Source organism: Paenibacillus glucanolyticus NBRC 15330, from assembly GCF_004000885.1.
GTDB classification, from domain to species: domain Bacteria; phylum Bacillota; class Bacilli; order Paenibacillales; family Paenibacillaceae; genus Paenibacillus_AQ; species Paenibacillus_AQ glucanolyticus.
On sequence record NZ_BIMC01000007.1, the window covers coordinates 115,344 to 173,014 of the forward strand.

The 57,671-nt window shown below is 50.4% G+C and carries 51 protein-coding genes (2 of these 51 cut by a window edge); 10 read left to right on the top strand and 41 right to left on the bottom strand.

Annotation, left to right across the window (positions count from 1 at the left end; genetic code table 11):
• The 5 genes from PGL02S_RS13125 to PGL02S_RS13145 form a co-directional block, all read right to left on the bottom strand.
• Window positions 1-663, bottom strand: the 5' portion of a protein-coding gene (locus PGL02S_RS13125; protein WP_036643896.1) for a glycoside hydrolase family 5 protein. Its footprint begins 714 nt before the window's first position; the window shows 663 of its 1,377 coding nt (coding positions 1-663); it begins with the start codon at window positions 661-663; its stop codon lies off the left edge, out of view.
• Window positions 664-857: 194 nt separating this feature from the next.
• Entirely contained in the window at window positions 858-2,078 is a 1,221-nt protein-coding gene (locus tag PGL02S_RS13130; RefSeq protein WP_036643899.1) for an asparaginase, read from the bottom strand.
• A 467-nt stretch (window positions 2,079-2,545) separates the two neighbouring features.
• Complete coding sequence (locus tag PGL02S_RS13135; RefSeq protein WP_036643902.1) at window positions 2,546-3,361, bottom strand: hypothetical protein; 816 nt, start codon at window positions 3,359-3,361, stop codon at window positions 2,546-2,548.
• On the bottom strand, window positions 3,351-3,893 hold the full coding sequence (locus tag PGL02S_RS13140; protein WP_006207907.1) for an RNA polymerase sigma factor: 543 nt from the start codon (window positions 3,891-3,893) through the stop codon (window positions 3,351-3,353). The genes PGL02S_RS13135 and PGL02S_RS13140 overlap by 11 nt, the downstream gene beginning before the upstream one ends.
• A 155-nt stretch (window positions 3,894-4,048) precedes the next feature.
• Complete coding sequence (locus PGL02S_RS13145) at window positions 4,049-5,443, bottom strand: MATE family efflux transporter (RefSeq protein WP_006207906.1); 1,395 nt, start codon at window positions 5,441-5,443, stop codon at window positions 4,049-4,051.
• Between the two features lie 156 nt (window positions 5,444-5,599).
• Here PGL02S_RS13145 and PGL02S_RS13150 point away from each other — a divergent pair, with 156 nt between their 5' ends.
• Together PGL02S_RS13150 and PGL02S_RS28180 are read left to right on the top strand one after the other, a co-directional pair.
• Window positions 5,600-6,469, top strand: coding sequence for an AraC family transcriptional regulator (locus PGL02S_RS13150; protein WP_036643905.1), 870 nt, complete (start codon window positions 5,600-5,602; stop codon window positions 6,467-6,469).
• A gap of 188 nt (window positions 6,470-6,657) precedes the next feature.
• Window positions 6,658-6,810, top strand: coding sequence for a hypothetical protein (locus PGL02S_RS28180; protein ID WP_006207904.1), 153 nt, complete (start codon window positions 6,658-6,660; stop codon window positions 6,808-6,810).
• A gap of 117 nt (window positions 6,811-6,927) precedes the next feature.
• Here PGL02S_RS28180 and PGL02S_RS13155 read toward each other — a convergent pair whose 3' ends face one another.
• The 12 genes from PGL02S_RS13155 to PGL02S_RS13205 all read right to left on the bottom strand — a co-directional run bounded on the left by PGL02S_RS13155 (window position 6,928) and on the right by PGL02S_RS13205 (window position 20,014).
• On the bottom strand, window positions 6,928-7,479 hold the full coding sequence (locus tag PGL02S_RS13155; RefSeq protein ID WP_036643908.1) for a hypothetical protein: 552 nt from the start codon (window positions 7,477-7,479) through the stop codon (window positions 6,928-6,930).
• Between the two features lie 143 nt (window positions 7,480-7,622).
• Complete coding sequence (locus PGL02S_RS13160; protein WP_036643910.1) at window positions 7,623-9,206, bottom strand: response regulator; 1,584 nt, start codon at window positions 9,204-9,206, stop codon at window positions 7,623-7,625.
• Window positions 9,178-11,106 (bottom strand): cache domain-containing sensor histidine kinase, encoded by a 1,929-nt coding sequence (locus PGL02S_RS13165; RefSeq protein ID WP_006207901.1) that lies wholly within the window; start codon window positions 11,104-11,106, stop codon window positions 9,178-9,180. Before PGL02S_RS13165 ends, PGL02S_RS13160 begins: the two co-directional genes overlap by 29 nt.
• A gap of 191 nt (window positions 11,107-11,297) precedes the next feature.
• Window positions 11,298-12,962 (bottom strand): extracellular solute-binding protein, encoded by a 1,665-nt coding sequence (locus PGL02S_RS13170; RefSeq protein ID WP_173937123.1) that lies wholly within the window; start codon window positions 12,960-12,962, stop codon window positions 11,298-11,300.
• 138 nt (window positions 12,963-13,100) lie between these two features.
• Window positions 13,101-13,982, bottom strand: a complete 882-nt coding sequence (locus PGL02S_RS13175; RefSeq protein ID WP_006207899.1) for a carbohydrate ABC transporter permease — start codon at window positions 13,980-13,982, stop codon at window positions 13,101-13,103.
• A gap of 22 nt (window positions 13,983-14,004) precedes the next feature.
• Entirely contained in the window at window positions 14,005-15,000 is a 996-nt protein-coding gene (locus PGL02S_RS13180) for an ABC transporter permease (protein WP_036643917.1), read from the bottom strand.
• Between the two features lie 310 nt (window positions 15,001-15,310).
• Window positions 15,311-15,478 (bottom strand): hypothetical protein, encoded by a 168-nt coding sequence (locus PGL02S_RS28185; protein ID WP_164481468.1) that lies wholly within the window; start codon window positions 15,476-15,478, stop codon window positions 15,311-15,313.
• A gap of 190 nt (window positions 15,479-15,668) precedes the next feature.
• On the bottom strand, window positions 15,669-15,905 hold the full coding sequence (locus tag PGL02S_RS13185; protein ID WP_006207897.1) for a cold-shock protein: 237 nt from the start codon (window positions 15,903-15,905) through the stop codon (window positions 15,669-15,671).
• 96 nt (window positions 15,906-16,001) lie between these two features.
• On the bottom strand, window positions 16,002-16,202 hold the full coding sequence (gene cspD, locus PGL02S_RS13190; protein WP_006207896.1) for a cold-shock protein CspD: 201 nt from the start codon (window positions 16,200-16,202) through the stop codon (window positions 16,002-16,004).
• Window positions 16,203-16,505: 303 nt separating this feature from the next.
• Window positions 16,506-16,970, bottom strand: coding sequence for a hypothetical protein (locus PGL02S_RS13195; RefSeq protein WP_006207895.1), 465 nt, complete (start codon window positions 16,968-16,970; stop codon window positions 16,506-16,508).
• Window positions 16,971-16,998: 28 nt separating this feature from the next.
• A complete protein-coding gene (locus PGL02S_RS13200; protein WP_036643919.1) occupies window positions 16,999-18,639 on the bottom strand; it encodes a cellulase family glycosylhydrolase in 1,641 nt (546 codons plus the stop codon).
• 193 nt (window positions 18,640-18,832) lie between these two features.
• The gene (locus tag PGL02S_RS13205) at window positions 18,833-20,014 is read right to left on the bottom strand and encodes an acyltransferase (RefSeq protein ID WP_036643921.1); all 1,182 of its coding nucleotides are present in this window, start codon (window positions 20,012-20,014) and stop codon (window positions 18,833-18,835) included.
• Between the two features lie 170 nt (window positions 20,015-20,184).
• Between PGL02S_RS13205 and PGL02S_RS13210 the strand changes: the two genes are divergently transcribed.
• From PGL02S_RS13210 to PGL02S_RS13235, 6 genes are all read left to right on the top strand, one after another.
• Entirely contained in the window at window positions 20,185-20,934 is a 750-nt protein-coding gene (locus PGL02S_RS13210) for an amino acid ABC transporter ATP-binding protein (RefSeq protein WP_036643923.1), read from the top strand.
• Window positions 20,935-21,034: 100 nt separating this feature from the next.
• Window positions 21,035-21,844, top strand: a complete 810-nt coding sequence (locus PGL02S_RS13215) for a glutamate ABC transporter substrate-binding protein (protein WP_006207891.1) — start codon at window positions 21,035-21,037, stop codon at window positions 21,842-21,844.
• A 128-nt stretch (window positions 21,845-21,972) separates the two neighbouring features.
• Window positions 21,973-22,632 (top strand): amino acid ABC transporter permease, encoded by a 660-nt coding sequence (locus PGL02S_RS13220; protein ID WP_006207890.1) that lies wholly within the window; start codon window positions 21,973-21,975, stop codon window positions 22,630-22,632.
• 42 nt (window positions 22,633-22,674) lie between these two features.
• The gene (locus PGL02S_RS13225; RefSeq protein WP_006207889.1) at window positions 22,675-23,325 is read left to right on the top strand and encodes an amino acid ABC transporter permease; all 651 of its coding nucleotides are present in this window, start codon (window positions 22,675-22,677) and stop codon (window positions 23,323-23,325) included.
• 211 nt (window positions 23,326-23,536) lie between these two features.
• Window positions 23,537-24,034, top strand: coding sequence for a hypothetical protein (locus PGL02S_RS13230; protein ID WP_036643927.1), 498 nt, complete (start codon window positions 23,537-23,539; stop codon window positions 24,032-24,034).
• 155 nt (window positions 24,035-24,189) lie between these two features.
• On the top strand, window positions 24,190-24,624 hold the full coding sequence (locus PGL02S_RS13235; protein WP_036643928.1) for a DUF6376 family protein: 435 nt from the start codon (window positions 24,190-24,192) through the stop codon (window positions 24,622-24,624).
• Between the two features lie 86 nt (window positions 24,625-24,710).
• Here the strand turns inward: PGL02S_RS13235 and PGL02S_RS13240 are convergent, their stop codons facing one another.
• The 20 genes from PGL02S_RS13240 to PGL02S_RS13330 form a co-directional block, all read right to left on the bottom strand.
• A complete protein-coding gene (locus PGL02S_RS13240) occupies window positions 24,711-25,823 on the bottom strand; it encodes a hypothetical protein (RefSeq protein WP_244892328.1) in 1,113 nt (370 codons plus the stop codon).
• A gap of 170 nt (window positions 25,824-25,993) precedes the next feature.
• Window positions 25,994-26,620, bottom strand: coding sequence for a nitroreductase family protein (locus PGL02S_RS13245; protein ID WP_036643930.1), 627 nt, complete (start codon window positions 26,618-26,620; stop codon window positions 25,994-25,996).
• A 523-nt stretch (window positions 26,621-27,143) separates the two neighbouring features.
• The gene (locus PGL02S_RS13250) at window positions 27,144-29,549 is read right to left on the bottom strand and encodes a LamG-like jellyroll fold domain-containing protein (RefSeq protein WP_063455978.1); all 2,406 of its coding nucleotides are present in this window, start codon (window positions 29,547-29,549) and stop codon (window positions 27,144-27,146) included.
• Between the two features lie 273 nt (window positions 29,550-29,822).
• Entirely contained in the window at window positions 29,823-31,046 is a 1,224-nt protein-coding gene (locus PGL02S_RS13255; protein ID WP_006207882.1) for a glycosyl hydrolase family 8, read from the bottom strand.
• Between the two features lie 401 nt (window positions 31,047-31,447).
• Window positions 31,448-32,470: a zinc-dependent alcohol dehydrogenase gene (locus PGL02S_RS13260; RefSeq protein ID WP_036643935.1), complete on the bottom strand. Its 1,023-nt coding sequence runs from the start codon at window positions 32,468-32,470 to the stop codon at window positions 31,448-31,450.
• A gap of 20 nt (window positions 32,471-32,490) precedes the next feature.
• Window positions 32,491-34,731 carry a helix-turn-helix domain-containing protein gene (locus PGL02S_RS13265; RefSeq protein WP_036643938.1) on the bottom strand — a complete coding sequence of 747 codons (2,241 nt, stop codon included), beginning with the start codon at window positions 34,729-34,731 and terminating at the stop codon, window positions 32,491-32,493.
• A gap of 65 nt (window positions 34,732-34,796) precedes the next feature.
• Entirely contained in the window at window positions 34,797-35,675 is an 879-nt protein-coding gene (locus PGL02S_RS13270) for a carbohydrate ABC transporter permease (protein WP_036643940.1), read from the bottom strand.
• Window positions 35,669-36,634 carry an ABC transporter permease gene (locus PGL02S_RS13275; protein ID WP_036643943.1) on the bottom strand — a complete coding sequence of 322 codons (966 nt, stop codon included), beginning with the start codon at window positions 36,632-36,634 and terminating at the stop codon, window positions 35,669-35,671. Before PGL02S_RS13275 ends, PGL02S_RS13270 begins: the two co-directional genes overlap by 7 nt.
• 80 nt (window positions 36,635-36,714) lie before the next feature.
• Entirely contained in the window at window positions 36,715-38,331 is a 1,617-nt protein-coding gene (locus PGL02S_RS13280) for an extracellular solute-binding protein (protein ID WP_036643947.1), read from the bottom strand.
• 528 nt (window positions 38,332-38,859) lie between these two features.
• Window positions 38,860-39,792 (bottom strand): L-serine ammonia-lyase, iron-sulfur-dependent, subunit alpha, encoded by a 933-nt coding sequence (sdaAA, locus tag PGL02S_RS13285; RefSeq protein ID WP_036643951.1) that lies wholly within the window; start codon window positions 39,790-39,792, stop codon window positions 38,860-38,862.
• Window positions 39,789-40,472: an L-serine ammonia-lyase, iron-sulfur-dependent subunit beta gene (sdaAB, locus tag PGL02S_RS13290; protein ID WP_036643953.1), complete on the bottom strand. Its 684-nt coding sequence runs from the start codon at window positions 40,470-40,472 to the stop codon at window positions 39,789-39,791. The genes sdaAA and sdaAB overlap by 4 nt, the downstream gene beginning before the upstream one ends.
• A gap of 39 nt (window positions 40,473-40,511) precedes the next feature.
• Window positions 40,512-41,594 (bottom strand): dihydrodipicolinate synthase family protein, encoded by a 1,083-nt coding sequence (locus PGL02S_RS13295; RefSeq protein WP_036643955.1) that lies wholly within the window; start codon window positions 41,592-41,594, stop codon window positions 40,512-40,514.
• A complete protein-coding gene (locus PGL02S_RS13300) occupies window positions 41,594-42,610 on the bottom strand; it encodes an NAD-dependent epimerase/dehydratase family protein (protein WP_036643958.1) in 1,017 nt (338 codons plus the stop codon). Before PGL02S_RS13300 ends, PGL02S_RS13295 begins: the two co-directional genes overlap by 1 nt.
• 204 nt (window positions 42,611-42,814) lie before the next feature.
• Complete coding sequence (locus tag PGL02S_RS28190) at window positions 42,815-42,955, bottom strand: hypothetical protein (RefSeq protein WP_006207870.1); 141 nt, start codon at window positions 42,953-42,955, stop codon at window positions 42,815-42,817.
• A 40-nt stretch (window positions 42,956-42,995) separates the two neighbouring features.
• Window positions 42,996-44,327 (bottom strand): hypothetical protein, encoded by a 1,332-nt coding sequence (locus tag PGL02S_RS13305; protein ID WP_036643960.1) that lies wholly within the window; start codon window positions 44,325-44,327, stop codon window positions 42,996-42,998.
• Window positions 44,328-44,579: 252 nt separating this feature from the next.
• Entirely contained in the window at window positions 44,580-46,202 is a 1,623-nt protein-coding gene (locus PGL02S_RS13310; RefSeq protein ID WP_006207868.1) for a Na/Pi cotransporter family protein, read from the bottom strand.
• A gap of 107 nt (window positions 46,203-46,309) precedes the next feature.
• A complete protein-coding gene (locus PGL02S_RS13315) occupies window positions 46,310-47,923 on the bottom strand; it encodes an ATP-binding protein (RefSeq protein WP_235187497.1) in 1,614 nt (537 codons plus the stop codon).
• 243 nt (window positions 47,924-48,166) lie between these two features.
• On the bottom strand, window positions 48,167-49,627 hold the full coding sequence (locus PGL02S_RS13320; RefSeq protein ID WP_370511106.1) for an aspartate ammonia-lyase: 1,461 nt from the start codon (window positions 49,625-49,627) through the stop codon (window positions 48,167-48,169).
• 222 nt (window positions 49,628-49,849) lie between these two features.
• Window positions 49,850-51,265, bottom strand: coding sequence for a sensor histidine kinase (locus PGL02S_RS13325; RefSeq protein WP_244892327.1), 1,416 nt, complete (start codon window positions 51,263-51,265; stop codon window positions 49,850-49,852).
• Complete coding sequence (locus PGL02S_RS13330) at window positions 51,214-51,933, bottom strand: response regulator transcription factor (RefSeq protein WP_036643968.1); 720 nt, start codon at window positions 51,931-51,933, stop codon at window positions 51,214-51,216. Before PGL02S_RS13330 ends, PGL02S_RS13325 begins: the two co-directional genes overlap by 52 nt.
• A 158-nt stretch (window positions 51,934-52,091) precedes the next feature.
• On the opposite strand from PGL02S_RS13330, the gene PGL02S_RS13335 reads away from it, so the two are divergent.
• On the top strand, window positions 52,092-52,811 hold the full coding sequence (locus PGL02S_RS13335; RefSeq protein WP_036643971.1) for a hypothetical protein: 720 nt from the start codon (window positions 52,092-52,094) through the stop codon (window positions 52,809-52,811).
• A gap of 115 nt (window positions 52,812-52,926) precedes the next feature.
• Here PGL02S_RS13335 and PGL02S_RS13340 read toward each other — a convergent pair whose 3' ends face one another.
• Both PGL02S_RS13340 and PGL02S_RS13345 read right to left on the bottom strand, forming a co-directional pair.
• On the bottom strand, window positions 52,927-53,847 hold the full coding sequence (locus PGL02S_RS13340) for a polysaccharide deacetylase family protein (protein WP_036643973.1): 921 nt from the start codon (window positions 53,845-53,847) through the stop codon (window positions 52,927-52,929).
• Window positions 53,813-55,135: an MFS transporter gene (locus PGL02S_RS13345; RefSeq protein ID WP_036643975.1), complete on the bottom strand. Its 1,323-nt coding sequence runs from the start codon at window positions 55,133-55,135 to the stop codon at window positions 53,813-53,815. Before PGL02S_RS13345 ends, PGL02S_RS13340 begins: the two co-directional genes overlap by 35 nt.
• A 215-nt stretch (window positions 55,136-55,350) precedes the next feature.
• Here PGL02S_RS13345 and PGL02S_RS13350 point away from each other — a divergent pair, with 215 nt between their 5' ends.
• The gene (locus PGL02S_RS13350; RefSeq protein WP_036643976.1) at window positions 55,351-56,067 is read left to right on the top strand and encodes a DUF421 domain-containing protein; all 717 of its coding nucleotides are present in this window, start codon (window positions 55,351-55,353) and stop codon (window positions 56,065-56,067) included.
• A gap of 49 nt (window positions 56,068-56,116) precedes the next feature.
• Here the strand turns inward: PGL02S_RS13350 and PGL02S_RS13355 are convergent, their stop codons facing one another.
• Together PGL02S_RS13355 and PGL02S_RS13360 are read right to left on the bottom strand one after the other, a co-directional pair.
• Window positions 56,117-57,151, bottom strand: coding sequence for a copper amine oxidase N-terminal domain-containing protein (locus PGL02S_RS13355; protein WP_036643979.1), 1,035 nt, complete (start codon window positions 57,149-57,151; stop codon window positions 56,117-56,119).
• Window positions 57,152-57,316: 165 nt separating this feature from the next.
• On the bottom strand, window positions 57,317-57,671 hold the 3' portion of the coding sequence (locus PGL02S_RS13360) for a TetR/AcrR family transcriptional regulator (RefSeq protein ID WP_006207860.1). Its footprint extends 245 nt past the window's final position; only the last 355 of its 600 coding nucleotides appear in the window; the start codon falls outside the window, past its right edge — the gene reads right to left on this strand; the stop codon is at window positions 57,317-57,319.

Consider the following 57,671-nt stretch of genomic DNA (forward strand, 5'->3'; position numbering starts at 1 on the left):
CACCGCCGGGTGATCCTTCAATCGGCTTGCAAGATCCCTCCAGAAAAGCGCTGCTTGTTCATGATAAGTTTCATCTTCCCATATCCGATCATCGTTCTTCTTGTTATTAAACTGCCTCCAGCGGTCTCCCGGAAGACTGAGGACAGTCAGCACTACTTTGGAGCCGCGAGCTTCAGCCGCATCCAGATCGCCCTTTAATTTAGCAAAATCCTCCTCCACCAAGCCTTCATACTGATCTGCATTCCCGATAAGGAAGTCACGGTTCGGCTTCGAGTCCGACTGGTCATTAAACAGAAAATCACGGTCCTTGGCCCATTTGTCCGAGGCAAGCCGAATAAACTCGATATAACGTTCCTTGGCGGCTTCGTAATTCTCCGGCAGCGATTCGGAGTTCATAAAGTTTGTCCCTTTGCGCTGCTGGTTCCAAAATGTAATTTTGCCCTTGGGCTCCTCTTGTATTTGCCCAGATCCATTCTCCCCATTTACCGGGGGCTTGGTGTTAGGAGCGGGTTCACCGCATCCGGCTACGAGCATTACAATGGATGCCAGGAGGAGCAGCCGGGAGGCTCTCCAGCGCCTCTTCACCCGGTGCCTTACCGCACTTTGGGAACTAACGCGTTGCGAAATACCTCCTGCGTTTCTTTTTTTGAATTGTATTTTCATATCATCACCTCAGAACCTACTCTAACCCCGGTTTGTTACACGAATGTGACAATCCATCATGCCCATTGGTCTTACTGCTGCTGTCTGCATGCACAAAAAAAGACCGCCAGGGTATCCCTGGCGGCAAAATAAATGGTGGAGGAAGGAACTTCATCGTTCAGTAGGAATAAGGAGTAGCTAAAAAATGAATGAGATTACACTTCAGGCGTTCCGTAAGTTGCGAACCAGCCTTTGATGGTATTGAAATCATCTGTAAAGGACAGGGAGAGCTGCAGCAGCACACGCGCTTGTTGAGGACTCAGGTTGTCACCTGAAATGATGCCTTCCCCGCCGCCGTATACACTACCGGAGCCTGTCCGGGTCGTTGTTACGAAAACCACCCCCTTCTCGATCGCTTCTTTACGAGCTGCACTCATCTCTCTCGAGATACCGCCTGCGCCGGTACCGGAAGTGACGATGCCTTTTGCTCCGTCGGCAACAAAGCCTTTAATCGCGCCGCCGCCAGCTTCCTGATAGGAAACCGCAATCTCAACCTTCGCCAAATCCGCTTTCGTGATTTTGCTCAGGTCAAATACCGGCTTCCCTTCTCCCTCTGCTTTCATTGCACGAAGCGGGGCACGATATATCCGGATATTCTCATCGTCGATATATCCGACTGCGCCGAGCATCGGCGTTTCGAAAGTGTCGGTACGGTAGTCATTGGTTTTGGTTACGCCGCGCGCCAGATGGATCGTATCATTCAGCATGAGCACGGTACCGAAGGATTCTGTGCGGCCGCTTCCGGCAAGCTTGATGGCATTGTACAGGTTCGCTTGGGCATCGGAACCGATAACCGTCCAAGGTCTCATGGAGCCTGTAATCACCACAGGCTTATCGCTTTGCACGGTCAGATCAAGGAAGTACGCAATCTCTTCCATCGTATCTGTTCCCGTTGTGACAACAACGCTGTCATACACCTTCAGGGCTTGGTCGACGGTCTGGGATAGATCATACAAATCCGCCATCGTATAGGCGCTGGATCCGGAGTTGCCGAACTGGAGAGTGCTGATATCCGCAATCTTGTCCGTGTTCGGGAGTTCACCCACCATGTCTTCAATCTTCAGCGTACCCGCCCGGTAAGATTGGAAGCTGGTGGCATCTGTCGATTGGCCTGCCAATGTCCCGCCTGTCGCAACTACCAGAACGTTAGGTTTCGCCGACTGCTTGGAAGCTTGCGATAATGGAGGAACCGTCGTATTTCTCCCAGGCGCTGCAGGGGTCTGTGCAGGGGCTGGCGTACTAACCGTTCCCTTGACTTCCGTCACCGCAGCAGCGTGCGCCGCATAACTTCCAATCGGGGATAAGGAAATAACAAAAGCAGTTAATGCAGCGGTACTCCAGACGGCTATGGGACGTTTTGTCTTTGGTTTCATCATTGCACTCTCCTTCGATGTAAGGTTATGTCATATTACCTGACTCAATAATATGTATTCGTTAGCGTTATTCTATTTAATGTTAGTTAATATAACAAAATTGACATGTAATAGAAAAAGCGTTTACAAATAGAGATATGAAACGATATTCTTACCTTTTTAGCCATTTTCAACAAATTGAAAATATTAAATTCCAAGATTCGGGAGGGCTTCTATTTATATATAAACCTTATTAACATAAAGTGATGTAGTTGTCATTGAATAAAAAAAGATAGCCCACACCATCCGGTTGGACTATCCTTTTGCAACTCACTCTTTATCCATGTTAATCCGACAACATCGCAGGTTTGCTTCATTCAGCGAATACGCTTCGGCCTCAATCTGCCAAAGGCGGTTTCATTGCTGCATCCCCCCATAACAAGTGCTGACACTGACGCTATCAACATCATTCTAATTTTATTCATAAATCCTTACTCTTTATCGTCCTTTGTATTTGTATTCGAGGTAATATGGAACTCTTCCATCATGTTCCGGAAACGTACGCCGAAGCCTTCCGAGGCCTCCAGGAAATACTGCTGCTTCACAACAAAGCTGCCGCCCTGCCCGTTATCAAAAACATAATACCGCACTACCGGATCGTCCCACTCTTTACCGCCGGTTCCGCCAACGGCACGCACTTCCCAGCCTTGAACCGGTTCCTCGACCAGATTCGACTCTACCTTCGGATAGTCTTGCAGCTCACCCTGGATTCGCTCCGCTGCAGCTTTAGGGTCGATGCCCTCCTGCGAGATTTCCATGAACACTTCCGGATAGCGGTCATCCGTCGGCTTCTCCTTCAATTCAATGCGGTCAACGTCCGCTCCATGAACCATCTTAAACCGGCTCTCATCTATATAAATCACGTAATCCGCACCCTCATGCAAGGAATCCACACTTGTTTCCGGCATCCCTTCAAGCTCCTGCTCCACCGTTTTCTCTGGAGCAAACCATTCCTTCACCTGATCGATAAAAGCCTGGACAGGCACCGTCTGAAAGCTGACGGCAAACACGATCGCTGCTGCGGCTGCGGTTCCCACGATCCAGCCGGCAGCTCTTCGCCGAGGCCGGCGCCTTACCTTCGATTCGCGCGGAGTGAATGGCGCTTCGGATTCGGCCTTTTGCGGCGCAGGCTCACTATGAATACGCTCTTTAATCGACGTCCATATCTCATCTTTATATTGCATCGCATCATCCGTACCCTTCTCTAAGCTGTCTTTAAGCTGTTTATCCAATGGATCACGTCCCATGCTGATTCCCTCCCCTTTTTTGCAGCATCCATTCCTTTAACTTCTTTCTTGCTCTGAACAATCTGGATTTCACCGTGTTGACGTTCAGCTCCATCATGTCGGCAATATCCTTCTCGGCAAAATCATTCAAATATTTCAGAATCACCGGGATCCGATGCTCGTCATCAAGCCGCTGTACCATCTCGTATACCTCACCATGCCGGTCGAAATCGTAGGTGTCGGTTTCCGAAGGAAGATCCCGCTCCTCCGAAATCTCGGAGGGCACCATCCTCGAATGTTTCTTCAAATACCGGTTGCACTCGTTATAGAGAATCCGGTTGAACCACGGATCGAAGGGCCTGCTCAAATCATAGGACCCCAGATTGCGGTAAACCCGGATAAAGGTTTCCTGGACCACATCGGCAGCGCTTGCCGCACTTCCGGTTACCGCCGTTGCCGTGCGAATCGCCCGATCCGCATATAACCGGTACAGCTCTTCAAAACCTTCATCGCTGTATTCTGTTTTTAGTCGTTGTATAAGGTCGTGTACCAAACCGTGTTTCCCTCCTTCCACTTGGCCAATCACTTATAATACCCTGCCATGCCGGAGAAAAGTTTTCGATATTTATTTTTTTAGTATCTCACAAAAAAAAGGATACCTCGATGCCGCACGGCCGAAGTATCCTTTATCTATATTATATCCTAAAATTACACCTGTGCCGGTATCGGCTCGATTGGGGTCGTGTGATGGTTCATCGGCTCTGCCTGCTGCTCTGCCTTGCGCAGGTACTTCTGATTGCGCCAGCGGAAGTAAGACAGCGCACCTCTCAGATATTCGTCAGCGATCATGCACGAATAGATACCGATCAGTCCCCAGCCCATATGAACGCCGAGCACGTAGGACAGCACCGTGGCGACCAGCCACATCGAACCAAGGGAAATATACATCGTGAACCTCGTATCGCCCACAGCATTGAGCGAGTTGCCTAGTGCCATGTTGAGCATTTTGCCCGGCTGAAGAATCAGGTTCATGCCCAGCAGAGAGGCCCCGATTGCGATGATGGTCTGATCATTGGTAAACATGCCAAGCAGCTGCTTGCCGAATACAAACAAGATAAAGCCGTTAACAACAACATAAATCGTGCCGAAGCCCAGCGCGCGGTAGGCGCTTCGGTAGGCCTCCTTCGTACGTCCTGCCCCGAACAGATGGGCAATTTGAATTTGGGCGGCCATCGCGATGGACGAGCCAAGCAGGAAGCAGAAGGATTCGAGTGTATTCATATACGTGCGCGCAGCGAGCTCCGCAGCGCCAAGCGTAGCAATGAAGGTGTAAATGATGAGCTGCGAGAACACCCAGCAGGACATATTCACCCCGAGCGGCCAGCCAATTTTTAATACCTCGCCAAACAGCGGACGGTCAAACACTCGGAATTCTCTCCACTTGACCCGGTATTCAAACGAACGCAGGAATATATAGAGCAGCAGCAGCACAGCAAGCAGACGGCTGACCACCGTCGAAATTGCCACACCGGTTAGCCCCCACTGCGGGAAGCCAAAGGCCCCAAAAATAAAGCCGTAGTTCATAATCACGTGGATAATGTTCATCCCAATGGCTACGTACATGGGGGCTCGGGTGTTCCCGGTATTGCGAATGACGGTGCTCATCGTCGCCATCATGGCAATCAGCACCATGCCGCCCCCAACAATCGAGATATAGGTGCCGGCAAGTGGAAGCAGGTTCTCCGGCAATTGAAGCACAGCGGCAATCTGCTCAGGCACAGCAAATAAGATCACGCTGCATACGATGCCGATTAAGGTAGTCACACTTAGTGCCATAATCGCGATCGTTCGGGCATCCCCTGATTTGCTGGAGCCGATTTTTTGCGCAATGAGGATACCGGCACCGCTGGCAACTGTCATAAACAGCGTTGTCATCGCCTGAAAGAGCTGATTGGAGAAGCCTACCACCGCAACCGCGTCATCAGATATACGGCTAACCATCAATGTATCGACTGCTCCAAGCAGAAACTGCAGGAACAGCTCAATAAATATAGGCCACGCAAGGACCCATAGTGTAAATTTGCTTGTGTTTTTATCCAACATTCCAACCTCCACCCATGATGTAAGGGTTAAACACAATTCATGATAAAACGGTCTTTAACCTTCTCAAATTATAGATGGTATACTGGAGTTATAATATCATTTTCCGAACGAAAAATATAAAAATTCAAACCTCGAGGATCACGAAAGGGCTTTCCTATGACCATCCTGAATTTCACCGTTCCGCCGCTTCCGGAATATATCAATAGCGGTCTCACCCGGGCTCCCATCCATGGTGGACATCCCAACCGCAAGAACATCGGCATTTTCGATCTGCTCGTTGTCATGAAGGGTCGGCTTGATGTTACAGAGAATGGCAATCCCTATGAGATCAAACCGGGCATGTATCTCATCCTGCGGCCCGATACGCATCATTTTGGTACAAACGGATGTACCGAAGAGACCGATTATTACTGGCTCCATTTCCAGACCTCCGGGGACTGGCATGCCGACGAGACCGTCCAGGCGCCAAGAAAAGAGGAGGTGCCGGAGCTGAAAGCGATGGCGCCGAACTATTTTACCGTCAAAATCCCCCAGTTCGGCACCCTGCCTCAACCGGAGAAAGCCATGGAGCTTCTGGCAACCATGTCCTCGCTGGTTCAGTACGGCCATCAGGCCAAATTTTTATGGCGGCAGCAGGTGGTTTTTCAAGAGCTCATTGAACAGCTGGCCGCCGCACTCGATACGCCGGTATCCTCGCCTTCGTCCGCTTGCGCCGAACGGGCCGCAGCTTATTTGCGGAAGCATTATCGTGAGGAATTCAAGGTGCAGGAGCTTGGTGACCGCATCAACTTTCACCCTGTGTATATTGCGCGCTGCATGCAGAAGGAATTCGGCTGCTCGCCTGTTGAATATTTGCAGCGCTACCGGATCGAGCAAGCCAAGATGCTGCTGATGCAGACGGATTTCAATATCAGTCGTATCGCAGAGGAGGTCGGATTCAACCATGCGGCCTACTTTACCTCCTGCTTCACGAAGCAGGAAGGCATATCTCCGCGGAAATATAGACAGCGGTTCTTTATGAATTAAAATCATTTTCGACAAATTCGAGAAAGTGACTTGCATCCCGTGCGGGAAGTCTTTATAATGAGAATTAGCCACATGATAATGATTATCATTACCGGACAAGTGAGAATGTGTTGAGAATCTATGCAACACTTGAGGTTACACCTGTTTCGCTTGGAGAGTCTATAGATAAAAGGAGAGCCGATTGACTTATGAAAACGACTTCCCGCCGCTGTTCTCTGCAAATGGATGACTATCTGGACCTGCTGAATCTCGCCATCCAGCTCGGAGACGTGAAATGGCAGAAAGAAATCACCCGCAAAATGGAAATGACGCTGTCCATGCTGGAAACAGCCGCCCAGTAAATATAGAAGACACAAGGATTACATAATCCTGTATATAGGAAAGACACCCATCGCTAATTCCAGGCATGAACCAGGAACCCCGGTAAGGTGTCTTTTTTTGCTATGTATGAATGCCTTCTACTTGAGCGAATAACCATGAAGATCTTGCCCCAAACGTTTGTTAAGCGCTACCAATCCGTCGTAATTGGATATATTCAGCGTCACCTCGGCACCCTCCTGCGACTCTGGTACATAGTATACCTCGCTCATAAGGGAGAGCAGCGCTTCCGAATCCCGCATGATGAGAGCGTACTTATCCTCGTCAGCTTCCAGGAAACGACCGTTCTCTGCGTAGCTGTCCCGAATGCTATCCGACAAGGTCAGCATCTTCTCCGCAATCGGGTTTAACAATGAAGAATGGACAGCCTTATCCGCCGTCCTGGAGTATGCTTCAATCGCCGCAAGCTTCAATCGAACCTCCGCCAGGCGCGCTTCATGAAGCGGCATCGACTTCAGCTCCAGGATGTCGGTATAGTGGCTCCATATTTGAGCAAGAGACGTCCCCAATACGCTTTGCAGGGTCATTCTCGCCCCCTGCTCCATCCTCTTCTGATGCTCAAGCACAACAACGGTACATACAACAATTAAGGCTACAATCCATACCCAGACCCATTTGGCCGATTTCGACATGACACACCTCCAACTCTATTTATTTTACCATAAAAAGGATAAAGCAAGAGGTTGGATATCTCCTCTCACTTAAAACATCCCGCCATTTTCCAAGCGCAGAAAACGGCAGGATGATAGGGGATGCACAGGAAATGGCAGCCAGGCTATCCCTGCTGCAGCCCGGCATCCGTCTGAACCTTAATCCGGAATTCATGCGGCGAGATCCCTTCAAGCTCCTTGAACACACGTGAGAATTGCTTGATGTTCTCAAACCCGACGGCTTTGCCTATGTCTGTAAGCTTCAGTGTCCCATCCTGGATTAGATCTTTGGCCTTGGCAATCCGCAGCTTCTTGAGAAAGACCACAAAGTTCTCGCCCGTATGAGCCTTGAACGCTTCACTGAAATAGGAATAATTCAAAGAAACATGATTGCTGACCATCGCCATATTAAGCGGTCTATGGAAATTCTCCTCCATGTAACTCACAGCCGCTTTGATCTCGGAATGCTCGCTGTGGGCGGAGCGGATGCCCTTGATGTATTCATTCACGTTAAGCAGCAGATGCTCCAGATTTCTGAAATACGCGTGAAAATGACGGTAATTGTCCATCGTGCCTACCTTGCGGTACAGCTTCAATACCTCCACCATAGACTCCCCGTAAATTCGAAACACTTCATCCAGTACCTGTTCATTAATCCGCTTGCTGACCTGCTCCAAATAATCAATGGCTACATGCGGCATATCCTCGATATGAAAAATATCCAGCAGCAGCGCCTTGATCTCACGCTCGCGTTCTGTACCCAGCATATTGCCCAGCTTGCGGATATCCTCCTCCGGCACCGGATAGGTATGCAGCGCTCCCTGAATATCGTCATGACTCATCAACTTAACGTTAGGATGTATGAACGTATAATTCATCGCGGTCAGGGCTTGCTTGTAGCAAGCCCGGATATCTTCCACTCGGAAACCCTCGCAGCTGATCCCTACGAAGAGCCCGTCCATCTCTCGCTCGGTAAACTGCCGTGCAAGCTCCTCGAATAAACCGTCCGGGCTCCCGATCAGCACAACCTTTCCTGTGCCGTCCAGGAAGCAAGCACTGATTCGCCCTTCGACAGAAGCCATTATATGATCAATCAGTTGCTTGAGCTCATTCTTGTTCATGGCATTGCCGTCTTCATACTTATACTTCATCACTGCAAGTCGGAACGGCTTCATAAACGTATCAAAGCCGATCTCTTTCGCCGCAGCTTCCATATCCTTGAGGGAACCTTCCGGCTGCTCTAACAGCTCCTTCAGGCGATGGGCCTGCAGCTGCTGAAAATACACCTCGCTGGCCGCCATTCGTTTATGCACATCCGCCTGCCAGAGCAACGCTTCTTCCGTCTTTCTCAGCGCGGCGAACAGTTCATCCCGGCGGATCGGCTTAAGCAAATACTCCTTCACCTGATACCGGATCGCTGCCTTCGCATATTCAAAATCATCATAACCACTTAAGATTAGCACGATGGGCTTAACCCCCAGTGTGCTCTCCAGCTCAGTAAATGCCTCAATCAGGCGAATCCCGTCCATGACCGGCATCCGGATGTCTGTAATTACGATATCGGCCGGCTGCTCATGAAAGGAATCCAGCGCTTCCTGTCCCTGTGCAGCTATCCGGATATCGTATTGATCCGGGAACTCCCGTTCAATCATCATTTTCAGTCCATGCCGGATATTCTTCTCATCGTCTACGATCATCAGACTTCTCATGTCCACTGCCTCCTCCTGTTAAAAGAACCTTAGGGAACGTCATGGTCACCTGCGTGAATATTCCTTCTTCGCTCTTCACTTCGAGTCCATAATCGTTTCCGTAGAACAACCGGATTCGCTGGTGCACATTCCGAAGTCCGATTCCTCCAGCCTGTGCCCCTCCCCTTCCGTAGTCCCCGGATGGAAGGTCTTCATTGTCAACCGTGCGCAGACTCTCACCCAGCCTGCCCAGTCGATACGGCTCAATACCGATCCCGTTATCCGTTACGTTAATCGTAATTCGGTCCTCTTCCCATGCAATCACGTTGATCTTAACCCGTTTCTCCTGATCCAGCGCCTCTGGCCAGGCATGCTTGACGGCATTCTCCACAATCGGCTGCAGTGACATCTTTAGCACCTCAAGCTCCATAAACTCAGACGGTATGTTAAGCTCAAGCCATATCGGTTCATCAAAACGGATATTCATCACATCAATATAATTGCGGATATGACGGATCTCATCCCTCAGCTTCACGTACTCTCCCGACCACTTAAAGTTGTAGCGCATCATCCCGCCGAGCGAGGTCAGCGCGTCCGAGATCGTCCGCTGCCCTTCAATTTCCGCCAGCATCTTAATATTTTCAAGTGTATTGTACAGAAAGTGGGAGTCAATCTGACTATGCAGCGTCCGAAGCTCTGCCTCCTTGGTCACCGCTTGCTTCCTTACCCCTTGGGCAATCAGTTCGTTAATGGTTCGGATTAATTTGTTAAAATGATGCGCCAGCTCTCCAACCTCGCCGCCGCCCTGTATGGTCAGGCCCGCAGTGACTTCCCCTTTGCGGACTCTTTTCATTGCCTCCGTTAAACGCCTCAAACTCTTCAGGATGATGGAATTCATGTAGTACGTAATGATCGACAGCAGAATGATCAGCAGGATATTGGCTGCTATAATCTGCCCCTGGGCTTTGGATACGTTATTCAGAGCCCCTTCCAGCGACACGACATTCAGCACGTAAGCATGAAGCCGCTCCACCGGCGTTGCAATCAGCAAGAACGAGGAACCATTCACGCTGAATTGCGCATGCACCGTTTTTTCCAGATCATCGGCCTGCTGCCTCAGGTTAGCGAATTGGACCTCGACCTCTTCCCGCAAGCCCTCATGGCCGGTCATGAACGATTGGCTTCTGTCCATGAACAGCTGCCCCTCCTGATCTACGATCATCATCTGTGAGCTTTCATCCAGGATACCGGCAAAGGTCTTCGGAGCAAAGTACTTGAGCAGCATATCAACCTGGACCACTCCGCTGTAACTCCCGAGATGGACCTGACGGATCAAGGATACCTTTGGCAATTCCTCGGACACATCCGCTGCGTAACGCTGTAAAATATCAGGGTCACGGTGGTTGAACACCCATAGTTCCCCACCGTTTAATTCCTTGATTTTAGAAAACCAGGGCTCACCGACAATCCGATTCTCCTGAAATATAATAGGCCACATCTCCGTAACGTTCGGATTATCCGTAAATAAACGAAGGTGGGTGATGTTAGGGTTGTTCGTCTGAATTCGCTGCATGTCCTTAAATGGCCCCCAAGCCAACTCAATCAGCCATGCCGGTTCGGGTTCTTCACTCAACCGCAGATACTCCTTGATTCCATCATCCGAAATCGACAGCTGTGCAGCCATTTCGATCGCCTCAATCTGGTTAAGCATGTTCATCTTCTCGATCTCCAGCAGGAATGAGTTCTGGTTCAGCGCATCGCTAATATAGGTCTCCCGAATCTGCTTGAAAAAATAGTTCGACACGATGATGCTCGGAATGAGCAGAATCAATATATAGGCAGCAACCAGACGGCTCTGCATGGACCTGCGGCCAAACCAATAAGTAAACGATTGAATAAGCGATGCCATTCGTTTCACCATGACTGTCACATCCCGTTTTATGTAATGAACATACCCTAATCCAGAATGGACAAGGACAACAGCATCAGCCGATCGGATACAAATCCTATATTATCTCGTGATGCGACAAAAGGCACCCTATTTCGACAAAATCGAGGATAGGGTACCTTAAGCCTTCATTCTGTTCATCTACCAGATCGTAAACGAAATCCTTATTGCAGGAATTCCTCAAGCTTCTTCACGTTCTCTTCGTATTCTTTCTGTCTGTATTCATGTACTTTGGCAAATCCGAGCGATTCGCGTTTTTCCAAATAACCGTTCCAAATCTGATCAAACTCGGCATCGGTTTTGGCAAAGATCAGCTTCGGCAGTATTTTACCCCACTCGTTCATGACCTTGTCATTTATAATGCCTTCCTCAGAACTTGCATCCGGGTCCAATTGGTCAAATTGCGAGAAGCTTTCCGTTTTGCCGCGCGTCCAGTCTTCCAGCTGCTTGAACGGCTCTACAGCCGGAGGTGCCCAAGCAGGCGTAATATTGGTATCCATCAGCATCCAGAAGGTATGGGATGCTCCGTACTTCTTGTCGAACGCTCCGCGGTCGCTGTTCAGCAGCTGCGCAACTTCAGGCAGGAACTGGTCTTTGCCGTCAATCGTATCCCATGTTACGCCTTTTTCGCCAAGGTAGGTGTCACGCTGTCCTTCTTCGGAGATCAGGTAATCCAGGAAGCGGATGGCACGTGCTTTGTCCTTTACGTTCTTGGAGATCAATGTAACCGTCCAGCCGGAAATCGATGGACCGGACAGGGTCGGCTGATCCAGATTGGAGTTGGCCGGTCCGTCAACCGCGATGTACACGGAGTTCGGATCATTAGCAAACAGCGCGTTCTGCTGGTTCGCCATATCACTGCGCTGGTAGAGCATCGCGAAGTAACGGCCCTGTGCCATCTTTTCTTCCATTTGCGGACGTTTATCCACAAAGATATCTTTGGACATCAGTCCCTTTTCATTAGCAAGACGCAGGGTCTTGAGCCATTTTACATATTCCGGATCTGTCGTGCGGTCATTCAGCTTTCCGTCCTTATCCTGTGGAATGGCCAGAAAGTTCTGCAGGTAGCCTTCCAACGAGCTGTTGCCTTTTTCATGGAAATCATGCAGACCAAACGGAATGAGCGGCTGCCCGTTCACATCCGGGAACATTTTCTTGGCGTCCTCAAGCGCTTTCAGGAAACCTTCCGGTGTGCGCATCTCCGGGCTTCCAAGCGCCTCATACATGTCTTTACGTACCAGGAACGTTTGGTTCGACGTGATGTTGTCGCCAAACTTCTCATAGTCCTTCGGTGATGAGGAAGCATTCGGATAACCGTAGATGTTGCCGTCATCCTTCGTGTACCATGACACTTTTGCAGGGTCGGATACTTTATAGAAATACGGATCATACTGATCGGCCAATTCGTTCAGCGGCAGGACCAGATCGCCTTCAATCATTTTTTTGACAGCGTCTTCATACCATCCCAGCGTAATAAAATCGGGCAAGGTACCGGATGCAATCATCGTATTCATCTTCTCGGCTTCGTTCCCCGCCGGTACGATCAGGTTAAGATTCACCCCGGTCTTCTTGGTTACGTATTGGGAAGTAATATCCTCGCCCCATTTGTTCGGGAACCAGGCAAAGTTGATGTACCAGTCAAACGTAATCGGTGAAGTGTCAACTTGCCACCCCGGCTGATCCTGAGTCAGTTTCACTTCTTCTGCCGGTTTTTTCTCCTCTTTTTCCGACGCGCTATTATCACCGCCGGACGAGCATGCTGTTGTAAAGGCCATGACCAGTGCGAACATCAACAACAGAAGGCTCTTTGGCTTAAGCATCTTGCTCATGTGTTTTCCCCTTTTCTTATTTAAAAATATGATTATATAGAACTCCCGCCGGATGTGGCAAGAGAAGCTACCGCCTGTATTATATCTCTCTCCTTCCGGATTTCTCCGGAAGATGGGAGAGGAAAGCTTAACACCGACTTATCCCTTAATGGAACCAATCATCATCCCTTTGACGAAGTACCGCTGCAGGAACGGATATACGAATACAATAGGCGCAGTGGTCACCACCATGGTCGCCATTTTGATTGATTGCGATGTGACCGTCTTGGCGACACCGCCCGGAACCTGGGCCATCATCTGGTTGGAACTGGATTGAGCCACAACCTTATACAAATACGTCTGGATCGGCTGCAAATCCGTATTGTTAATGTAGATAACCCCGGTGAAATAATCGTTCCACTGGAACACCCCATGAAAAAGCGCGATCGTCGCGATAACCGGCATAGACACTGGCAGCACCACCCGGAGGAAGATCGACCAGTCGTTGGCTCCGTCAATTTTTGCTGCCTCCTCCAGGCCATCCGGGATTTCCCGGAAGAAGGTCATGAAGATGATCAGATCGAAGAAGCTGAACATTGCCGGAATGATGTATACCAGGAAGCTGTCCAGCATGTTTAAGTCCTTGATCAGCAGATAGGTAGGAATGAGGCCCCCGCCAAAGAACATGGTCACCGTTCCCATCAGAATATACAACTTGCCGCCAATCAGGCCTTTACGGGAGAAAGCATACGCAACCATTGCCGTGAAGAGGACGTGGATCAACACGCCGATCACGGTTTTGGCCACGGTAATTCCCATGGCGGTCATGATGCCGGAGCTCTGAAACACCGCGCTGAAGTTCTCGAAGCTGAATACCCGCGGCCACCAGTAGATACCTCCGCGCATGGCATCCTGCCCGTCGTTGAAGGCATTCACCAGCACGTACCAGATCGGGTATATCGTCAAAAAGCATACAATCAACATGCCGAAGTTGTTGAATATATCGAAGAAGGCTTCGCCTTTGGTTCTGCGTTTAAGCATGGAATTCCCGTCTCCCTTCCCGTTAGAATAGTGATGTGTCGTTCAGCTTTTTGGTAACCTGGTTCGCGATCAGCAGCAGGATAATAGCAATGACGGACTTGAACAGTGCGACCGCTTGCGCGTAGGAGTAACGTCCGTTCTGCATCCCGGTGTGGTACACGAAAATATCGATTACGTTACTCGCGCTTTCATTAAGCGAGTTCCGCAGCACCAAAATCTGATCGAAGTTGGAATTGAGCACACCACCGACCGCCAGAATGAAAAGAATGGAGATGGTCGATTTGATACTTGGAAGCGTAATGTACCACATCTTCTGGAACCGTCCTGCACCGTCAATCGTGGATGCCTCGTACATTTCAGGAGAAATGCTGGCGATGGCTGCCAGATAGATGATTGCAGACCAACCAAGCTCCTTCCATATATCCGAGGTGATGATGATTCCCCAGAAATATTTCGGTTCGGCCAGATACGTGATCGGCGCATCAATAATATTCAAAGCCAGCAAGATATTATTGATAATTCCGATGTCGGCAAGCCAGGTCATCAGAATGCCGCCCAGTATAACCCATGACAAGAAGTGAGGCAGATAAGAGATCGTTTGGATTGTTCTCTTGTAGCGAACAGACCGAATCTCATTCAGGAAAAGCGCAAAGATAATCGGAAGCGGAAAACCGATGAACAGCTTCAGCAAGCTGATGCCGAGTGTGTTCCGCATGACGTTCGTAAAGTCCTCGTCCGAGAAAAACTCCTTAAAATGCTCCAGCCCAACCCATGGGGCCTCGCCAATGGACTTCACAATGTTGAATTCTTTAAATGCGATGATGACACCGTACATGGGAATGTAGTTAAAGATGATCATCCACACAATGCCGAGCAGTGCCATAATTTGAAGATGTCGTTGACCGTAGAGCTTTCGGAGCCATCTTTTTCTATCAAGTTTCTTCTGATCCTGCGCAGAAGGTTCCCTCGATGGACCGACACCGGTTTCGGAAACGTCGGCATGAAGTTGATTTTGCATGGTTATGACCTCCAAGTTGATCCTATCAGATTGAAAACCCTTACATTCTCTATGTTTCTATTGTAGATCGTACTTTCCCTGCATGTAAGGTTTCAGATTTCGTTTCAAGGGGCTCATTTTTCGGGTAAACTCCCTCGATGAGAGCCCTTGTCCTCCCCATAACACAAAAAAAGGCATGAACAGCAGCTTCAAGAGCTGTCATTCATGCCTCAATCCTGCAAATGAATCCTGCTATCCGTGATCTAACCGATCACGTCAGCAGCATTATCCGCTTTTTTCCAACGTATATCAAACGGTTTCCCAGTTAATCCTATTTGTTTTCCTCACGCTGTTCCTGTTTACTCTCGTGTTCCTGTTGATACTTCTCACGCATCAGCTTCTGCATGATGAATTTCTCCTGATCGTTCAAGCCGCCTTGGTTCTCCTGAATGATCATGTTGTCGATGTTTCGCTTCAGTACCTCGGTTTGCGTGTTCAATACATTTCACTCCTTTGAATTTTGCGACCCCTATGCTGCGAAATCACTCTGAGCTCAGAATGTTAAGGGTACACATATTACTAACCATTCTCCTTCCAATGAAACAGAAATAGACGGATTTACCATAAAATCCGAAGGTAGCTTCAAGAAGAATTCGTATTTGCCCAGCGCTTTCTCTAGGTATTAGCTGCTATTTGCGTTCGATCTGAATCCCCTTAGCCAGAGATTTCTGTTGTTTATTGGTATTAACAAGCTGCGGCAGACTTCTCGATTCCTTGACCATAGGGGAATGACACAAATGGCATACCGGTTCCGTGTCGAACGCAAAATCGTCCCGCATCCACCCTTTGCAGTCTTCCTTTGTGCATGCCCAAACTTCCGTTATTTCTTCAGGAATACTCTCCATCGAGTTTTTACGCGAATACATGAACGCTCCTCCTTATTTTCGTCTTAGAAAACAGAAACGCCGTATAAAAGAAAACTGCCCTTAATGTCTCACATTAAGGGCAGTTTTCAATTGTAATTACAATTTAACAACGTTCTCAGCTTGTGGTCCACGGTTTCCTTCAACAATGTTGAATTCAACGCGTTGGCCTTCGTCAAGCGTTTTGAAGCCGTCGCCTTGGATCGCGCTGAAGTGAACGAATACATCGTTACCGCCTTCAACTTCGATGAAACCAAAGCCCTTTTCAGCATTAAACCATTTAACAGTTCCTGTTTGCATGGGGGAATCCTCCTTGATATATATTTACATGACCTTTTTTCTTCGCAGACGGAATAAAAAAATTCACATATTGCACAAGGTTACCAGAAATGACAACCCTCTACAATATGTGAATTCAGGTCGATTTCGATATTCATATCTTAACACATCTGGCCGCCGATAGCAAATACCAAACCAAAAGATTCTGCGTAAAATTATAAGCTGCCTTATTCGGCATCATTCCGATTAACCACAGCGAGGCATATACAACTCCCGGCATATGCCGGGAGCCATATATAGAGCCTGTATTTCACAAGGAAACGTTTACTTGAGCAGTTCCTCAATCGTTTCCTTCCACCGCCCCAGCACTTCATCCGGGTCGTGCAGCTGGATCTTCACCGCCGAGAGAATGTCGGCATATTTCGCGATATCCTCGCGTACAGCCACCACTTCGGCGGCAAAACGCTGCCGAGGGTGCCGGGCATCCGGCAGATCGGGAAGTGCCTGAAGCCGCAGCCGAACATAGTGGGCTGCTCCATCATGAATAGCCACCAGGGTTGCCTGACCTGAGCGCAGAAGGTTCCCGGTTGTCACCGTCCCCGGCCAGAGCGCAAGTCTAAGCCTGCTCCGGTCCAGAGCGACAATCTCTCCTACGCTTATCATCGCCGTATGCGGCCACAGATCTTCCGTTACACTAAGCAGCATCATTGCCGTGCCCTGCTTCGATTCCAGATCGGAGCCGTCCAGCCATTGGTACAGCCCTTCTGATATACCAGCCTGCTCTGTCACAGCCGCATCTCCCCTTTACCATCTAAATTCAACGGGATTCCGAGAACTCCAGCCAATCCAGCTCGATTACGCCTTTGTTCACCATCATCACCACATCGACCGGTCCTTCCTCGACCGGCATAGCCTCAGTCAGCTTATATATTTGCCACTGCCATTCACCGGACTCCGATAACGAGATAACCTCAGGCTCCCGCTCCCCTACCTGAAGCATGATGTCTACGGAACCCGTCGGAAGCTGCGCCCGAATGTCCAGATCGAAGACGCCTGCTGATGCGCTTAGCGCATCATAAGCGAGCCAATCCCCCTCCTGGAGCTGCACGCATACCAAGTTATCCTCTACCCATGGCTTGCCGCCTTCCGGTGCATAACTTGGTTTTTCCATCTTGCCTGTAATCATCCGCATCGGAACACCGTCACGAACCCGAAAGCCGATATCCTGCCTGGCCTTTGCTCCAACATGGTAAGAGAGGCCCTCACCACGATATCCGTAAAACTCTGCCGGGATCTGTATGGGCAGCTGGCGCAGCAGGGACCGGGACACGTTCGGATAGGCATCACATGCTTCCAGCGGAAGATGATCCAGGTATTGGCCCAGAATAGCCTCCGCTTCGGCAGGAGATGGCTTCGCTCCACCTTCCAGATAACCCGTCAGTTGATCCCAGCCCTCCGGCATTCTGATCGAGAACGGCGAGTTTTGAGTGTTCATCTTCTTCCAAGTCCAGAAGTTCCAGGATATATTATGGTCCTCGAACATCCGAAATGCCCCCGTGTACCACTGCGGGTTGTTCTCGCCGCCCTCCCCCATGAAGATCGGCACATTCCATTCCTCGCGCAGATCAAGATACTTCTGAATGCTCTCCGTATCGGGATTATTCCAGTACTTATGGAATTGCAGCATGAGGTTGTCATCAAATTTATCGTCGAAAATACTCCAGTCCGTAGACCAGTGCACTCCTTCCAAAATAATCATATGCCGCTTGTCCACTTCGCGTATCGCTGCGGTGATCTCCTTGTACAGCGGCATCACCCGGTCATTGTACTCGCTGAACCAATCCGGCAGCGGCTCATTGAGCAGGTCGTAACCGGCAACGATCCATTCGTCTTTATAGCGCTCGGCCAGCATCCGCCACAGCGCCACGGTACGCGCTGCGTTCAGCGGGTCGGTGAACAGCTCCGGTAAATCCCGCTCGGAATCGTCTATATTCGCACCCGTCTGTCCGCCAGGTGCGCCGTGCAAATCCAGAATAACATACAGCGAATACGTCCTGCACCAATCGATGACCCGGTCGATCATCTTCAAATGACCTTCGTGATATGCAAAAGGCGGCTGCTGCCCCTCCTCCATAATGAACCTGGCATTGATTGGCACCCGAATCGAGTTGTAGCCCTCATGGGCCATTTGACGAATATCAGCTTCGGCGATATACCGTTCATAATAGGTTTCCCAGAACGCCGATGCCTTCTCCTCTCCGATCAGATCTTTGACCATGCCTTCGATGCGCCGCGGACGGTCTCCCTGCTCCGGCAGCTTCCACATATATCCTTCCGGCAACAGCCAGCTTCCCAGTCCGACGCCCTGCAGCAAAATCTCCTGACCATCCCCATTAATAATTCGTTTGCCATCCGCCTTAATGAAACCGCTTACCATTTGATTTCTGCTACCACTCATATTGCCATTCCCTCGCTTTCATGTATGTAACGAATGTGGTTGACCTGTGTTTAAAACAAAATATAACATGACATTCGGACAGCTTAACCTCATTCCGAAAATCAGGGAGTCATTCTGAAATATCGCCACCTGTAGCCAAAGAAAAAGGCGCTCTCCCCTGCCGAGGAAAGCACCTTATTAAATCCACAGATTTCTACGATGATGTCTCTGTAAGAGACGGCGCCTGAACCGGTGACCCCGTAGCTCGTCCCGGCCGCAGGTTTCCCGGCAGCTTGCCAAAGAAGATCCATGTCCAGCGGCCAAGGCGGCTGATGCTGTATACCACCATGTACGAAACGGCCAGCGCACTGACCAGCCCCCCTGCATACCACGCCAGCAGCAGCCAGGAGTTCTCTGTATGGGGAGGGAAATCCCGGTAGATCAGCAAAACCAAAGGATGAACCAGATAAATGCCGAAGGAATATACCCCGATCCGCCTGAATCCGTTCAGCCACCACGCACGCTTATTCCCGAAGCTCAGCGCTACTTGGAGCATAACCAGCGCGGTCGTTAATGTGTGTACATTCCAGAACGCATCGTAGAGCAGCGGGTGATATTCCATGCCCAGCAGCCGCTGATTGTATCGAAGACCTATATGCACCAGCGCGGCGCCCAGCCACACTGCCCAAAGCGCGACCCAGCCCAGCTTGCGCAGCGTTGGCGTTGCGGTCCCCTGTGCTGAAGTCAGCCAATCTTTTACCCGGTCATAATAGATGCCAATCCATGCCCCGAGAAAATAATACGACAAAAATGACAGCGACCAGCTGTTGCGGTTGGTCACGTCCCACCAGGCATCATTGCCGAGATAGAACAGCCATTGCAGTACGATGCCCACCAGCACGCTCGACGCCGCGAAGCCGCGGAACCGCTTCAGCAGCATCAGCACCAGCGGGAACAGCACATAGAACTGAATGTTAATGAAGATGAAATATAAGTGCGTGTAAGATTTTCCCGTCAACAGCTTGGGCCAGAAGCTCTCCAGCATCGCTGCTAGATTCGACTCGCCCCCGCGATGATACCAGGCCACGGTAAAGAACAGAATCGAGAACAGCAGATACGGGACCAGAATATACATCAGCCGGTTCTTGAAAAACCGCGCAAGATCGCTGCCCTTGAACGGACGATGGTAATAGTTATAGAACAGCACAAAGCTGCTCAGGAAAATAAATGTTGTCGTTCCGACCTTCGAAAAAATGTTCAGGAAGTTATATAAGCCAAAAAAATCGTCCCCGCGCATCTGAACTGTGGCGAATGAAGTTGCATGCACCATCAGCACACCCATCATCGCAAAGCCCCGAACCAGGTCGATTTCGGTCAATTTTGCACGTTTATCCATGTTGCCTCCTTCATCCTAATGACGCACCCTATTATATCTCACTCCCCACCGCTTGGATACTAAATTTTCCTAAAAGTGGCATGGAACAAGCTCCCTTTGCCATACCAGTGTAAAAAGGGCCTGGCACCAAGACAGGACAAAAGCTTACATGCCTGCAGCGTCATTTTAAAGTGAATAGGAGGGGATTTCTACTGATCGAATTCAGCCGAGTCAACAAATTTTTCGGAACCTTCCATGTTCTGAAAGAAATCGACCTGACCATTTCCCAGGGGGAAGTCGTTGTCATCGTGGGGCCATCCGGCTCCGGAAAAAGCACGCTGCTGCGCTGCATCAACCGGCTCGAAGGCATAAGCGATGGCGAGCTTGTTGTGAATGGAGTCAAGCTTCATGACCGAAAGATCGACATTAATAAATTCCGACGGGATATCGGCATGGTGTTCCAGCATTTCAATCTGTATCCGCACAGGAAGGTAATCGACAACATCATCCTTGCACCCATGAAGGTGCTGGGAATGACCAAAGCGGAAGCCACGGAAAAAGCGATGACGTACCTGCAGCGGGTCGGGATTGCGGACAAAGCGGACAGCTATCCCTCCCAGCTCTCAGGCGGCCAGCAGCAGCGGGTTGCCATTGCCCGCGGATTGACGATGAACCCGAAAATCATGCTGTTTGATGAACCAACATCCGCACTCGACCCGGAAATGATAGGCGAAGTGCTGGATGTCATGCGTTCGCTCGCTCACCAAGGCATGACCATGGCCGTGGTTACGCATGAGATGGGCTTCGCCCGTGAAGCCGCAGACCGGGTCGTCTTTATGGATGAAGGGCGCATCATTGAGGATGCCGCTTCCTCCGAATTCTTCAATCAACCGCGGGAAGAAAGAGCCCGGGCATTCCTGAGTCGTCTGCTGCACCACTAACCGCCGACCATGGATGAAACTCTGCTACGTTTACGGCTAGCATAACCGCTTTCAGTAGAACCGGCTGTGAGAAATTATATCTTTGAGGGGGATCTGAAGTATGAAGAACAGGTTTACAAGGAAGTTCCGATGGAGCGCGGCGATTCTGTCGCTAATTATGATGCTGATCGCATCAGGATGCGGAGGCTCCGGCAATACAGACACCCTGGATGCCATCAAGAAACGGGGCAAACTGGTGGCGGGCGTGAAATATGATACGAAGCTGTTTGGACTTCAGGACCCGGCCACCGGCAATGTGGAGGGTTTTGATATCGACATCGCCAAAGCGCTTGCCAAGAAGATTCTTGGTGATGAAACCAAAGTCGAGCTGAAGGAGGTTACCTCCAAAACGCGGATCGATATGCTCAAGAACGGGGACATCGATATCATTATCGCCACCATGACCATTACGGAGGAACGCAAGGAACAGGTGGATTTCAGCGATGTGTATTTTGAAGCTGGCCAATCCTTGCTGGTGAAAAAGGGCAGCCCCATTACAGGACTCGAAAGCCTGAACAAGGATACGAAGGTACTCACCGTGAAGGGCTCCACCTCCGCGCAGAACATCCGTGAGAAAGCCCCTGACGCCGTAATCCTGGAATTCGAGAATTACCAGGACGCCTTTACCGCTCTCAAAGCAGGGCAGGGTGATGCCCTGACCACCGACAATTCGATTCTGCTCGGCATGCAGCAGCAGGACCCCAGCTTTGAACTGGTCGGCGGCAACTTTACAGATGAGCCATACGGCATGGCAATCAAGAAAGGGAATCCCGAGTTTGTGAAAACCGTTAACGAGCTGTTGAAGGAAATGAAGGACAGCGGCGATTACGACAAGCTGTACGAACAGTGGATGGGCGTTAAACCGGAATAACTGTCACATGTAATGGCCGGGTCGGTTCCAGAAGACTTGCTTCTAATGATAAGGGATCTCCCTTAGGGAGGGGACCTTCTCTTCCGACCGGCCCATCAATTTTAATCCCCAATTGGAGGTGAGGCATTTTGACCTTGTGGGATTTTAACATTCTGGTTGAGCATTGGGATCAATTCATGGCAGGCCTGGGTCAGACTATTCTGGCCAGCCTGTTCGGGCTGATTGGCAGCTTGGTGCTGGGCACACTCATTGCCATTCTGCGCATTGCCCCATTCCGCATACTAAAGGCCATCGGTGCCATCTATGTGGAGTTTATCCGCAACATTCCGCTCCTGGTGGTTGTATTTTTCTTTTTCCTGGGTCTCCCTGCTCTGGGTGTGCCGGTTGATCCGTTCACCTCAGGGACGCTCGGATTGATGGTGTATACAGCGGCCTTCATCGCTGAAGCCATTCGGGCAGGCATTCAGGCGGTACCGTCAGGACAGACCGAGGCCGCACGGTCCTCCGGGCTGAGTTATGTCCAGAACATGCGCTACATCATTCTTCCACAGGCGGTCAAAATCGTACTCCCGGCTATCGGCAATCAATTGATTAATTTAGTTAAGAACTCCTCTGTTTTGGGCGTTATCGCAGGACTCGATCTGATGTATTATGCCGATCTTATTAATCTAAGCACCTTTAAGGGCATACCTGTCTACACGTTTGTAGCCCTGTTCTATCTTCTCCTGACCGTTCCGCTCAGTCTGGCCGTCCACTACATGGAGCGCCGATTTGCGAGAAGCAATTGACGTTAACACGAAGTTCGCCTATTAAACAGGAGGTGGCATGAGATGGATTTTATCGGTGCGTACTCCTGGCCGAATCTGCGATATCTCCTTCAAGGCTTTTGGATCACGGTGCAGGTTGCCGGCTTATCGATTATATTCAGCTTCATTATTGGAACCGTACTCGGGACTGTAAGGTATACGCGAACCCCCTTCCTATCACGGACAACGGCCTTTTTCGTGGATATAATCCGCAACCTGCCGCTGCTGCTGATCATTTTCTTCATCGGCATGGTGCTGCCGCAGACAGGGATTCGCATTCCAACCTTTTGGGCGGCTGTGGTCGGGCTGAGCATTTTCGAAGGGGCCATGATAGCGGAGATTGTCCGCAGCGGTCTTGTATCGGTAGATAAAGGCCAGATCGAGGCGGCACGGGCCTCGGGTCTCTCTTATATGCAGACATTGAGGCATGTGATTCTCCCGCTGGCACTGCGCCGAATGTCCCCGCCCATGGTCAGCCAGTTCATTTCGCTCATTAAGGATACTTCGCTCGCTGTCATCATCTCGCTGCCTGAGCTGATGCGTAACGTGCAGATTCTAAGCGGCTCCAGCTATTCCTACGTTATACCGGCCCTTGTCTTTGCATCGCTATTGTACTTCACGCTGAATTATCTTCTGTCCATCATCGCCAAACAGCTGGAAGCCAGGCAAATTTAACCCTGATTTCAGTTCTTGGGTCATACTATCGTTATTGACCACCAACCGATTTTCGGGAATGAACTCCAGCTCCGCAGGCCGGCCGGCTTGCGGAGTATTTGGCTTAGCGTGAAACAGTTACATCCCTTACCATTTTCATAAAGCTGCAACAATGCCCCTATCGGACACGTCTACATATATATCCATCTCCCAATAAAAGGAGCACTCCAAAATGAAAAAGGGCATCCTCATTGCGGTCAGTCTGTCCCTCGTTGTCGGATTATGGCTTGGCATCGATAACACCAAGGTTTCTGCGCTATCTTGTGCGGAGCCTAGAGAGGTTACCGAGGAGTTGAAAATATCAGACGCGGTATTTAGGGGCACCTTGACCTCATCTAACCCCGAAGCCGACATGTCCAAAACCCATTATGAGTTTCAGGTATCCGAATGGTGGAAAGGAGAGCATACCTCCTCCACCGTCAAGCTGTATTCCAATGGCTGGGAATCCTTCGAGCCGGGCAAAGAATATATCGTATTCGTGGACAAGAGCGAGAAGAGACTCAAACCCCGTCTATGCGGAAATACCGGTCTTTCCTCATCCGTTGACGTTACGGCTTTGGGTGAAGGCATTCTGCCGGAGAAACTCGTCCAATCATCCGGTAATCCAAGGCCTGACGGTCTTCTTCAAGTTTTCATGGAATGGATCCGTGATCTGCTGGGCAAAATCTAACCCCCTTCTCTCGCTAACCCATTCCTCGGAAATCCAGCTGTCCGCCTTTTTCACCAGGGAACCCCCAGCCTCATCCTTATAAAAAAATACAACCATTGTCTGAGTCATCCGTATACAACCTATAAGAACTTGCTGTTTATACAGGAGGATGAGAGATGATCAAAAGATTATTGTTAATTTCACTTGTTCTGGGTGTCCTCTCCGGCTGTTCATTGGTGGACAATGTGAACAATTCGCTGGATTACACTCAAGAAGCAACCACTTTTATGAATGAGGCTGCCCAGTTCGCCGAGTCCATTCCGGAACTCGCACAACAGGCTGCAACAAATGCAGACGCTCAGGAAACGCTAACCAAGGAACTTGAAGCGATGAAAACCCGAATCTCGGAGTTTAACGGGATTGAAGCTCCTGCCTTTGCGCAGACGATCCATGAACAGCTTGTCGCATTAAACGACACTTTGCTAACGGACATTAACGGCTACATGGATCAAATCCAGAACGGGGTCACCGATTTCCAGAACTCCAACATCGCTCAGACCATCAATAAAATAAACGAAACCATGGATAAACTCCAAAATCTTCAGCCGTGATGGTTCCTTCCATTAAAACATGGAACCCCTGCTCTTCATGAGCAGGGGTTCCTGTGCTGTACTCGATTATGTAGGTAGTTAGTCCATCATCTGAAAAATGATTCCAAATTGGCTGTAAGCACCTGCCTCACCACATACCGGCTTTCGTCCCCGCCGGGAGCCATGACCCAGTATGTTCCCTGATAACTTGCTTCACCCTCCGAACCCCAAGCCACAATGAATTGCCAGGCTGAACCAAAACGCTTATCGAATTCCACTCTATAATTTTCGGCAATGTTCTCCTTTGAAACAGGTTCGATCCGGACATGCTGTACGCTCTCAAAAGACTTCATCCATTCCGTAAACTCCACCATGTCCTGGACATAATGACCGGAGAAATAACCTTCGGCACCCCCCGATATGGCGTAAAAGGTCTCCTGATCCTCGGCTTGAGCCGCCTGATACAGCAAAGAAACCGTCTGCACCGGGGTCAAGACAGGCATCTTCGCTTTCGCTGCCAGAAATGCCCTGTCTTCCGCGGTATGACGAATTTCCACAGCAATGAGCTCCTCCATCGCCGCCTCTCTGCCAAGCTCGTAAGCTCCCGGGTAAATCGTGGATTGCTCTACCACTTTAAGCCCATCCGTGAACGCCGTCACGAACCACAGGTTGTGGTCCCCCTGACTGAGCTCCTCCAGCACAATCTCGGCCTGACTGCCGTACGTAATCGCAAGCAGCTGGCGGCTTGCCTGATCCAGAATCTCTTTATCGAAAACCATGAAGCGTTCCGGCCGCACTTCCCGTTTGCCGGCCTCTTCGATTAATACCTTCAGCTTGGCCGGGGAAATCCGGACACTCGGAATGTCGGCATGCTGGAAATACGATTCGGAATCGTCAGCCTGAAGCGCCTCGTACATTCGGAGAACCGCCTCAATCGGATTCCTGTTGGTATCCCCTTTTGGCTCGGACCCTTGCTCCGCCTGGCGATCGACTTGTTCTTCTTGCCGGAATGCCGTACGCACCGATTCCTTAGCCGATGCTGACGTCTCCGATTCTTCTCTGACGGACTTCCCGGCATTCGGTATGGAGGCAGCGGACGTTGGCTGCACAGATGATGGCTCCTCCTTGCTGCAAGCAGCTGTTAACAGGATCGTCAGTACAGCCAAAGCAAGAGTCAGTCCATACTGCTTATACAGCTTGCCGATATTCAATTCATTCACCCCCTATATATAGATAATGACCCCACTGTATTTAGGATTTGTACTGCCATCTATCTCTTTATATTCATCATCGTCATTCCGCAAGGGAATGTTTATTGTTATAAGCAAAAAAGCTCCCGCCTCAGATCTTGAGACCTTGAGTGAGAGCTCTTACGCGTACCCTGGATAACTTAAAACTGATTATAGCTTACAAATTCCAATACCGGCTTGCGGTAGCCGCGGGGGCGGGGCTTTCTGGTATCCTCCTTGCCGATGGCAATCAACATCGCAGGTACGTAGGAATTCGGAACATTTAATGTCTTCCGCAAAACTTCAGGATCAAATCCGATCATCGGGCAGGTATCCCAGCCCTTGTCCTTGGCTACCATCATCAGCAGCATCGAGGACAGGCTTGCATTACGAATGGCCTCTTCCCTCATAAAAGCGTCTCCGCCCGCTTCATAGAAATCCGTCACCGATTCAACCGTCATATCAAACTCCAGTTTATCGATCACTCCGAGGTTCAAGAAACCCTCATTCATTCTTCCGATGTCCTCATAGGCGAGCTTGTTTCCAAACACAACGATGACGGCAGAGGCGGTGTGGATCTTGTACTGTTTGTGGGCCGCTTCGTAAATTTGGTGCTTGATATCGGGATCCTTCACCACAACATAATGCGTGTGCTGTAAATTAAACGCCGAAGGAGCGTATTTAACCTCATTAAATATTTCATTCAAATCCTTGTCCGGAATTTCGATTCCTTCAATAAACAGATTAGCCGACCTCCGGCTCTTAATCAACGATGTCAGATCACTCATATCTATACAACTCCTAATTCATCCTATTAATTATAAAAAATACAGCATCCATCAAATACAGTTCGAATTCATAACTATTCGCTGCAGCCCGGTGCAAGTTCGGTCTTCATATGCATGGGTTTCATCTGATCGCCAGTTCCCATTCTTATTATTTTCTACCTTTATCGTTTATATTGAAGTTATGTACATCACACTTGCCCTTGCTCTTTAGTTGCGTTAATTAAACCATTTACAAGGTTAACTATGAGGCATTCGCCAAAACTTACCACTTTCAATCCACTAACTTTTATATAGTTATTTATCTTGATTTAAAGATATATGATTATCCCCTATCTGTCAACCATTATTTAACTACTCATACCGGCTACCCCATCCGCTGTTTGGCAACCATGGAAGTCTGTTTCCTAATGCCTGGCAGCACTTCATCACCCGTAAATTCAAGTCAAAAAAAGCGTGCAGACATTGTCTGCACGCCATCAACTTGTAAAAAAGGAGATACCCCTTGGATAAGGATCATCGCCCCCTATTCCGCCAGCTTTTTGATCTCCTCTACGGTCAGGGCCTTGTTATAGATCCGTACCTCATCCAGACTGCCGTTAAAATAAGGATCGGCCGCAAACCGGCTTCTGCCCAAATAAACTTCCGTTGCCAGCAGCTCGTTCGGATTCAGCTTCATATAGTCTCCTGACGCAACGACTTGACCATTCACGTACAGCTTGCCTGTATCTCCTTGCAAAGTGACTGCAACATGAGTCCATTCATTGGTCGGCAATGGTACGGCAGACAAGAGGCTCTGATCTCCACCACTTCCATGCAGCGTAAATTGCAGCACACCGGAGTGCTGGGATGGCGTCAGGAACATATGCCGGGCCAGTCCGTTCCCTGCATCCAGCACTCTCTGCCACGGAGCTCCTCCCTTCCAATATACCCAGGCCGCAAAAGTAAAGTCCTCGGTATCGGTCACCTGATTTGGCAGCTCAATATAGCCATCCGTGCCGTTGAACTCCATCCCGCTGCCTTGCCGGCTCTGCTCGTTCCACTGGACGCCTCCAACCACCTTGCCATGAAATCCATTAGCTGAGCTGTCTAACACCGCATTGCCCTTATTCTCACTGAATGGGTAGTTCAGCAGCAGCGGACCTGCCGGCTGCTGCAAGACGTTCACTTCAAAGGCTCTGGAAGCCTTTGATTTGCCCTTTGTAATTTGAGCGGTCAATGTAACCTTGGCATCCCCTGTCCCCGCAGCAGGGCGCTTCACCTTACCGCTTGCGGTTATAACTTCCGGATGAGAGGAACTCCAGCCAATGACCGTTCCACCCGAAGCCTGGGAAGGCAGGGTCAGATCGTAAAAAATACCGCTCACGTCCCCTATGGACAGGTCCTTCTTCACTGCATTCACCGTCTCCTTATCACTCCGGTCAAGCTGACGCGCGCCCCACACGGCCGCTCCATCCGCTGAAAGAGCCGTAAAGGTCATCACCTGCCGCTTCGCATCAGGGTCCCACTGCTCGGCGAGCACCCCTGTATAACCCACTCCATCCAGCGTAAGCTGCACATCCCGTTTTCCGCTGATCTTCCATGTGCCCGCTGCTCCGCCCGTGACTTTGCCGTTCTTATGAAACTCAATGGATACGGATTCTTTCATTGCTGCTGAGATATCTTTGCCGTGATGAATCAGCTTGTATTCTCCAGCCGCATCATTCGGCGTAATCTTATGGTTATGCTTCGCTTCCTCGCCCGCGTATCGGTATGGTGCCGCTACAGGCCAACCCTCCTCATTCATGTACAGTTCATGCACCCGAATCTCATGCTCTTCTCCCCGCAGCGGGAATCGGCTGTGAAAAATAAGAAATGTTCTTCCGCTCCGCTCATCATAATAAACGGAGTTATGTCCTGGGGATACGGCTCCCGTTCCGATTCCCGTTCCCGGATCACCAATCAAGCGTTGAAACAAATAGTTTCCCATCAGCTTCACGCCGTACGGTTCAATCGACCGGTCATCAAAAAGCGGAAGCGCAGGATCCGCCTTCACCTCTCTCATATCGTTGCCTTCTGCATCGTAGAAGGGACCATTCGGACTTTTTGAACGAACGACCCGCATATTGTAACCTCCAGCCGCATCCAAGCCGCCGTACGAAAGATACAGATAATAATAGTCCGTCTCCGGGTTGTAGAGCATGTACGGCCCTTCAATCCGGCTGTGATTGCCGCCGAGCAGCTTCTTGCCATATCCCTGTCCAGGCAGCGGCTTGCCTGTCTTGGCATCCATCTCCATAATGAAAATGCCGCCGGAGTATGAGCCGTATACCATCCACAGCTTGCCGTTCTTATCAAAGAATACATCCGGATCTACCACGTTCGGGTGCTTGGTGGCATCATAGACGGTTCCATCCTCACTGATCTCATCCCACATGCCGGATTTCAGAATAATGCCCGTGTCCTTATAAGGTCCCTCGATCTGGTCTGCAACCGCGACCCCCATAGCGGATCGCGGGGAATCTCCTTTGCAGGCGTTGTAATACATATAGAATTTGCCGTCAGCCAGTTGAATCACATCCGCTGCCCACAAGGTATCGCTCTGCGCCCAGGCGAGTGTCTCCTTCAGTTCCTCCGTTACATTCGGGATCAACGGGTTGCCGTTCGTGACTCCCGATGCAACCATATCCCAATTCATCAGATCCTTCGATTTGGCCGCAGCCAGATGGGAACCGAACACATAATATGTATCCCCGGTCTTGATGACGGACGGATCATGAACGGACGCTTCCCGAAATACAGGCGTCTTATCTGCCTTCTTGCTTGCTCCCGCCTCAGCGTACACATCCGGACTGCTCACCACCGCCCCCTGACCCATAGAGGTTAACCCCCCAATCAATAAGGCTGCAGCCAAGCTTGCAGCAGCCGTCTTACGCAGCATGTTCTGGTGCATGCGATTCTCCCTTCATTTCATTTTTTGTAAACCCTTTCACAAATAAAAACCAAGAAGATGTAATTTTTGAAGCTTTGTTCATTTGATTCAAAATAATATAAAACGTTTTATATTTGATAAGATATTAACATTGCCTGTTATGGAATATCAATCCTAAATCTCATTATTTTTATTAACAAATATAATAATGGGAGGAAAGACCTAAAAAACCCCTGATCTATTACGGATCAGGGTTTTATTTTATATTTTAATGAAATTAAATCAGGGAATCACTCAGTAGCTCCACCAGTTACCCGACATCACAATCATGGAGAACAGCTTGATGCTCTCCTCATAATATCCCTCTGCAGATGCGTTCGTTGTGTAACTCCACACAGAGTTCAACCAGCTCTGATGACTGGATGAAGTCATGGCGCTCACGCCGAACGGTGCATAGAAGGCTCCGCTGTTATAGGTCACCAGCGCGGTGCCGTTCAGATTATATCCTGCCTTAACATTAGCCGGATTGCTGCTCGTAGCTGATTTAATGAAGGTGTTCATTTTGTTCAATTGATTCAGTGCACGTGAATCGCCTGTCATCAGGTAATCGGTTGTTATCCGCCAAGGGGTTCGGGATGAATTGTAATAATATTTCCCATCGTTTGCTCCCTCCAGGAATCCCGCTGCAGCAGGCTGATAATTACTGCCTGACATGACAACGAAATCCGGCAGCAAGCCGGTATTCGAGCTATAACCGTTGTAGATCGAATTGATGATGGTATAGGTCTTGTTAATGACGTTATCCCAGCGAGCATCGCCTGTGGCCGACCGGAATGCCTTCATATGATTTAGCATGAAATCCGATGGGCGGGTGGCGGTGTTGTAGTTACCGCTCGTAGCCCAATCGCCAAGCCGCAGCGTCCATTGCGACTGGTTCACGTCGTTGCTCATAATCGCGTTAATGATATTTTTGGCCGCTTGCAGGTAATTGATCGAGCCGCTGCTTCCCCACTGCTTGTCCGCAAGCAGAAGGGCATAAGCAATGTCCATGTCGCCGTCCGTTGCCGAATTGGCTCCCTCGATATTCTGGAAGCTGCTGTTCTGTTTCCATGCCATTAAATACGGATTGTTATCACTAGGGTGCGCTTTATAATAACGATAAAGTCCATCAAAATACGTCTGTGCATTACTGTCATACCCCGCCATGAGAACGGTGAATAACATGCCGTAGCCATGAGCCTCGGACACCGTCTCCCCTGCGGAATTGTATTTCACATAATATTGTCCTGAAGCAGCCGGTTTCAAGAACGAGCCCTTCCAGCTGTTCCACTTGCTCTGAACCGCATTGTCCATCACAGTCTGTGTCACATGATTAGGCTTAATGGAGCCGCTCGTATAGGTTGTATGCTGAGGAAACGGCTTGTTGGCCGCCATAGACAATCCGGCTGGCAGAACCATAACCACGGCACAGAGCAATACCACAGATTTACGAATAATTGATTTTCGGAATAGCTTCATCAAATTTCGCTCCTTTGATTTTCGAATAGGAAATCTATTACCATGGCAACCTGGTAAACCGGTTTCGGATTCGACCACCACCCTTCCCAATTATCGATGGAAACGAGGAGACTGATTATATGTATGCGCTACCAATAAAAACGGATATGTACCTTCTTTCATATAAAAAGAGTGCATATCCATATCTACTATTATTATAATATAACTGTATATTATTGTAAATTGATAGTTTGTATATTCCCCTTATTCCGGACAAGCAAAAAAAGCTGTCCTCCCGCAGTGAAAACACGGCTTGAAGAGACAGCTATCCGCTACCACTCTCTATTCTTTGCAGATTGTTGCAAGGCATGGCTTGCAATGACAGTTATATCCATTCCACCCCGATATCGGCGGGTTCCGCATTAAGCTTCTGCACCCACTGGATCATCATCATATTTAAAAATCGTTCCCAGTGTTGCAGATCCCGGACCATACCGCTCATAAGCCTTGCCCGCTTCATCCACGGGGATTACATACGAGATCAGCGGTTTAACCGTTATTCTCCCTTCGGCAAGGAGACGAATATATTCGGCGATGTTGCGCCCTTCCGTCCAGCGCACGAAACCAATCGGATAATCCGTATTGCGGAGTTCATAATCCGTTTCATACCGGCCGGGACCTCCTGCGCGTGATATGAGCACCTGTGCCTCCTTGCCAAACATCGCTTCCCTGGAATAACTCATGGATAAATCACCGACCATGACGATTTTGCCCTTATCCCGTATCCATCCCATCGAGGCGTTCATGAGCTCCTCCCCAGGTCCGTTCGCACACAGAATCACGCTGTCAACTCCATGTCCGCCGGTCATAAGCTGAATCCGCTCCTCAAGCAGCTCCTGACTGTCATACGCATAGGGAATATACCGCTTCATCTCCTTCACCCGTTCCGGGTTCAGATCAAGCCCCGCAACGGGGCAGGCTGACGCGTGGGCAATCTGGGCAATCATCTGCCCGAGTATGCCAAGACCGACAATCACTGCCGATTCGCCGAAATGCAGATCCGCTACTCGCAGGGCATGGATGGCAATCGCCCCAAGCCCGGCAAAGGCAGCCTCCTTCGGATCCACCCCATCCGGGACAGCAGCCGTCAGGTTGGAAGGCACTGCAAGCCACTGGGCATGACGCACGTAAGGCGCCCCATAACAGGCCACCCTTTGCCCGATGGCAAGCCCCTCCACGCCAGCGCCCAATGCCTCGATAATCCCGACAGCGCTGTAACCCATGATGACTTTTTGATCCGATGCTCTTCGAATAAAGCTCATTTCCGTACCCGGGCTGACCGCCGAATATTCGGTACGAACAAGCACATGACCTGCCGGCAATCCGGCCGGCTTGTCGATTTGATCCACGATAACTTCTCCAAGAATGGTAGCCACAGCTTTCATACGAACCCTCCCACTTCGCTTTATTTTCCTGATGCTTTTCGATATTCGCTCGGCGAGACGCCGCTATATTTCTTAAAGGTCGTTGTAAACGTGGATGAGTTCGAATACCCCGTCTTCTCTCCGATTTCGGCAATGCTTAAGTCCGTGTTCCGAAGATACTCCCGCGCATGCGATAATCGGACCTTGTTCAAATACTCCACGTAGTTCACGCCAAATGTTTTCTTGAAATAATTCGAAAAGTATTTCGAACTGGTATCCAGCACTTCAGCCATATGATCCAAATACAAATTCTCCATATAATGAAGTTCGATATATTGAGAGATGAATGCGGGATTCAGCTTGCTTCGCGGGTCATGGTTCCGCGTATTTGCCACCACGCGCATCACCTCGATCAGCGCCTTCTGAAGTTCTTCACAGGTAAATGCCTGATCGACCTTCCTGATGAAATCACTCTCCAGCCGGAACAGCTCATGGCGGTCGGCAGACGGCGAATCTGCCTGCTTCATGACAAGAAAGAACATGCTCTTCGTGACGTGAACCATCTGATGATGATGGATCTGAAGATTCACATTGTGCTGAAATATGTCGTTCACAATCTGCAATCCTTCATCCACTTTGCCGCTGAGCATGCAATTGCTCAATTTCTCAATCTGCTGGAGGGGATAATAAAGATCCGGCACATAGCGGATCTGCTCGGTATCTACCATATCCGTGTCCGCATTCACGTTGCGGTACAGCAGGCCGTCCTGAATGTTCCGATAGGCTTCACGGCAATTGCTGATCTTGGATTCATAGGTCCTGCTGACACATCCCCATGCCTTAAACGAATCGGCAAACTCCCGGTTGAACATATCGATGTATTCTTCGAACCCCCGTACCAGCTGCCTGCGCTCCGAGGGCTGGCCCAAGCCAATTAACGCGAGGAATTTCAGCTGTTCCACATGATAAACCACCGCATGCCCATAACGCTCCTGCAGGCTGCTGCGAATCTGAGCCGTCAGCTCCTCCAAGACAAATCCCAACTTGACTGCCTCCTTACCCGACGCCTGCAAATACACGGCCGCCATCATAAAATGACGGCACTGAAAAAAGTGCGTGTAGTGCTTCTGCATCTGCATTTCCTGCTCAAGTGAATGGTGATGACCATCCAGCGTCTGCAGGAATACGCTGCGGCGAATATCTTCATCCACCAGGTCCATCTGCTTCTTCAGGGATTCATTCTCCCGTTGCACCTTGATGATACCGCTTTGAATTTTCACAAAATCATTTCCTTTAAGCGAACTGCCCCCGAGCAGGCTCACAATGTTCTTCACCGGCCGGTACAGGTAAATACTCAGCAGCAAGGAGAGAATTGCGGCCAGCACAATCGCGCCGTACATGATCCACCGGTTGGCGTTTGTGACGGAATCGATATTCTGAAACTTATAAGGCAGCTTGTTTATATAGATGAAGCCGTTATAGTCCGATTTGTAGAAGTTGTATTCATAGTTGCCGTGAGTCAGGGAAGCCTCCTGGGAAGGATTGAAGTAGACATCGTTCAGGATATCCACCAGATCCAGATTCTCCTCCGTGCTCAGAATGACGTTCTTGTCCGCATCCATCACGATAAGCGAGGCGCCTGGCATCATCGAATGCAGATCGATCCCCTTGAGCAGCTTGTTCACATTAATCAGAACCATGAGGTTCTTATTCGACATCCTGACCTTGTTGCTGTCGACAGCGATCATCAGATTTCTTCCGAATCCGCTGGCCATATCCGCGTAAACCTCAGCGGGAAAGACCGTAAGCTCATGCTCCGACCGGGTGAAGGTCTTCCAGAACATGGAGTTGAACTTCTGGGACTTGTACCTTCTGTCGAACAAGGCATCCAAATTGCTGGTCCCGCGGCTCGTAATCGCCAGATCATGATCGTCAAACGAAACGATCACATCCTCCACGATATCCATGTTCGAAGCAAAACTTGCGATGCTGTCCCGAAGCGAGATAACCTTCTCCATGTCCATCGAGCCGTTATCCAGCTTCACCCGGTCCGAAGGAAGCGAGTGAATGTTAAAAATCAGATTGTTTACAGAGGAGAAGTGGGTGTCGAACGACTGAATTATATTTTTGATCACCATCCGGTTGTTTTCGCTCACCTTGTCATAAATTCCGTTGATGGAATTTTTGTACACAATGTAATTGAATATGAACATGATGCCGATGACGAGCTGCAAAGCGAAAAAAATCTGAAGCAGCCCCCTGCTCGCGATCAATCGATTCATTCGGAATCACCTCTCTTGGATGTCATTCCTTCATATTCAACAAGCGCGGTCCTTGTCCCTTCCTGTCATCCCTTCTCCGAACCCAGCATAACCCCTTTCGCAAAATACTTCTGGGCAAACGGATAGATGAGCAGCACCGGAATCATGGACAACACAATCGTAGCGTTCTTCATGGCCTGCGGCGCCAATGCCGAGGAATCAACCAAGCTTGCATTATTGCCGCCTTCACTGAATATCAGCATGTCCCGGAGCACCACCTGCAGCGGATACATGTTGGCATCGTTCAGATAAATCATGGGGATAAAGAAGCTGTTCCAATGCCCCATGAAATAAAACAACCCGATGGATGCCAGTGCAGGCTTCGAGAGGGGAATCACGATCTGGAACAGGATACGGTATTCAGACGCTCCATCCACAACGGCCGCTTCACGCAGTGATTCGGACATATTTTCATAGAAGCTTTTCAAGATCAGAAGCTCAAAGGTCCAAATCGCATTCGGAAGTACAAGTGCCCATACGCTGTCAATCAGCCCTAGTTCCGACACAATGAGATAATTAGGGATAATTCCCGGATTCAGAAACATGGTCAGAATGATGGCCAGCAAAAAGAAATTGCGACCGAACATATCCCTGCGCGCCAGCGGATAGGCTGCTATGGCTGTCAGCAACAGATTGATTGCCGTTCCGAGCGCTGTGTACATCAACGTGTTCAGGTAAGCCCGCGGAACCCGGTTATCCGTCAGGACCTGGGCGTACGCCTCCAGATTGAACCCTCTGGGAAACAACGTAACGTGGCCTTGCACAACCTCCGAGGTTGAACTGAGTGAAACCGCCGTAATGTAAATGACCGGATACACCGTCACGACGGCCAAACTGAGCAGAATCAGTGTATTGATCACATGAAACAGGGAGATGTTTCTGAGTCTGAACCGCTTGCTTACCATAGTCCGCTCCCTCCCAATCTCTTGCTTAAATAGTTGGACGACAGGAGCAGAATCATAGCCACCAGCGCCTCGAACAGCCCAACCGCAGTCGCATAACTGTAATTCGCCTCCAGAAGTCCTTTGCGATACACATAGGTGGAGAATACGTCCGCCACCTCATAGGTCATCGGGTTGTAGAGCAGCAGCACCTTCTCATAGCCGATACGGAGCATCGATCCGGTCTTCAGAATGAACATGATAATGATGGTAGGCATCATGGCCGGTATCGTAATCCTGAATATCATATGGCGCCTCTTCGCACCGTCGACTTTGGCTGCTTCGTACAAGGAAGGACTGATCCCGGCGATGGCAGCCATATAGATGATCGCTTCATACCCGACGTTAGCCCAAATATCCGAGGACACATAGATGGTCCGGAACCAATTCGGATCGATAAGGAAGTATTTCTTCTCAAACCCGAGGGAGGCCAGCAGCTGATTCAGGATGCCTTGATTGGGCGAGAGAAAATCGATAATCATGCTGCTGATAATGACCACGGACAGGAAAGAGGGGAGGTAGCTTAGCGTCTGAACCGACTTCTTAAACCATTTGATCCTCACCTCGTTCAGGAGAATTGCCAAAATGATCGGGAACGGAAATCCGAAGATCAGATTGTATACGCCAAGCAGCAGGGTGTTCTTGAACAGCATCCAAAAATCAGCGCTGCCGAAAAATTTCTCGAAATGCTTCAGTCCCACCCAATCACTCTCCAATATGCCGGTGAACACGCTGTAGTCCTTGAAGGCAATGATCATGCCGTATAGCGGCCCATATCGGAAAATGAGGTAAAAGAGCAGGCAGGGGATCAGCAATATCAGCAGCTGTCTGTCGCGCTTGATATGCAAAAAGGCTGCAGTCGTTCGCTTGGCAAATCCGGCACGGGGCCGGGCATTATTCGTTTTGGTGCCTGCACTGGCCATGGGGTAACCTCCTTAAAGCTGAAGGGGCAGCATCGGTATAAGAACGGATACTGCCTACAAGCAGCTTTATTCTGTCTTCATTACTTGGATGCATTTGCCTCATCAAATCGCTTCTGTGCGTTGTTGAAAATTTCGACCAATTGGGAAGCCCCTTGCTTCTCGGCCGCTGCCTGCCATTGCTGCCACTCGGCATCTCCATAATTCTTGTTCAGAATGTATTTGGAATTGAACTCATTCGCCGATTTGTTGAGCGCGGTATGAAGCTCGGCAATCTTAGATGTTTCCTCATCCGTAAAGTTCAGGATGGGATCGTACGGCTCAAAGTTGCCTGCATTCAGGCGCTTATCCTGCGCTTCCTGCTCCTTCTCCGTAAAGTTGTAATACACACTGCGTTTGTCGGAGTTTACATACATCCCCTGCAGCCACAGTCCATAACGGTCCTCCAGCACTTTAATGTCCACGAGCGGTACATCGGTAAGCTCCGGATAAACCGCCTTATCGCCTTCGATCTTGAATGTCTCTCCTTCAACCCCCATCGTGACAAGAGTCGCACCCGACGGACTGGTTAAATAATCAAGAAGCTTGAGCGCTGCTTCCTTGTTATCGTTGTTGGCTACAGCAATACTGAAGCTGTTGTCGATCTTGGGCAGTGTAGCCCCATTGCCTGTCGGTCCAACCGGCGTGCCGTAACGAAGATTATAATTCGGGTTCTGATCCTTAATCTGGTTGTAGAACAGGTCGAGTCGGCCAATCCAGTCAAAAGTTACGAAAGACTTGTTGCCGGATGTCATCTTGGCTGTCCAGGACTCATCCGTATCCGTCAGAAATTCAGGGTCCATCAACCCTTCGTTGTACAGCTTCTTCATGAAATCAATCATCTCTTTATGTTCCGGCTGGATGGAGGCATACTTCCACTGCTTGGATGCCTCGTCATAATAAGTTGGATAATCTTTGCCTCCAAGCCCCCATCCGTAAGACCAATCACGGAAGATGAACTCTTTGGTTTTCGAGGCGTAGGGATAGGAGTCCGGATGGGCTTCTTTCAGCTTTTTCAAAGCATCATAGAATTCTTCCGTCGTGCTCCATTCTTTTATGCCAATTTCATCAAATACATCCTTCCGGTACAGAAAACCGTGATTGACGTCGCGGTTGATATTGGCAATCGGCCAGGTGTAAATATTGCCCTCTTGATCGCCGAAGGACGATATGACCCACGGATTCTCCTCGACATACAATTTCTTGAAGTTTGGCAGCATATCGATGTATTCATTGATAGCAACGACCGCATTTTGCTGACCGATCTTCTTGAGTTCCGATGGCGTAAGCCCGTGGAATACGTCCGGAAGCTTGCCGGAGGCCACCGTCACTCTCAATTTATCAGCGAAGGTTGCCGGTGAATATGCTTGAAAGTTCACCTTGATTCCCGTCCGTTTCTCTATTTCTTTGGCAATGAGGGAATCATTCAAATTGGTCTTCTCGCTCGCAACCATCCACGTAATCGTGGTTGGTTTATCCACGAGCGGAAGCGCAAGCCCGCCGGTATCCCCGTATTGGTCAGGATCTGCCGGAGCCGAAGGAGACGGTGCCGTTTCTCCGCCCGCTTTCGGAGCCGCCCCTTTATCTCCCCCGCTGCATGCTGCCAGCATCGAAACGATGAATGTGAACACAAGTACCATGCATAGCCATTTTTTTGTCATGTGCTTGCCTCCTCTAAATCTATTCTTTGTCATTGAATTCCACTGACTGAACCTGTGCGCAATCGCTATTCTACCCCCGTCATTCTTCTCGTCATTTCTCGCTGCAGTATTCTGCTGACAACATGTTCAATGTAAGATACTCCCTATCACTCCTCCTCAAGTTGTGAACTCCCTGTCCCAAACAGGGAATATTCTAAAATGGTTCAGGCAGCTGCTGCCGATTCTCCGGCACGTCTTTTTCCACCCATCCACATCATAAAAACGCTTCCATCATTCGTAAAGCAGTGTATTTCTGCGAGATGCTGTTTTTTTTCGCTTTTTGAGGTCCCAGCGCTGAAAACCCGCACAGCATCAGGCATTATTAACATGTGGAAAATGCTAAAGCAGTAGAAATAGATAAAAAAATAGAGGGATTTCATAACGAAATCCCTCACGAAGCATGTTAAATTTCTTCTCTTCTATCATCGTACATTCACGGGGCAGAACACTTAGGGAGTTTTATTGCAGCGGGTCACAGAGGATGTAAATTCACTCACCCGGTTGATCTTTTTTTGCTTTGGCACCCTTTCCCCTCAGTTTCTTGCCTTCCTTGCCGTACAGGTCCTTCAGGATTTTTTTTCCTGTCGGTGTCTGTGCAAGTCCGCCCTTCGCCGTTTCCCTATGCTTGGACGGCATGGCCGTGCCCACTTCCAGCATCACGTCAATCACTTCATCGGATGGAATGACGCTGCGTACGCCGGCAAGCGCCATGTCTGAAGCAGCCAGTGCCGTCACGGCACCGAAGCCGTTGCGCACGATGCAGGGGATCTCCACCAAACCGCCGACCGGGTCACAGATAAGCCCGAGGGAATTCTTCAGTGCGAGGCCTACAGCATGAACGGCCTGCTCAGGCGTGCCGCCTCGCAGCTCTGTCAATGCTCCTGCTGCCATGCCGATGGCCGAGCCGACTTCCGCCTGACAACCGCCCTCAGCACCGGAAATAAAGGAATTGTTGGCAATCACATATCCGATCGCGCCTGCACTGAACAGCCCCATAACCAGGTGCTCGTCATCCCAGCCAAACCGCTCCTGGGTACTGACAAACACTCCGGGAATGATGCCGCATGACCCCGCAGTCGGTGTAGCCACGATGCGTCCCATTGAAGCATTCACTTCCGATACAGACAAGGCATAAGCCAGTGCCGTACAAGCATCGATGCCCAGCGCGGGTACGCCGCTGCTCATATACTGATGAACACGAACCGCATCCCCGCCGGTCAGCCCGCTTTTGGAAGGGACCGGTTCATGAATTCCCCGGTGGACCGCTTCCTTCATGATGCCGTAGTAGTCGGCCATCTGCTTGAATGTCTCTTCCTCGCTCTTGCCGGTCTCCTTGATCTGCTCCTTCAGCATGAGCTGGCCTATTGTAACCTGATCCTCCCGGCAGCATGCGATAATCTGCTCCAGTGTAGAGAATTTCATGACTGTACCTCCTCTGCGGTCAAATCCGCAACTACGACGCGATGCACACTCGGCAGTCCTTCAATATGCTTCATCAGCTCAACAGGAACAGCCTCATCCGACTCGACTACCGTCATGGCATCGCCGCCTCTTCCCTTACGATCTACATCCATATAGGCAATGTTCACGCCGCCGCCCTCCAGGAGTCTGGTAATATGGGCGACCATGCCCGGCGTATCATCATGGAAGACCAGCAGCACCGGATAATTCATCGTAAACTTGACGTCAAAACCATTCACGCGCAGCATCTCCACACTGCCTCCGCCAATGGAAGCGCCTGCAATGATATCGGTATGCTCCCCGTCTTTCAGTCTTAACTCCACGGTATTCGGATGAAAGGCCACATTCTGTGCGGTCCTGAACTTGAGTTCGATGCCTGCCGCTTCGGCAAGCTCTATGGAATTTCGGATACGCATATCGTCCGTGGCAAAATCAAGCAAGCCGCCCACGACAGCCAAATCGGTGCCGTGACCGCGGTAGGTTTCAGCAAAAGAACCGTAAAATACAATTTCCGCCTGATCGGGGAACGCTCCAAATATGCGCCGCGCAGCTCTGCCGATCCGCACGGCCCCTGCGGTATGAGAGCTGGACGGCCCTACCATACTGGGCCCAATAATAGAAAATACATCTTTAAACCGCATGCGCGATTCCCCACTTTCGACTATTCTGCCCTCATTGTATCAGTCCGCGAGCCATCTTTCCAAGTGCTCTTGAATAAATTCATCATCGTTCAAATGCGGATAGTCCCGGTAAACTCTGTCAATCTCCGCGGATTGGCCCGGAGAAAGCGTTTCATTCGGATTCAGGCACCACGTGCCTCGCAGCAGCCCCTGCCTGCGGAGCACCTCATGAATGCCTGGAATGCAGCCTGCAAACTGATGCGCAGGATCGAAGAAGGCTGCATTGGAATCCGTGACCTCGGCATTACGGGTCAGCCATTCCTTGGCAAGGTGCTCCTGGCTGCGTGCTTCCTTGATCTCTTCCAGCAGCTTCACCGCTTTATTCGTCCAAACCGCCCAGTGACCGAGCAGACCGCCGACAATTGGCTTGGTGACCATCGTTCCGTTCACCCGGAACCCATACGTTGTCAGCAGATCATTAACGATGTTGTCATCGTTCCCCGTATACAGCGCAATATCCTCGCTGCGGCTTGAATAACAGACGGCACGAACGACGTCAATCGTCTGGTAGCGGTTGAAGGGAGCCATTTTGATAGCAACGATATTCGGAATTTCAGCGAATGCTCGCCAGAAGTCGAACGAGAAGATATTGCCGCCAACCGATGGCTGAAGATAGAATCCGATCACCGGCATGATGCTCGCAATTCTTTCCGTGCGCTCCAGAATGTCCTCCTCGCTCCAGCCGTTTAAGCCGCCCATACTGAGAAGAACCGCATCATAACCAAGCCTGCGAGCAACCTCCGTCTCCTCCACCGCCTGTTCCGTCGGACCACAGACTCCGGCCACCATGATAAAGGGTCGAGCAAGCGCAGCCTTTCGAATTTCCTCTGCTGCAAGACGCAGCACGGGTTCATACAGATCGATGCCTTTGTCTCGAATCTCGAATTGAGTGGAATGAACACCTACCGCAACACCTCCTGAACCGGAGGCGGCATAATAGCGGGTTAATGCCCGCTGGCGGCGTTCATCCAGCCTCCGGTTCTCATCCAAGGCAAGCGGGTGCGCCGGAATAACGAGTCCTTCATGAAGGGCCTTCAGCTTCTCGGGCGCCAGCTGCTGGGCTGTAGGGACCTGTCCTCTCATTAGAATTTCCCCTTTCTCTCTTGGAAGTGAGTCGGCTTATTCCAGCTTGCGCCGCCGGATAACACCCATTCGGCGGTCCAGTCCAGCATCTGCAGCAAAGACACCCTCGGATAACCGAACAGCTGGTGCGATTTCGAAGCATTGTTCAGGAGCGCCGTTTCGGACTCGGTGCCCGTAAAGCTCACTTCCTTGCCCATTCGTGCAGCCAGTTCCTGCGCCGCCCAGCGGATCGACATCGTTTCCGGTCCGGTAACGTTAATGATTTCGGGCGGCGTGCTGCAATGCAGGAGTGAGCGGAGCGCCATTTCGTTGGCATCCCCCTGCCATATCATATTCGCATGCCCCATCGCAAGGTGAATCGGACGATCCTCATGGATCGTTTTGGCCAATTCATGAAGAACGCCATAGCGCATATCAATCGCATAATTCAAACGGTACACCGCCATCGGAGTTCCATTCTTGTGAGAGAAGTACTCAAAGACGCGCTCTCTTCCCAGGCAGGACTGCGCGTACTCTCCGACCGGCTCCGGTGCCACGGATTCGCTGACTCCGCCGCTGCTCACCGCTGAGAACGGATACACATTTCCCGATGAGAACACCACCATGCGGGATGTCTTGAATTTCTCGGCCACCCGGCCCGGCAAATAGGCATTCATCGCCCAGGTAAAATGTTCACGGCCCGTTGTGCCGAATTTATTCCCTGCCATGTAGACCACATTGGCAGCTTCGGGCAGCTGCTGGAGCTCATCATCGTTCAGCAGATCGCATGAAATGGTCGCTACGCCCACCTCTTCCAATTCGCGTCTGGCTTCGGCATTGCTAAACCGGGACACCCCTATGATCCGCTTGCTGCCACCGCCTTCACGAACGGCATTAGCAGCAAGCTTCGCAAGGCTTGGGCCCATTTTTCCGCCGACGCCCAGCACAAGGATATCGCCCTCCAAAGACGCCAGATCGGTAACAAGCTGCTCTGATGGCTCAGCCAGCTTCGCTTCTAATTCCGCAACGGTTAACATCAACAATCTCCTCCTCCGATATGTAATTCCCCTTCATCATACGGCCTTACTCAATATAAAGACAAATCTTTTAATCGTCTTTAAATAAGATTGGTTGATGGGAAATGATCTCCGGTTGTCTCCTTCTCGGGAGAGATTTATCGTTAGGGTCTTCGCAACAGGTACAGAAACCCTTATCCATGCATGAAAAAAAGCCCCCTGATCTCAGGGAGCAAACGAAATGTTCAGCACAATATATCGAAGCACAAAGAAGGCAATGATGAAGGATGCTGCCAGTCCCAGCAGCGTAAATATAAAGATTTTCTCAAAGCGGGAAAACTTAGCTTTCGTTCTCGTACTCTTCAAGACATCACCTCATCTACCATTATAGCGTATATATGATAGCTTATTCCAGAAAGGTGAACCGGAAGATTTGTCTGGGTCTCCCCCGCGGCACCTTCTCGATCCCCGCGATTTTGACCAGATCATTGTCCGTCCACAGCTGGAGCAGCCGGTGTGCACTCCGAACGGTAATATCCAGCAGATGGGCAAGCTCATGGACCTTGTATTCGTATTTACCCGAGCGTGCGCGCTGGTTCAGCAGTTTGCTTAAATAGGCGCTGGTCATGCCCGCGTCCTCTGCCCGCTTGATCAGCTCCGCATCGGTAAAAGACAGCACCTCCTGCACCGGATCGGCCATCTCCAGCGGTCCAATCAGCGTTCCATCTTCCCGTACGATGAAGCAGGCGTTGCCGCCCACCTCCTTCGCTTTGCGCATCGCGATGCGTGCGTTAGTCCCCGCCAGACTGGCCGATTGGCCGAAGCCCATGCCGATGCTGAGCGAAATGCCGTAGGTTTTGTTCACGTCTTTGGCCAGGGGAATGGTTTTGTAGCCACCGGTTTCCCGTTCGAAGATGCCCCGCGTTGTAAAAAACAAATACTCATCCCCGCCCAGATGGGTCAGATAACCATCAAGCGACTCCACATAATCCAGCACCATTCGGTGGATGTCCAGCTTCAGCTTCTGGACTTCATGCTCATTATTCCTTCGCAGTGCCTGGGCGCCGAAATCATCTATATTGATCATGCCGACCACAATCTGGCCCTCCCGACTCCGGCGGGAGGCCGTAGACAACAAAGCCCGTTCCAGCGATACCACAATATCCTGATCGGAAGGCAGCAGCCATTCATTCGGTATCCCGAGCTGTGTCAGCTCATCGGCTACAGACTCAACCCCGGTAAACGCAACAGAACTCGTGCCGGATTCATATTGAGACCGGTGAAAGGCAATCAGGCTCTGCTTCGGGGCATAGGCAGGCCCATCGTATACGACAGCCTGTACAGCAGGAATGCCCAGATCCTTCATGGTCCGAACCACCATCGCCTCTGTTAACGTATCCACCGATATTCCTCCTGCAAGCCTTCCCCTCTGTCCGGCATAAAATAGGGCTTTATACAACCCCGCGTCCGTAACGGGTACATAATGAACCGGAATTTCGACTTGGCCGAGATCCTTCACCTTACGCTGTGACAACGGATCCGAGAGGAACATTACCTCGACCTCGCTTCCGATTCGTTCAGCCAGGGCAGGTGCTTCAGCCTCATCCTGAAATACAAGCGGCACAGGGTCAAAGGAAGGAAAGGTTTCAATGACCTTCAAAATCTTGTCAACGATCGTCTGGGTTCCAATAATGCCGATACGGATTTGCTGGACAGGGGTACGGTTACGCTCTGTCATGATTCCTTCACTCCCATCATTCCCATTTCCGAGAAGCCGCATGGGGCAGGCAGGCACGGATACCTAAATCATACCCGCAATCGGAAATTTGGCAAGTGAATGCAGCCCCATTCGTAAACTCACCCCTGCACCAATCCGGTGATTCAGTCAGGCGTACACGATAAGGAAACAACAAACAGCGCTGCCATGCTTGTCCCCCAAGTTTCAAGTGGACCGACATGATCAGCGCTGCTTTTATGAAATCAACCTATATTAAGTTTGTTCTTCGTGCATGACGAATTGAGCAATGTTTTTGCTGTGGTCCCCGACACGCTCCAGGTTGCTCAGAATATCCAGATATACCGCTCCGGAGTTGCCTGTGCACAGATTCTGGTTCAGACGCTGAATGTGACTCTTGCGGAATTTGACCTCCATCTCGTCCAGTTCCCGCTCATAATCCAGTACCTCCTGCGCCGCAGTCACGTCATTATGCTCCAGTGCGGCAAGTGCCCGTTCCACCGCCTTGTCGGCAAGGGTGAGCATCTCTTTCAATTCACGCCCGGCTTCTTCCGAGAATTCAACCTTTTTATTAATGCTGAATTCAGACAGCTCTACGATGTTTTCCGCATGATCGCCAATCCGCTCAATATCATTCACAAGCTGGAACCAGCCGGAGGCTTTCTCCGATTCACCCTCGGGCAGGCCGTTCTGCTGCTGGATTTTCACCATATAATCGGTAATTTTCCGATTCAGTTCGTTAATGAGCTCTTCCTTCTGCAAGGCAAGCTCCCCCACTCGGGATTCCCTGCTGAAAAAGAAGGTTGACGCATCATTAAGCGTCTCACGGGCATACTGCCCCATGCGTAAAATCTCATGCTGGGCTTGTCCAAACGCAACCGCCGGCGTCGCCAGCAAGCGTTCATCCAGATAAATCGCCTTGAATTCAATCTCCTGCATTTTGCCCGGAATAACCTTGGTTACCAGCCATGCCAGAGCCGGAATTAATGGCAGGAAGATCAAGGCATTGGTTGTATTAAAGATTCCGTGTGCGTATGCAATCTGCATCCGGATATTGACGCCTTCGCCAAGCCACAGGACCAGGGAGTGCACGGGCACCAGCAGAATCATAAAGATAATGGCTCCAATGACGTTAAAAATAACGTGTACCAGCGCTGTGCGCTTCGCTGCAACCGTGGCCCCGATGGAAGCCAGCACCGCTGTGATCGTTGTGCCGATATTATCGCCAAACAGGATCGGCAGCGATCCCTTCAGACTGATCATGCCTTCATCAGCAATCGTTTGTAATATACCGATGGTTGCGCTGGAGCTTTGGACAATCATCGTGAATACAGTACCTACAATAAGAGCCAATAAAGGCTGGTCCTGCAGCTGGATCATAAAGTCCGTAAACGCAGGAAGCTCGCTAAGCGGCTTCACGCCGCTGCCCATGGTCGACAACCCCAGGAAAAGGGTCCCGAAACCAAAAACGACTTGGCCAATATATTGAAATTTCTTCTTGTTAAAGAAAAATAAAAAGAACGCACCTACTGCAATAATAGGCAAAGCGTATTCTTCAATCTTGATTCCGACGATAAAAGCAGTCATGGTTGTTCCGATATTGGCCCCCATGATCACGCCGATTGCCTGCTTAAGCGTCATCAATCCTGCATTAACCAACCCGATGGCCATAACGGTTGTTCCCGATGAGGATTGGATAAGAATCGTAACCCCGACCCCAACCAGCACGCCCAGCACCGGGTTGGATGTATATTTCTCCAGCAACCCGCGCATCTTGTCTCCTGCCGACTTCTGCAGCCCGTCCGACATATATTTGATGCCGAATAGAAAAATACCCAAGCCGCCTACAAACTTAAATAGGATGTCTTGCCAATCCAAGAGATAAATCCTCCTTCTGATGTTACACACGTAGTAAGGTTATAAAAAACCCTCTAATAATTTAGCACAATTTCCAGATAAGATATACCTATCTAAGTATCGACATATTACGGGAGGGGCAGACCTATTTCGACCGAGGTACCCCGCTCTTCCTCGCTCCGAATGACAATTCGGCCATGATGGCTCTCCATGATCCGATGGACAATCATAATGCCAAGACCGTTGCCGTCCGGCTTGGTTGTATGAAACGGCTCCCCGATCCGCTGAAGCACTTCCTCCGTCATGCCGGAGCCGTTATCTGTAAAGATCACGCGCTGATAACCCTCCTGCACATCCAAACGAATATGAATATTGCCGCCATAAGGCAGGGCTTCCATCGCATTTTTCAGAATATTAAGAAAGACCTGCTTAATCTGGTTCCGGTCACACAGAATCACTGCATTCTGCACAAAACATTGGGTCATCTCAATCCCGCTGAGTTCCGCCTGAATCGCAAACAGATGGAGCACCTCTTCCAGGATTTCGCCGCAATCCTCCTGCTTCAATACCGCAGCCTGAGGTTTGCCCAGAATCATGAATTCCCCGACCATCAGATTAGCGCGCTCCAGCTCGGACATGATCAAGTCATAATGGCGGAGCCGGGCATCCTTATTGGCCAACTGCAGCATTCCCTTCACGGTTGTAAGCGGATTGCGCACTTCATGGGCAATACTTACGGCAACCTGACCGGCAAACACCAGCTTTTCCGTGTTGCGCAGCACTTCCTCGGTTCGCTTCATCTCCGTAATATCCCGAAGGGAACCCACAACCCGCATGATCTGCCCCTTCCGGTCATACGCCGGCTGGACGTCGAGGATATAGTGGTTCACATTCCCGGATATTTCGAGCGAGAGCTCCTCTCCGATGCAGACTTCCTGCCTCTGTATCACCCGCTCATAATACTCGCCAATCGGCTTGATTCCGAACACCGAGCGGCTCACATAGTTCGACCGGTCCCGGTCACTCCGATCTGGGCACAGCAGACTCAGACAGTGTTCGTTCATCTCCAGAATCTGACCCTGGGCATCCGTAATAATGACACCGTAATGGTTCGTGCCGAGGAGCACTTGGTTCAAGGTCTGCAGCTGTGTATTCTGTTTGCGGGTAACCATCTCCCGCTCCAGGGAATCGGCCATGGTGCACAGCAAGGCATGAAGATGCGGGTGAACAAATTCCTTGTTTGTCATCAAAGAGATGGTCCCTATAATCTCCTTGCCGCTCTCGCCATGAAAGGGTGCCGAATAACAGGCCATGCCGTGAAGAATCTGATGAAAATGATCCTCTCCAATTAACGTAAACGGCCGTTTGTAGTTAAGGCACAGATCGATCGAGCTTGGGCCATCTTCCGCGCAATAGCCGCTGCCCTCGACGATACCCAAATACCGGGCCGTTTCAATGATGGTCGGGTCCCCGGCAAAATCAAGAATGAATCCTTCATTATCCGTAATCGTAATCAAGACGGGGTTCCCGGATCCGGAAGAAAGAAACTTATTTACGAATGCTTGTATCACTTCGATGTATTCACTATATTTTGCACGCCTGACGGCCAATGCTTCATCATTCAACCGATGAGTATGTGTTGGAACAAGCTCCGGGTTCATCCCCTTGTCTATACACTGCTGTTTTGCCTGCCGAATGATCTCCTGATCGGTTATTTCACCCAATGGTTTGTCCAAAATCACATACCCCTTTTTATCATACTGCCGCTTTAATGTCATTTCCGTCTATTCTATCACTTTTATCGGCAAATGGAGCCCGGCAGTAAACCCAAGAACATCACACCCATGCCAAGCCTTCATCTTAGCACTATCAGGACTTGCTGAACAGGCAGTCCCGTATGTCTGTCTTCAACCACGAAAATATAAGGAGCCGACCAAGATATGAATCTTGATCGGCTCCTTGTTATTGTATAGGTCACATGATCCTTATTGGTTCAAGAGGAACTCTTCACCGGCAATGCCAGGGGAAGTCATATGATACGGGTCCAAGATGACCCGGATCTGATCCTCTGTCAAAAGCCCCTGCTCCAGAATAATCTCCTTGATGCCTTGGCCCGTCTTCTGCGCTTCCTTCACCAGCCTGGATGCCACATCGTAGCCCAGATGCGGATTCAATGCCGTAATAATGCCGTAGCTGTTATCCACGAAGTACTTGCAGCGTTCCTTGTTCGCTTGAAGGTCGACTATCAGGTTCTTGTAGAATACATCCATCCCGTTCTTCAGGATTTTGAGGGAATGCATCAAGTTGTTGGCCGCGACCGGAACCATAACGTTCAGCTCGAATTGTCCGGCCTCGCATGCCAGACTGATCGTGTGGTCGTTGCCGATCACCTGGAACGAAACCTGGTTCATGACCTCGGCCATAACCGGATTGACCTTGCCCGGCATAATCGACGAGCCCGGCTGTCTTGGAGGCACGTTCAGCTCGTTCAAGCCCGCTCTCGGCCCGGAAGCCATTAACCGGATATCGTTGCACATTTTCGAGAAATTAACGGCACATACTTTAAGCGCAGCCGACAATTCCATGTACGCATCCGTGTTCTGGGTAGCATCCACCAGATCCTCGGCTTGCTTCAGGGAGAAGCCCGTCTGCTCAATCAAATGCTGGACGACGCTGTGCATATAGTCCGGTGTAGCATTCAGCCCCGTTCCCACAGCCGTGGCACCCATATTCACAACTAACAAGCCTTGTGCCGCCCGGTCGATCCGGTTGATGTCACGTGTCAGCACATTGGCATAAGCCCCGAATTCTTGTCCAAGGCGGATCGGTACCGCATCCTGCAGATGCGTGCGCCCCATCTTGATGACATCGTCAAATTCCTTGGCCTTGTCCTGAATCCCGGCAACCAGTGTGCGGAACACCCCCAGCAAATCCTGAGTCAAGCGGTAGGAAGCAATGCGAATGGCTGTCGGAATCGCATCATTCGTAGACTGTGACATATTGACATGATTATTAGGATTGCAGTAGAAGTACTCGGCCTTCTGTTTCCCCAAGAGTTCCAATGCGCGGTTCGCCAACACCTCATTCATATTCATATTGATCGAAGTGCCCGCCCCGCCCTGAATGGAATCGACAATGAATTCGGAGCGAAGATTGCCCGCAATAATCTCATCTGACGCCTCGATAATGGCGCTTCCTATCTTTTTGGGAAGCAAGCCAAGCTCCATGTTGGCCAGGGCCGCTGCTTTTTTTACTTCTCCGAGAGCAGAGATAAGCTCGGCGTGAATCGGTACCCCGCTGATCGGAAAGTTCTCTACCGCCCTGACAGTATTAATGCCGTAATAGGCTTCCACAGGAAGCTGTTTTTCCCCCAGAAAATCCTTTTCAACCCGAAACTGCATATCCATGGACAACATCACCATCGCCTTTTGATTATTTTGTATCATGCTTGTCACCTGTTATCATCCAGCTTGCCCGGATATATACAGAATTCTGCCTTCCCACTGGAAATCCTCTATAGCTTACGCGTTTTGTTAGAGAACATTGAATAATATGTGTAAGTGCGCAAAAAAAGAGGCTTTCTCTAAGTAGAAATACCCAGAAATCGCCTCTCTTACCCATCATACCTCTTATTCGGTTGATGGACATCCTTACGAAGCGTACACAGACTACACAAGGGAGGTCGTTCGATACGGCGGAAAACCAAGCGAGATCACCGCCCCTCCCTCTTTACGATTGCCTGCCGTAATCAGCCCGCCGCAGCGCTCCACGATGGCACGGGCAATCGCCAGCCCCAGGCCGGATTCGCCGTTCTTCCCTTTAACAAACCGGTGGAACAGGAACGGAAGCAGCTCATCGGATATGCCCTCTCCGTCATCGGAAACGGTAAGCACCACCTGGCCTTTTTGGATGCCGGCTTGAATGTAAATATGCTTGCTTGCATGTCTGGCCCCATTCGAAACAATGTTAAGCAGCGCTTGCAGCAGCTTGTCACGGTCAGCGCACACAATTAACGATTCGTTCTCCCCATAAGAAGGATGCACAAACAGCCCTTTTTTCACCAAGACCGGATTGATTCTCTCAATGGTTTCCTCCACAAGCTCCCTCAGGTTGACGGCTGTAGCCTTGAATATGTCATCCTCGCTGTCCAGCTTAGCCAGAAGTGTCATCTCGGTCACGATATTTCTCATCCGGCCGCTCTCGCTCATAATGATCTCCAGCCCTTTGCGGATGTCCTCCCCTTCAAACACCCCGTCCCGAATTCCTTCCGCATATCCGGAGATGGACATAAGGGGCGACTTCAACTCGTGCGAAGCGTTCTGGAAAAATTGCTTCTGGACATGGTTGTACCGCTCGAGCTCACCTGCCATTTCGTACAGAGAGTCTGCAACAACGCCGATCTCTCCGCTTGCCGTAACACGCTCTACTTCGGAGAACTGGCGCTGCTTCACCTTCTTCAATTCTTCCCGAAGCAGCATGAGCGGCTTAATCAGCCGTCTGGTAATGAATAAGCTTAAGATAAACATCATCACAGCCCCTACGCCAAAGACCAGCATTAAACGGCCAAGCAGCGCCTGCTCAATCGCCTTGATCTTGCTGACGGGGGTAAGCAGCGTTAATGTTCCCTGAGGCACCGTCGTGACCTCCGTGAGATACGCATCGTTGTTCATAGCGGCTTGAAAGGATACCGTCGAGAATTCCACCGGTCTTATCGGTGCAGCGTCATACGGATAGGCTGTGACCGTTTCCCGTGGAATCACTACATTTCCTTGAGTATCCTGAATAATAACTTCCACATTCGCCATCCGGCCAGCCGTATAACCTGTAACGGCTATCGGCGTACTATCGATCGGAAGACTCTGGGCGGCAGCCGTCTCCAGCTTGGCCGAGAGCTCGGCGCCAATGGACTGCATGTCCTTGCGCTGCGTTCCGATAAAGTGATCCAGCAGCACGTAATGAATGACAACGGCTGTAACGGAAAGCACAAGTATTAACGATAACGCAAAAGCAAGATTGATCTGATGCACCAGCTTCATATCGATGATTCCTCCCCATCCGCTCTCATTCGGTATCCATGTCCCCATATCGCCTCAATCGGCAGCTGCTCCACCTTCTTGCGAAGACGTTTAATGAGATGATCCACCGCCCGGTCGCTTCCGAAATAGTCGTCGCCCCACACGGAGGTCAGCAGTTCATCTCTTGTAAACGCACGATTGGGATGCTCTACAAATACTTTCAGCATCTCGAATTCTTTGTTGGTCATCTCCACTTCTCCCCCGTTCCAGAACACACGTCTCTCTTCCAGCATCAACTGCAGACGGCCGTTGCTAAGCTCCGGGGACGCTGCCGCAATCCTGGCATTACCCTCTACATGATTGAATTTATACCATCGGTTGAGCTGCCGTTTGATTCGGGCGATCAGCTCGCGGGGGCTGAACGGCTTGACCATATAGTCATCGCTGCCCAGCTCAAGCCCCAGTATTTTATCGACTTCACTATCCTTGGCCGAGATCATAATGATGGGGACCTCAGCTTCCGCGCGTATCCGCCTGCACAATTCGAAACCGTCCATGCCGGGCAGCATAATATCCAGCACCCACATATCTGGCGGGTTCGTTCTCCACATCTCCCAGCCTTCCTCTGCTGTTCCAAGCCCAACGGTCCGGTAACCCTCCTTGCGCAAATAAGCCTCCACCAAATTTCGTATATGCTGATCATCGTCGATCACGGCGATGAGATAATTTTGATTCATATATAGTACCTCCGAATTCATCTCCTCTCAGTATACCAAGCGTCGTGCGGCGAATGGGGAATGCCATTATTTTTCCACAAATACACCAATGTTCTGCCAATGCTGACCCGTACACTGGGTACTGTAAGACAAACCAACCCGATAAGGAGTGTTAAACCATGAAACACAGATTATTTGGCAAACTCGCACTATCCGCAGCCCTGCTTGGTGGAACAGCAGCTCTTCCAGTCCATGTCTCAGGTGCTGATACACCAGGCGACGTTTCAAGTCAAACAGGGAAAAGCGCGCCTGCTGAGACTATTGAGATTGCAGCCGTCCATACCCTGCCGAACCCGCTGGAATTGGCAGAGAAATACGCCCCGGAAACGGTTCAGGATTGGAAAGAAACCCTTGAGAAATACGGCAAGCTTGCTGGTGCTGAGGGAACATTTCAGTTCGCGGCGACAACAGCCGCCGCCACGGTTCGGGTTAACGATGACTCGAAGCCGGGTGAAGTAAAGGACCCCGTGGAAGCTACAATTTCGTTCAAGGCTACACCGGCCAAGGATATCCAGGAGTTAATTGACAGCGGTGAGATCAAGGAATTCACAGCAACCGGGGTCAATGACGTTGGGATGCCTCCTGAAGGTGTGACCATTCAAAGAACGGAAGCTGTAAAAGCAGGGGGCGGCGAGGCTCCATCTAGCTTTGTACCAGCTGGTGTAGAAGGTACAAAGGCAGTGAAAATCAGCGATGAGGATCTGGCTTTCATTCATGCAAGAGTAGACCTCTTCAAAGCTGCGGATTCCAAGGATTCCGCCGCCATTCAAGAAGCGCTGACAAAACTGCTGAACCAGTACAAGGAACAGATCACCAAGCTGGAAGCTGAAGCGAAATAACATACAACGGTTAAGTACAATCGGAACTTACAACACACAGGCGGCAAACGCCCGATATACTTAACAAAACAACCCTTGCCGGTGCCGCGGCAAGGGTTGTTCGTGCAGGCTCTGTTTATTTTTGCGCCATGGCCTTCATGAGTTTTACGGCTGAACGTATACGCGGACGCTTTAAGTTCTCCTCCACATAGCGGTAATCCGTTAAGATCACCTTCGCATCCCGCAGTCCGTATGCAAAATCGTCATCGAACAGAAGCCGATACTCCCACACCCGCTTCTCCCAATTCGGAATATTCGCCAGCATCCATGCATCCTCGGCTCCCGGGTGGACATAGGTTTCGCTAACCCCTTCAGGCAGTCTGTACAGCTTATCGATCAGCGATTGCTTGAAGCTGTCATAGGTCTCCCCTTCGACAACAGGGAACGGATGCGAGAGCAAATAATCCGGAATCGGCACCCCCAGCATATCGGCAAGACTGGAGGCAAGCGCGACCGGACGCTCGATATTCGATAAAGAGCTAAGCAGGGGATCCTCCGGATGAATGTAACGGAATAAACGTGCAGGAAGCCGCCAGCGCGAAGTCTTCCACAGCATCTGCGGAATAAGACTGCGCCCCGTCTCCATCCCATACAGACTGCCCATGTGATTATCAACATGGCTCACAGAGATGCCAGCCTTGCTCGCCCGCTCATACTGCGCGTCCAGCTCTTTCAGCACGGCCCCTGTCTCCGCCTTCTGTTCAAACTCCTGAACCGTCGCGTATTGTTGACCGCTCTGGTCATGCAGGGATGGATGACCGGTCAAGCTGCTCCATCGCAGCGCCTCGAATTCGCTTGTCATGGTCAGGTGCAGTCCGACATTGGGCTGGCGCCGACGAGCCGTCCAGGAAGCAGCCTCTTCAAACCCGGGGGCCACCGCCATGATGGTGGCAGAGGAAGCCTTGTTCTCCTCCAGCAGATGCTGAATCGCCTGGTTCATAGCTTTGCTCTGCCCGAAATCGTCACAATTGATGATCAGCCTTCGCTCCATGGTCATGTTCGCCTCCTATGGTTTTTGAGAATTCGATTCTGGTCAGGAAGGATAGCAGGAAGGAGATGATCAGCAAGCACAACGGAACGACACTGATCAAGTACCTGAAGGTTGATTCTGGATCGCTTCCCGGGTTGTCACCGCTCTCATATCCGAAAATCATGCCGACCACAAAGAACGCCAGTGCGGAAATCAATCCGCTGGAACGCGTAATGAACCCGCTGACAGCCGTATAGATTCCCTCTCGTCTTAGACCCGTCCGCTCCGCATCCTCATCGATGATGTTCCCGCTAACCATAGCCGGTGTTACCAGAAATCCTGCCAGACCGAAGCCCACGCCGATGCCGGCCAAAATGCCGCTGAGCAAATCGTATCCGAACCAGAGTGGAATAACGGATATACCGTACACCCCGAGCGAGAGACGCCAGGCCTTCACACCATCCATCCTGCGGATCATCCAATACCAGACGAACACCAGCGGGATGACCGATACAAACACAGCCGCCAGCAGAATCGATACTTGGTCAACCGGAATCTGCAGCACATATTTGGCATAGAAGGGGATCGTTGAGCTTATCAGACCATTCACCGTCTGGGCGAACGAATTGGAGATGTTAAATACCCAGAACTTTTTGTTGCGCAAGGTTTCACGAAACGCCTGAACCAGCTTGAGCGGCTCGTTTGTGCTGTACACCTCCTGCTCCCGAACGCTCATCATACAGAGGAGCATGAATACACCAAACAACAGCGCATACAGAATTGCCATATTGGAAAAACCCAGGGCATCATAGATGATCGGAGTAAGCGCAGTGCCTATCAGCAAAGCCACTACCTGGTAGCCCTGCTGTATAGCTGAAGCCTTTGCCCGTATCCGGTCCCCGCGGAACAGCTCGGGAAACAATGCTCCATAATTAACCCATAACACGGTGGCTACAGCTTCATACAGAATAAGCGCAACCAAAAACCACATAAACAGTCCGTTCTGTGACAATCCTTCCGGTGGCGAGAATACGAGCACGAAGGTCAGCATGAACAGTGGAATCGCACCGAATACCCACGGCCTGCGCCGCCCAAGCCTGGTCTTCGTACGATCCGACCAATATCCCATGAGCGGATTGTTGACAGCATCCCAGATCAGAAATACCGTCCGCGCGAGGGATGCCAGCCCAATGCCAAGTCCCAGTGTGTCCACGTAAAAAAAGATATAAAAGGAGCTGAACGCCTGACTCGGAACCATCATGGCAAACATGCCGAGCGAATATGAATACGGTGAATTCCTCCAACTGCGCTTCATCCGTTTCCCTCCATCCGTTAAGGACGATTTGTTGTACAGTATTCGGCGCAAAGAACGATTATACCTGCTCATGCAAGGGAGGCCATGAGATCTTGTCGAACCGTGCAGGGCAGCGTCTCCCCCTGCCGTAAATTTGGCTGATAATACATATTTTTCTTGGCAATAGCCAACCCTTCTGTGTAAGGCCGTAAAACCACTCGGAAAGGATCTGTGCCATGGAACTCATCAAAGATCTTCTGGTAGTGCTCGGCAGAATTTATACCATCTATCCGCTGCTCTTAGCCGTTACCCTGTTTATGGGCCGTCGATCCGTTGCCGAGCTGCCCGTCTTTGATTACATCATCATTCTGTCCCTCGGTTCCGTAATCGGGGCAGATATTGCAGACCCCCATATCGAGCATATTCCTACGATCTTCGCCATTGTTGCCATCGGTGTCCTGCAAAAGATCGGCTCCGTCCTGCTCATTAAGAGCCGCCTCATCGGGAAATGGATGACATTCGAACCCATTATCGTGATTAAGGATGGGCAATTCCTTCATAAGAATCTGAAAAAAGCCCGTTATCCCATCGATAATATTTTGCAGATGCTGCGTGAGGATCAGATTTTTGATATCAACACTGTGGATATGGCCGTGCTGGAGCCGAATGGGACCTTATCCGTTCTGAAGAAAATGGAGAAGATGACCGTTACGCTAGAGGACTTAAAATTAAAGCGGCAGGATTCCGGCCTGTCCTACGCCATTATTAAGGAAGGGCGAGTTCAAACCATAACCCTCCAAAAGCTAAACCTTACAGGAAAATGGCTGGAGAACCAGCTCAGCGAGCGGGAGATCCTGCTTGATCAGGTGTTCTTCGCTTCTCTTGATGAACAGATGTCTTTAAACATCACCGTCTATGATAAGGAAATTCCGGTTCCCCCGCTGTATCATTAACGAGAAAAAGAGCCCGGCGCAACCGCCAGGCTTCTTCTTGTATTCCCTCTTATTGAAGAACGATTTTGATCGCATGGCCAATCGGCGGCAGGCTCTTGGTCATCACAGGGCTGTAATAACCAATGATCTCCGCATCGGCAGTCAAATCACTAGCTTTCATAGCTTTGCCATCTTTATGCTCGATAATCGTTTCAGGCGTCAGACTTAGGATCACTTCACTTGGTGATTGCTCCGTCAATCCTTGACCCTTGATCGTTACACGCAGGTTGCCGCCCTCTGCATTGATATCAGTAATGGCACCAGCGGTAGCGAGTTGTTCCTTCTCTTCCTTGTCCGACTTCACACTGATTTCATATGCGTAGGTCTGCGGCGGCAGGCTCATGGTCATCGCCATGCTGTGAACGGCTTCAATCTCCATCTCTTTCGCAAGATCCTTGAGCTCGATATTCTTGCCTTCCGCGTCGCGGATGATGGTGCTCTCGTCCACATTCAGAATGATGCCTTCCGTTCCCGTGCCGTTAATATGAACGGCCTTGCGATTTTCATTATGAATGACTTCCGTGATTTTGCCGCTGGTGGTTTCCTTCTTCACATCATCTTCCCCGGAAGTGATACTCACCTTCATACCATCGACCGCGACGCTAGCCCGGAGTACCTCGCTGAAGAAGTTAGCCGGAACATAGAGCGTGCCCTTCACATTCACCGGCGCAGCGCCGAGGGACTTGTACATTTTGTTTACCGCGTACTGATCCTTGCCTGTTTGCACGAGGGTCCAGATCGGTGAGCCCGGTTTCGTCAGCTCTGCAGAGCGATCCTCCTGATTCCAGTCCAGTTCAAATCCGAGTGCCTCGGACACGCTCCGCAGCGGAATCATGACCAGCTTCGCGTCTGTATTCATAAATCCAGCGCCCGTCACATCCTTGCCGTTGACCAGCACTCCATAATCCATGGCAGCCGATATCACAACCGGCTTCTGTTCCTGGCTTCCTCCAGCCTGGGGTGCCGCATAAACCGCTGCACTACCGGAAACCGCCATGGCTGCAACCATCAGTGTCACCGCTTGCTTCTTCCATTGTTTGTTCATGTTGATCATCCTTTCTAGGTGTCTTTCATTATCATGTACAACTATACTGACGGGCGTTTTTTGCCAAATGTTGCATTGAAACGAAAAAGAAACCCTACCGAGAACATACAAAAAAGCCGTCCGGAAGACTATACAGTCTTCCGAAACGGCCTCTTGCATGCCGGTCTATTTCGTTGATCGACATACAAACAACGGGTCAACAAAACTTCTGCAATATTCCTCCGCAATCTGCTCCGCACTATATCCCATATCCCGGAGATACAGAATAATGTCCGCCCGAGGCAGCGAGGCAAGCATGACGGATGTAAATTGTGAATCAACCGGCATCAGCGTTCCTTGCTCCGCCGCTTGGTCCAGAAGGCCCTTGATCTGCAGTCGCAAATACATGAAAGGTGGATGCTCACACAAAATGTTCTTGGTGTCTTCCAGCCGATCGGAACTCAGCATCACCCGCAGCCATTCCAGATCCTCATTGAAGTGAAGAATAACCTTCGTCATGACGGTCCTCAAACGGGCCGCA

Coding starts and splice junctions, on each gene's coding strand:
- PGL02S_RS13260 (WP_036643935.1), bottom strand. CDS start 32,470: ATGAAAGCTGTGGCTACCATTCTTGGAGAAGTTATCGTGGATCAAATC.
- PGL02S_RS13305 (WP_036643960.1), bottom strand. CDS start 44,327: ATGACAGAGCGTAACCGTACCCCTGTCCAGCAAATCCGTATCGGCATT.
- PGL02S_RS13130 (WP_036643899.1), bottom strand. CDS start 2,078: ATGATGAAACCAAAGACAAAACGTCCCATAGCCGTCTGGAGTACCGCT.
- PGL02S_RS13270 (WP_036643940.1), bottom strand. CDS start 35,675: ATGGTAAGCAAGCGGTTCAGACTCAGAAACATCTCCCTGTTTCATGTG.
- PGL02S_RS13225 (WP_006207889.1), top strand. CDS start 22,675: ATGGATTTTATCGGTGCGTACTCCTGGCCGAATCTGCGATATCTCCTT.
- sdaAB (WP_036643953.1), bottom strand. CDS start 40,472: ATGCGGTTTAAAGATGTATTTTCTATTATTGGGCCCAGTATGGTAGGG.
- PGL02S_RS13300 (WP_036643958.1), bottom strand. CDS start 42,610: ATGTTAACCGTTGCGGAATTAGAAGCGAAGCTGGCTGAGCCATCAGAG.
- PGL02S_RS13325 (WP_244892327.1), bottom strand. CDS start 51,265: ATGGGGACATGGATACCGAATGAGAGCGGATGGGGAGGAATCATCGAT.
- PGL02S_RS13245 (WP_036643930.1), bottom strand. CDS start 26,620: ATGAGTGATCTGACATCGTTGATTAAGAGCCGGAGGTCGGCTAATCTG.
- PGL02S_RS13255 (WP_006207882.1), bottom strand. CDS start 31,046: ATGAAGCTATTCCGAAAATCAATTATTCGTAAATCTGTGGTATTGCTC.
- PGL02S_RS13350 (WP_036643976.1), top strand. CDS start 55,351: ATGGAACTCATCAAAGATCTTCTGGTAGTGCTCGGCAGAATTTATACC.
- PGL02S_RS13345 (WP_036643975.1), bottom strand. CDS start 55,135: ATGAAGCGCAGTTGGAGGAATTCACCGTATTCATATTCGCTCGGCATG.
- PGL02S_RS13355 (WP_036643979.1), bottom strand. CDS start 57,151: ATGAACAAACAATGGAAGAAGCAAGCGGTGACACTGATGGTTGCAGCC.
- PGL02S_RS13175 (WP_006207899.1), bottom strand. CDS start 13,982: ATGCTTAAACGCAGAACCAAAGGCGAAGCCTTCTTCGATATATTCAAC.
- PGL02S_RS13320 (WP_370511106.1), bottom strand. CDS start 49,627: ATGATACAAAATAATCAAAAGGCGATGGTGATGTTGTCCATGGATATG.
- PGL02S_RS13185 (WP_006207897.1), bottom strand. CDS start 15,905: ATGTATTCGCGTAAAAACTCGATGGAGAGTATTCCTGAAGAAATAACG.
- PGL02S_RS13340 (WP_036643973.1), bottom strand. CDS start 53,847: ATGACCATGGAGCGAAGGCTGATCATCAATTGTGACGATTTCGGGCAG.
- PGL02S_RS13200 (WP_036643919.1), bottom strand. CDS start 18,639: ATGAGTGGTAGCAGAAATCAAATGGTAAGCGGTTTCATTAAGGCGGAT.
- sdaAA (WP_036643951.1), bottom strand. CDS start 39,792: ATGAAATTCTCTACACTGGAGCAGATTATCGCATGCTGCCGGGAGGAT.
- PGL02S_RS28180 (WP_006207904.1), top strand. CDS start 6,658: ATGAAAACGACTTCCCGCCGCTGTTCTCTGCAAATGGATGACTATCTG.
- PGL02S_RS13205 (WP_036643921.1), bottom strand. CDS start 20,014: ATGGATAAACGTGCAAAATTGACCGAAATCGACCTGGTTCGGGGCTTT.
- PGL02S_RS13230 (WP_036643927.1), top strand. CDS start 23,537: ATGAAAAAGGGCATCCTCATTGCGGTCAGTCTGTCCCTCGTTGTCGGA.
- PGL02S_RS13160 (WP_036643910.1), bottom strand. CDS start 9,206: ATGAGAAGTCTGATGATCGTAGACGATGAGAAGAATATCCGGCATGGA.
- PGL02S_RS13235 (WP_036643928.1), top strand. CDS start 24,190: ATGATCAAAAGATTATTGTTAATTTCACTTGTTCTGGGTGTCCTCTCC.
- PGL02S_RS13215 (WP_006207891.1), top strand. CDS start 21,035: ATGAAGAACAGGTTTACAAGGAAGTTCCGATGGAGCGCGGCGATTCTG.
- cspD (WP_006207896.1), bottom strand. CDS start 16,202: ATGCAAACAGGAACTGTTAAATGGTTTAATGCTGAAAAGGGCTTTGGT.
- PGL02S_RS13295 (WP_036643955.1), bottom strand. CDS start 41,594: ATGAGAGGACAGGTCCCTACAGCCCAGCAGCTGGCGCCCGAGAAGCTG.
- PGL02S_RS13135 (WP_036643902.1), bottom strand. CDS start 3,361: ATGGGACGTGATCCATTGGATAAACAGCTTAAAGACAGCTTAGAGAAG.
- PGL02S_RS13280 (WP_036643947.1), bottom strand. CDS start 38,331: ATGACAAAAAAATGGCTATGCATGGTACTTGTGTTCACATTCATCGTT.
- PGL02S_RS13155 (WP_036643908.1), bottom strand. CDS start 7,479: ATGTCGAAATCGGCCAAATGGGTCTGGGTATGGATTGTAGCCTTAATT.
- PGL02S_RS13170 (WP_173937123.1), bottom strand. CDS start 12,962: ATGAGCAAGATGCTTAAGCCAAAGAGCCTTCTGTTGTTGATGTTCGCA.
- PGL02S_RS13275 (WP_036643943.1), bottom strand. CDS start 36,634: ATGGCCAGTGCAGGCACCAAAACGAATAATGCCCGGCCCCGTGCCGGA.
- PGL02S_RS13335 (WP_036643971.1), top strand. CDS start 52,092: ATGAAACACAGATTATTTGGCAAACTCGCACTATCCGCAGCCCTGCTT.
- PGL02S_RS13165 (WP_006207901.1), bottom strand. CDS start 11,106: ATGGTGAAACGAATGGCATCGCTTATTCAATCGTTTACTTATTGGTTT.
- PGL02S_RS13180 (WP_036643917.1), bottom strand. CDS start 15,000: ATGCAAAATCAACTTCATGCCGACGTTTCCGAAACCGGTGTCGGTCCA.
- PGL02S_RS13145 (WP_006207906.1), bottom strand. CDS start 5,443: ATGTTGGATAAAAACACAAGCAAATTTACACTATGGGTCCTTGCGTGG.
- PGL02S_RS13250 (WP_063455978.1), bottom strand. CDS start 29,549: ATGCACCAGAACATGCTGCGTAAGACGGCTGCTGCAAGCTTGGCTGCA.
- PGL02S_RS13265 (WP_036643938.1), bottom strand. CDS start 34,731: ATGAATCGATTGATCGCGAGCAGGGGGCTGCTTCAGATTTTTTTCGCT.
- PGL02S_RS13150 (WP_036643905.1), top strand. CDS start 5,600: ATGACCATCCTGAATTTCACCGTTCCGCCGCTTCCGGAATATATCAAT.
- PGL02S_RS13330 (WP_036643968.1), bottom strand. CDS start 51,933: ATGAATCAAAATTATCTCATCGCCGTGATCGACGATGATCAGCATATA.